This window comes from Fluviicola chungangensis, assembly GCF_007558725.1.
Lineage (GTDB): Bacteria > Bacteroidota > Bacteroidia > Flavobacteriales_D > Crocinitomicaceae > Fluviicola > Fluviicola chungangensis.
Map to the genome: position 1 here is coordinate 230,686 of NZ_VLPL01000006.1, position 57,671 is coordinate 288,356.

A 57,671-nucleotide genomic window follows, 5' to 3' on the forward strand; every position below is an offset into this window, starting at 1 on the left:
GTTCTGAATTCCCTGGGACTCCTGGTCAACAACGATTCCATTAATGCTATGGGCAAAGGAATTCGAAAGGAACAAGAGCCCCGACAGAAGCATCAAATACTTTCTTGTCAGCATAGTGAAATCAGTCTTTTTCATCAGATAAGGTTTAAATTACCCGACTAGGAAATCATTTTTCTCGCACGTTCAACAAACAGGTGATCCTGGTACGGATCGATTGAAAATGCCTTCTTGATTTGTTTTTTGTCGTTATTGATCAATCCACTGATACAATACAATTCAGCATCCTGCTTGTTGGTCTTCATGGCTATCCTGGCATGTTTTGCAGCATTTTCTTTATCCCCGTTCGCATAGTAAGCAAAAGCCAGTAACCGATTCACATCGATGTTATTCGGACGTAATTGGTATTCCTTCAAGCCCAGATCAAGCGCCCGTTTGTAATCTTTTTTGAAATCCAGCAGGAAGAATGCAAATTCCATATTGACGTTGTGCCCGGATTCAATATCTTCCTGGAACATGGACTCAATTCTGGGAACCAATCGTTTCATCTCCGTTTTTTTGCCTTGTTTTTGATACAATTTGGCCTGGTCCATAATGAAGCTGATCTCAGGAACAGCATTCAAAGCAACTGCATACAGCGAATCTGCCTTTTTGTAATTTCCCCATTTGCCTTCAATACTCGCCATTCCGGCAATTCCAAACGGGTAATTGGCTCGCTCCTTTGCGGCAAATTGGTAATAGGCCATCGCGGAATCCAACTGATTATGATTCTCCAACATTTTACCCATTGTCACGATCGTCCAGCATTTGTATTCGGAATAGGGAGCACCGGCCTCAATGGCTTGTTCCATGGATTTGATACTGCCTTTCATATCTCCATAAATTTCGCGCAGGTACGAAATACGGCTGTAAGAGCGCAGGTCCGGGCGAATGGAAATCATTTGATCACAATTCTTTACTGCTTCTTCGTAATTCCCTATTTCCACATTTGCATCCACCAAAACCCCGTAAATCCCGGAATTCGTGTTGTTCAGTGCCAATGCCTTTTTGCCGGTGAGCAGGGCATCGTTGAATTTATGCTGGGATAATTGAACGGTGGATTTATAGAACAATGCCGTGAAATGCTGATCAGGAGTCATTTTGGTCGTATCTTTCAATGTTTCGTTTAATGTCACCAAAGCTGCATTGTAATAATACGGATGTTCTCCGGTTACACGCGCTTCATAGATATAGATCTCAGACAATTTGATTAAACTTTCGATTTTTGTTTGCTCGTTTTCAGCCTCAAAAGAAAGTTTGTTGAATTTTTCCTTGATCTTCAAAAATTCATCATATGATAAATCCTTTTCACGTTCCAACAACTGGGGAATTTGAAAGCCTTGTTTCGCTGTCACAACTTCCTCTTCTCCTTCTTTGGATGAATCGCAAGAAGAAACAAGCGATGAGGTCAGTAATAAAGCTGCAAAGGAAAATACATAAAGGGAGTAACTATTTTTTTTCATATCTGTAGTGTTTAGCATTTAATAATCATAGAAGAACTGAAACAGATACGAACCCAAGCGAGCTTTGGATTTTTGGAAGACACATTTTCTTCCCGCGAATAAACGAATAACAAACTTTGTTCAATGAGAACGAATACTGTAAACGGTGTTTACGACTAACGAACAACCCGTTCTATTCTAATTGGCTTTCACCGAAATTTACCAAAATGCCAAGTGGTAAAATTTCTATTCATTCGAAGAAAGACACGGTATAAAAATAGGGACGTCCCACATGTGCGAGACGTCCCTACCCATTTTCTGTTTAATTGGCTTACGATTTTACAACCTTCACCAATTTGCTTGCTTTTCCTTTCGGTCCTTTGATGTTCACACGTGCATAATATACGCCTGTCACCAAACCTGCAGTATTGAATGATTCGCTATGTTTTCCGGAAGACTGATTGGTATTCGGCAGAACCGTTCCAACCAATTGACCGGATAGTGTATACAAACGAATCTCAACCTGAGAATCCGCATCTAAGTTGTACTCAAAATTCACCGAGCTTGTAAATGGATTCGGGTACGCTTTGATTGCATATTTTTCCGCACTTACAGTATTCTCAGCCAATCCGGCTGTTGTAGAAGGCGAAAGAATTGCCGGTTGCGTATAGGTATATGGTTTACCCAAACAATTATCTGTTCCGCGATGAGGTGCCGCCACATATGGGAAAACGCTTGTAAACGGAACATCATTCGCTTCGACTCCGGTTGAATAGGTCAAAACTCCTAATAAATCCGGAGTAACCGGGTTTGGTCCTCCGGCTGTGTAATCATCGTACCACAAACCGATTGCTGCCAATACCACTCCGCTTACTGCCTGTAATTCGATGCGCGTTACATCGTCTTCCAAACGACGTCCGTTCGGGAACCCGTCCATATTCGGAATAAATTCCAGGTTGGCATTTGAATTGTATGGAGCTTGAGTCAATCCCAAAACAGCCGCCTGAATCAATCCCAACGGACTGAAATCCGGTGAATTACGCGGAGTTGCCGGAACAGCCATATTCAAACGCAACATATCACCGAATGTCGGTAAGAAATTGTTAATGAACGGTTTTCCAACAGCCAGTGGATTTCCATTTTTACCTGTAGCCAATTGATACGGTGCCAAATTCGGAACTCCAGTGTGGAAGATCGGCAATAAATCTACGGAACGTGGTTTTCCCTGACGAAGCAGGTAATTCCCGAACAACAAGGTATCCAAAGCTGTTCCTGCTCCGGCATTGGTAGCACGTAAAGGCCACAAACCGTCGTGAGTATTTCCGAAATCGAATGCCTGCAATGAATTGTGTTGAATTCGCAACGGAGCAAATGCCGGCACTGCGCCACCGAATTGACTGTCATCCATGTACAAAGCCAACTCCGGGTTACAGAAATTATCTTCCATTGCCGGGTTTTCGTTGTAAGGAGTTCTTGAATTCCATTCATCCTTTTGTCCCAGTGGAATTACCGCCTCATTGGTTAAAGGCATTCCCAAACGAGACACTTGGATCCAGTTTCCTGATTCCGCAAATGCTCCCGTTGACGGATTCAATGTGCGTGTTTCCTGGCGACTTGCAGATGCCCATACTCCGATCACGTAATCACTATCCAGGATGTTTGTTGCAGCACTTACGGGTTGACCATTTTTCTGTAAAACAGAAACAGGTACCTGAATTGCAATGGTACTGACATTCAAACACTGAAGTGCGTCCTGAGGAGTTCCTCCGTTTTGACGCGGAGCGTCCCCCAAATCGAAGATTCCTCCCAAATCCACGAAGAACGGATCGTCCGAAGGTCCGCAGAACACTTTTTCGTTCATTCCGGTGGTTTCAATCGCATTATCCATCAGGTTTTGGTACGTATCACCCAAACCGACCACATTGTTCTCAATGGAGCGCGGACCGATATTTGGCGGCGGAACAATTCCCGCTGCAATAACCGTAGTGAAGGGACCGCCATTGATACTGCGTTCCATCATATAGGTTGTTTTATGATTCTCATTTCCCAAACGGATATCAAAGAAAGTAGTCGGATCTTCATTCGTTTGAGAAAAGGTAAACCGGTATGTGATATCATCACCTGCAGTTCCATCATTTTCAATGTGGATCTCATAACGGATGTTTTCACCGAAACTGTAGTAATTCGGTCCGCCATGCGGGACCTGTAAAGGGACATAATTTGCAATGATGGTAATTGAATTCGGATCATTCGGGCTTTTGAACGCATAAAGGTCCGTATTATCCGCCAAGGGATCATTTGCAATAAGCGGCGCTTCTCTGTGACTTGAAGCGAAGACCGTTCCAAACGGAAGCACCACAAATAAATATTTAATTAACTTTTTCATCTTTTAAAATTTTATGTGAAACTTCGATTAGTCTTTACCTACCCAAGGTGAAGCAACATAAGGGAATGAAGTCTTAAATGCCACATCGTTTTGTTCTACTCCCGTGGAATAGTTCAACACATTTACCAGTAAATTAGTAACCGGTGACTGAGCCGAAGACGATGCATTGTAATCATCATACCACAATCCGATAGCTGCCAATACAACACCGCTCACTGCCTGCAATTCGATACGGGTAACGTCATCCTCCAAACGGCGTCCGTTCGGGAATCCATCCATATTCGGAATAAACTGAATGGCGGTCGTGGTGTTGTAGGTCGGATCCGTTAATCCAAGAACAGCAGCCTGAACCAGTCCCAACGAACTAAATGAAGCACTGTTTCTCGGAGTTGCCGGTACAGCCATATTCAAACGTAACATATCGCCTCCATTCGGCAAGAAGTTATTAATGAATGGTTTTCCTGCAGCTAAAGGGTTTCCATTTTTCCCTGTAGCCAATTGATATGGAGCCATATTTGGAACTCCCGTATGGAAAATCGGCCATAAATCCACAGATCTTGGTTTTCCCGCAGCCGGTAATAACAATGTTCCGAAAACCGCATCATCCAATGCCGTTCCTGCCACTGCTGCCGAATTCTTTAATGGGAACAATCCATCGTGTCCGTTTCCGAAATCAAATCCTTGCAGGGAATTACGCTGAATGCGCAGACCTGCAAATGCGGGAACTGCCCCACCAAACAAACTGTCATCCATGTACAAAGCCAGTTCCGGATTGTAGAAATATTCATCCAAAGTAGTTTCAGCCAATTCCTGGTAAGGAGTCAGTGAATTCCAGTAATCTTTTTTCCCAACCGGGATGACCGCTTCATTAGTCAGAGGCATGCCCAAACGGGAAACCTGAACCCAGCTACCTGTGTAACCCTGGTTACCGGCAGTCAGTGTTCGTGTTGTTTGCCGGCTGGCAGAAGCCCACACTCCAATCACGAAATCCGGGTCCAGGATGTCTGAAGCGGAAGAAACTCCCAGACCATCTTTTTGAAGAACCGAAACCGGAATCTTGATCGCAATGGAATGTGTGTTGAATTTCGCCAAACCGTCTCTCACAACGCCTCCGTTATTTTGACGTGGGGCATCTCCCAAATCGAAGATTCCTCCCAGGTCAACAAAAAACGGATCGTCTGAAGGCCCGCAAAATACCTGTCCTCCCTCCGGCGTTGTGTAAATGGAACTTGCGATCAAATCTTCGTATGATGCAACTCCCAGACCAACCGGACTCGTAATGGATCGATCACCAATGTTCGGAGGCGGAACTGCCAAGCCGGTCATGAACGTGGTGAAAGTTGCTCCTCCGTCCGTACTTTTTTCGATCATGTAGGTTGTTTTCAGGTTTTCCTGACCTAAGCGAACATTAAAAAAAGTGGTCGGATCCCCGTTCGTTTTAGAGAATGTGAAACGATAAGTAATATCGTCTCCCGGAGTCGATGCATCATTGTCTACATGGATTTCATAACGAATGTTTTCCCCGAAACTGTAGTAGTTCGGTCCGCCATTTCGAAATTCAGTCGGAATGTAATTGGCAATGATTGTAATGGAATTCGGGTCATCGGGGCTCTTGAATGCATACACATCGGTATTGTCTGCCAATGGGTCATTTGCAATCAAAGGTGCTTCTCTGTGACTCGAACCGTAGCTTAGCGAAGCCATGCTTCCTGCTAAGATAAACGAGAATAAGATTTTTTTCATCCTTTTCATAATTAATTAGTAAATAGTCTATTATCTCCTAAATGGAATCAGAGATGAAGTACATACGCATAAATCGGTGATCCAGATTTTGAAGTGCCGATAAAAATTACTTTTCTGTCCCGGGGTCTTTAAAAATCACAGAGAAACTCCTGTTTCAATCCACATACCGATTCCCCACTACCACTCACCGATTTCCTGTTTTCCTTCCCGAACTGCAGAATTAATTTTGGTCTTGCAAACAAATGTTAAAAGATAAGTTTTTTTAGTTCGGAATTTTCAGAACTAAAAAAACCATCTAACTTTGCAGGAACCAATTTTGTTCACCGCGACGGACAGAACTTAAAAAAAAAGTATGACAAACGTTCAATTGACTCAGGAGCAAAGAGAACTCATCGAAAGAATGGGTGTTTTTTATGAGCAACATGGAATTCCGCCTATGGAAGGTCGTATTATGTCACTGCTTATTGTTTGTGATGAGCCCGAACTCACTTTTGACCAGATTCGCGAACTGCTCGGAATCAGTAAAAGTGCAACCAGCTCAGCTCTGAATATGCTTTTGCTTACACAACGGGCCATTTACAGAACAAAACCCGGAGATCGTAAACGCTACTTCGCCAGCAACATTGTCCAATGGCAGGAAGGATTTACAGAGAACTTTCAGAAGTTCTTCGGTGTCATCAAGATCATGAAAGAAGCTTTGGCACAGCGAACTCCAAAAACTCCTGAATTCAACGGACAGATGGCTGAATTCATTGAATTTATCGAATACCTGAGTGTTGAATTTCCAAGACTTTACCAGGAATGGTGCAACCGCAATACATCGAATAATAATAACCAATAACACAACAACCAGTATGAAGGAAAGAATACAAAACCGTCGCCTGAGCTTACTGATGCTGCTTGTCCTTTTGGCCGGGAGCGTGAGCTTTGCCAGGGCGCAATCCGGTCAGATGTCGCTGCAACAATGCGTCCAATATGGCCTGACAAAAAACAAAGGGTTGCTGAAATCGAAATTAGAGATCGATCGCGCCAATGAAAAACGGACAGAGACCCGTTCTGAATATTTGCCACAGGTAAACGGAACCATCTCTTTCCAGGACAATCTGAAGCTTCAGACATCGATCCTTCCAGGAGAATTGATCGGTCAGCCCGGAACACAGGTTCCGGTCCAGTTCGGTACGAAATACAACACGAGTGCCGGAATCGATGCGAAACAGGTGATCTACAATCAATCACTGATCTATGGTATGAAATTGACGAAACAGAGCACCAAAGTCTCTGAAATCAATGCCCGAAAGACAGAAGAACAATTGATCTATGATATTGCAAGTGCGTACTATGCGGCGCAGATTTCCTTTACTCAGAAGAAATTGGTCGAATCAAACCTGGGGCAGATAGATTCCTTGTTTAAGATCACTCAAATCCAGTTCGAGAACGATGCCGCAAAACAATTGGATTTAGACAAGCTGACCGTTAACAAGACCAACCTTCAGACGGAATTGATTACAATTACTGCGAGTTACGAGCAACAATTGATGCTGTTAAAGTATTACATGGGAATGCCGCTTGATGAAGCGATTGAAATTGCTGCAATCAACATTGACGAGCAATCTGCAACCATTATAGACACCAAGTCACTGAACAGTACAGACCTGGAGCTAATTCAGGCACAAAGAGAGATCTATTCGGTGACCTTACAGCAGATCAGAGCAGGTTATTTACCTTCGCTTTCATTGAGTTTTCAATCGTCCGTGCAAAATATGCAAAACAATCTGCGCATGTTCGACAAAAATGCAAAGTGGTTCCCGACTTCCTATGTCGGATTGAATTTATCGATTCCAATCTTTGACGGACTTGCAAAAAACTCCCGTGTGAAGCAAACAAAAATCCAATTGGAACAATCGGTTTTGGAAGAGGAATACCTGGCTGAAAATTTGAAAATGCAGCGCGATAACGCAAACAATACCTTAAAAGCAAACCAGGCAGCTTTGACAAGTCAAAAAAGCAATATTGACCTGGCTCAAAAAGTATATGCGGTAACACAAGCCCAGTTTATCGGCGGAATTGCAACAGTCACAGACCTTGTAAATGCGGAAACATCTTTAAGGGATGCCCAGACAAATTACCTAAAAGCATTGGTCCAAGTAAAATTGGGTGAACTCGACCTCATTAAATCAACAGGAAATATCAGAACATTAAACTAAGTTCAAAGAGTTCCAACGGTTTAAAAAGTTCAATTTGAACATTTGAATTAGTTAGAATAAAACATAAACAATTTAAAGACATGGAAAATCAAGAACAATATATCAAATCCGGCCAGCAGCCAAAAAAGAAGAGCGCATTCAGACGCATCATTTTACCGATCCTGATCGGAGTCGTGATCCTGGTCATAATCATTGCTAAACTTGGCAGCAACAAAGCAAAAATGGACGCCAATGCATCCATTACGGAGAAAAAAATGACCGTTTTCCCGGTAACAGTTGCCGAACCGAAGATGGAAACCGTTTCACAAGACTTCGAATTGAACGGAAATTTTATCCCGGATCACCAACTGAGCTTTGTTTCGGAAACTTCCGGCCGAGTAAGAACATTGCTGATCGAAAACGGTGATTATGTTTCCGAAGGAAAGGTAATCGCAACACTGGACAACGAGCAAATTCGTATTGACCTGGCTTTGGCGAAAACAACCCTGGAAAAAGCAAAATCAGATTTGGAGAAATACGAACGCATGGTAGCAAGCGGGGCTGTAAACAAGCAGCAGGTAGAAGAAATGCGTATGAACATGAACACCGCAGATGCGAAGGTAAAAACACTTCAGCACAGTTTAAAACTAACAACAATCGTTTCCCCTATCTCAGGAGTTGTTTCCAATGTGGCAATCGAAAAAGGAAGTTACCTGGCCCCGGGAACAGCCATTGCTGACATCGTAGATATCAAATCACTGAAAATGAGCGTGAAGTTATTGGATGTGCAGGCCATTCGGGTAAAAGCCGGTCAATCGGTGAACATTGTTCCTGATTTGTATCCGAATACAACTATTCCGGGAAAAGTAGCATCCGTTTCACCACAAGCTGATGGTTCCAAAAAATTCAATACTGAAATCCGTTTCAACAACCCTTCAAAAACTCCTTTGAAATCAGGAATGAGCGGAAAAGTGAAGTTTGTTTTCGGGGGCACCAAGGAGGCATTGACCATTCCGTTGAAATGTCTGGCCGGAAGTATCAAAGACCCGAAGGTTTTCGTGGTCCGTGACGGCAAAGCAAAACTGACAAAAATCGAGATCGGTGCCGTGGATGATAATCAAATCGAAATTGTATCCGGTTTAACCCCGGGAATGAAAGTGGTAAAAACAGGCCAGTTGAATATCGATAACGGGTCCAAAGTTAAGATCATCAAGTAATTAGACAAAGTCTAATTTAATTATGAATGATTAGAATTATCAAGCTGAAAACCTTCTCTTGATAATTGATAATTCCTTCATTGATAATTAGTAGATACACTGTCTTTAAAGAACTAAAAATTAAGAAATATGTCTATTACAGAATTAGCCATAAAGAGACCCTCGTTGATTGTTGTGATCTTCTCGGTCCTGGGTTTCCTCGGAATTCTCAGCTATTCCAAATTGAATTACGAGCTGATGCCGAAATTCTCCATTCCTGTGGTAACTGTTACAACAGTTTATCCGGGAGCTTCCCCATCAGAAGTTGAGAACTCGGTAACCAAAAAAATTGAAGATGCACTTTCAGGGGTTGAAAGCCTGGACTATACGCAATCGACGTCCATGGAAGGTGTTTCTACCGTTGTATTGCTGCTGAAGAACGATGCCGATCCGGACAAAGCACTGCAGGAAGCCCAGCGAAAAATCAATGCGATGCTTTCCAGTCTTCCGGAAGAAGTACTTTCTCCATCCTTGGGAAAATTCTCCTTTGATGAAGCACCGATCATGAGTGTTGGTGTGACTGCCGACATGCCTCCGACAGAATTGTATTCCCTGGTGAAGGATGATATTTCCCCTTCCCTTGCAAAAATGGAAGGAATGGCCCAAATTACCATGGTCGGCGGTGAGGAGCGCGAAATCAAAGTTCAGGTGAACCGGGAAGCTTGTGAGAATTACGGTATTTCAATCCTCCAGGTTACCAACGCCATCCGAAACGCCAACCTCGAATTACCTACTGGAAAAGTAAAAAGTGACGGCACGCAGGCATTGGTCCGTTTACGTGGAAAGTACAAAGACCTGAACGAATTAAACAACCTGGTAATTGTAACCGACCCGAAAACAAATTCTCCGGTTAGACTAAACGAAGTCGCAAGTGTTACGGATGCTTCCAAAGAAATCAAGACCTATAACCGGATTAACGGAACGAACTCTTTGGGTCTTCAGATCATGAAACAAACTGATGCGAACGCGGTTAAGATCAGTAAAATGGTCAAAGAAGAATTCAAGAAGCTGGAAGAACAATACAAGAAACAAGGATTGAAATTCGATATTGCATCCGACTCATCCGATTTTACGCTTGCGGCTGCAGAAGCAGTTGTAACGGATTTGGGATTGGCGATCTTCATCGTGGCATTGGTAATGTTGTTGTTCCTTCACAGTGTGAGAAACGCTTTCATTATCATGATTTCCATTCCGGCATCCCTGATCTCTGTTTTCATTGCGATGTACTTGCTCGGATTTACTTTAAACCTGATGACTTTGCTTGCAATTTCATTGGTTGTAGGAATCCTGGTCGATGACTCGATTGTTGTCCTGGAGAATATTTACCGTCACCTGGAAATGGGAAAAGAACGCCGGAAAGCGGCCTTGGAAGGGCGTAATGAAATTGGATTTACGGCGATGGGGATTACCCTGGTTGACGTCGTGGTATTCCTTCCCCTGACGATGGTCGGCGGATTGATTTCCAACCTGCTTTCCCAGTTCTCTCTGGTAATTGTTATTTCGACTCTGATGTCCCTATTTGTTTCTTTTACCCTGACGCCGCTTTTGGCTTCCCGCTTTGCGAAAGAAACCGTTTTGACCAATAAAACATTGGGCGGAAGAATCGTTACGACTTTTGAGCGTATCCTGAAAAACATTACCACATCCTATGGACGAGCATTAACCGTTGCGCTTCGCAGAAAACGTTACATCATTCCTGCGGCAGCCCTTGGGATTATTATTATACCGGTAATGCTCGGACCATATATCGGTGGTGAATTTGTGAGCCAGGGTGACCGCGGAGAGTTCGTGATCTCATTGGAATTACCGCAAGATGCGACCATTCAGCAAACAAATACAACTGTTCAGCGCGTAGAAGATTACCTGTTCAATAATCCGATGGTCGTTAATGTTTTCACCAGCGTGGGAACTGCCAGCGGAAACATGGGATCTCAAAGCAATGCCAGCAACAAGGCACAGTTAACCGTGAAAATCATAGACAAAGAGAAACGGGATAAATCTGCAGCAATCATTGCCCAGTTAATGAAGCAGGACTTGGAAAACATGTTACCGGATGTCAAAGTGAACTCGGCAGCAGTCGGAATCATGGGGGGAGCTGATGACGCACCGATCCAGATCGCGGTTACCGGAAATAATATGGATTCAAACTATGTGGCTGCTGCGAAAGTGGTCGAAACACTGAAATCCATCAAGGGAACTGCCGAGGTCAAAGTATCGGTTGAAACCGGAAACCCGGAAATTACCGTAAACATTGACCGGGACAAAATGGCAGAATTGGGACTGACGATGAATACGGTGGGTTCCACCCTGCAAATGTCATTCAACGGAGATGATAATTCCAAGTATACCGAAGGAGGAAAAGATTACGACATTTTGGTGAATTACGATGACTTCGACCGCAAAAACACCGAAGACGTGAAAAATGTTTACTTCATCAACGATAAAGGAGAAGAAATCAAATTGAGCCAGTTTGCCAAGATCGGTAAAGCCAGCGGACCATCGAAACTGGAACGCATGAACCGGATCCCTTCGATCACCGTCACTTCACAGGTATTGGGAACTTCCAGTCAGCAGGTAACGGATGAATTTGCAAAACGCATAGAAAAGGATCCGCTGCCAAGCAACACCGTATACAGTTTTGAAGGAGACGCCAAAAACATGGCGGAAGCATTCGGAAACTTATTACTGGCGATTCTGGCTTCCATCATCTTCGTATACCTGATCATGGTCGCATTGTATGATTCGTACGTCTATCCGTTTGTTGTTCTGTTCTCCATTCCATTGGCGATTATCGGAGCTTTGCTTGCATTGGCATTGTCATCGGAACCAATCAGTATTTTCTCGATGCTGGGTATGATCATGCTGATCGGATTGGTCGCTAAGAATGCGATTTTGATTGTCGACTTTGCCAATCAGAAGAAAGCCGACGGGCACAATACTGTGGAAGCATTGATCATTGCAGGACAAGCGCGTTTACGTCCAATCCTCATGACAACCCTGGCAATGGTTTTCGGGATGATGCCAATCGCATTTGCACATGGTGCAGGGGCTGAATGGAAAGCGGGATTGGCCTGGGTATTGATCGGCGGTTTGACCAGTTCGATGCTATTGACGCTAATCATTGTACCATGTGTCTACCTGATTTTCGACATTTTCAAAAGACAAATATCCAATAAAAACGCACGAAAGCTGCTTAAAGAAGTTGATGTGGTCGCACTAGGGCACGAGTACGATCACAATTGACACCAATAACCAAAGGAAACGCCTCGACTCTATCATCGGGGCGTTTTTTGCTTTTGATCACCACATGATTTTTACCACAAATGTGTCTACATGATTCATCGTTTCGATGCCTGCCGGTAGTGACTCTTATTCTTTTTCACAGATGCACAGATTAGAGCGAGCCTAACGGTCTCGCTGAAATGGCGACTGGTAAGGGGAATACTTAAGTCAGGTAACATCAATCTTAAAAAATATGGTATAAGGCTGTCCGGTAGGCAGCCATTTTATTTGTGCATTTGTGGTAAAACCCACCCACTTCTATTTCCTGTGGTAAATCCATTTAGTGATCACAAATACCATTCTCCGGTAATACTTGCATAATACCTAATCCCGAATTTTGCTCCGGATTATTTATATCGCATCATGACAAAACATTTCATTCTAGTTATCAGTTGTGTTCTGGCAGTTCTTTCTTTGAATGCACAGGATATCGCCACGACCCGCAATGCTTCCTTAGGAAGTACCGTTACATTCAGAGGAGTTTCTCTCAATGGACCTGAATTACCAAATATCCGCTACATACAGGATGCTACCGGAGGAATTGCTATTTATGGATCAAACGTATCATCCATCAACGAAGGAGATTCTGTGTTGATTACCGGAACCATGACGAATTACAACAATTTGGTCGAAGTAACTCCTGTAACTTCCATGAGTGTATTGGCAAATGTTGCACTTCCGGCAGCCCAGGTTATTACGGATGTTTCCCTGATCGATGATCAGTACGAAGGTGAATTGTTACACTTTGATAACTGTACGTTTGCAAACGGTGGTGCATTATTCGCCGGAAATACCAACTACAATGTAACAATCGGCGGGCAAACGCTTCAGATCCGTATTCTCAACGGAAGTCCGTTGATCGGCGAAGTCATTCCGAGTGGCGCTGTGAATTTGACGGGAATCATGTCACAATACTGTTTTTCACCGACTACAGGTTGTACATCCGGTTACCAGTTATTGTTGCGAACAATCAATGACATCGAAGCTACTTCTTCTATTTTCCTCACACAACCGATCAGCACTGCAGGGATTACTACAACCGGTTTTGATATCCATTGGTCGACAAACATTCCCGGAGACAATTCCTATATCAAATACGGAGTTACGCCGGCTTTGGAAATGGGAACGATTACATCCGGAAACACAACCAATCACGTTGCTACTTTAACAGGATTAACTCCCGCAACTATTTACTATGTGCGCGCTTATTCCTGGAATGGCGTCGACAGCGCTGTCACATTAGAACGCACATTCGTTACCCAATCTCTTTCTTCCGGTACCATCAAGACTTATTTTAATCGCGTAACAGATATCAGTTATTCAACGGGAACAAATGCAGTTTTCCTAAATCACCGGATTGCGGATACACTGGCCGCATATATTGACCGAACCAATTCCTCATTGGATATTGCCATTTATAACTGGGATCATTCACCGGATGCCATGAAAATTATTACCGCAGTAAACAATGCATATAACCGGGGTGTAAAAATTCGTGTGATTAGTGATGGAAGTACTGTAAACTCGGGTGTCAATGGTCTGAATAATGCGATTCCTGTGCTGTCAACACCTCAAGGAAGTGATTATACGATCATGCACAACAAATTTGTAATCATGGATGCCAATGTAAGTAATCCCGATTATCCGGTAGTCTGGACAGGATCTACGAACTTCACAGAAGGACAATTAGATGATGACGCCAACAATGTCATCGTTTTCCAGGATCAAAGTTTGGCGCGCGGTTACAAGATGGAATTTGATGAAATGTGGGGAGATTCCAGTCAAAATTCTCAACCGAATATGACTATGTCCCGATTCGGACAATTCAAAACAGACAATACACCACATGAATACGTTATCGGCGGAAAACGCGTTGAATCTTATTTCAGTCCTTCCGACCAGGTAAATACACAAATCCTAAACACCATTGAAACTGCGGATGATGATCTTTACTTTGCCGTTATGGTGATTACCCGTTCCGATCTTGCTTACGCTATTCGTGACCGTATTCAAACACAATCCCTGGCAGCAAAAGGAATTATTGATGATGCTTCCACTTCTGCCACTCCTTACGGAATATTGAATCCGTCAATGGGTACAAGCCTCGCGGTAAACGGACACAACTGGATTTTCCACCACAAGTACTTAGTTGTCGATGCATCCAATCCGGCTTCAGATCCAATTGTACTAACCGGTTCTCACAACTGGAGTAACGGTGCTGATCAAAAGAACGACGAAAACACCGTAATTGTTCACGATGCTTCTATTGCAAACCAATATTACCAGGATTTCATGGGAAGGTGGTGTGAACGAAATGGCGGAACTTGTTCCTTAGGTTTGGAAGAATCTTCCAATGACATGCAATTACTGATCTATCCGAATCCAACTACCGGGGCATTTGCCATTCAAGTACCGGGAGACGGAAACACAGCAGACATTACCATTACTGATATTACAGGAAAACAAGTGTATCATACGCAAAAGAAAACCGTTTCCGGAAATAATACAGTCGAAATAACAGACCCGTTTGCTAAAAAAGGAATTTATTTGGTGACCTATGAAAGCAACGGAACGGTTTTGACTTCTCGTATTGTTATCGAATAATTCTGCACGAGTAAAATACTTACACCAATTTAAAGCTATTAGGCCTCCGTTGTTAACGGAGGCTTTGTCATATCAAAATATTTGCAGCATCTACAACGCCACTTTTTGCTTATAGATTTTTCCCGATTTGGTTTCCAAAATCACGTAATAGATTCCTTTCTGAACATCCGGAACAGGAACGCCGGAAATTCCTTTTGTGATTTGTTGCTTACCCGAATAAACTTGTTGTCCGGCCGAATTTATCAACTGAACAGATGCCTCTGTTTCCAATTCGGAACGCACTTTGATCAGTGTTTTTCCTTCTGATTGAGTTGCGAAAATTGAAAGCCCGGAATCGGTTATTGTTTCACTTGTTCCAAGTGTAGACGGATCAATCGTTCCTTGCAGGTATTTCACATTATTTCCCACGTTATCACTGTAAACAATGTGGAATTTCCCGTTGGAAAATTGAATATCCGGACGGGTTTGTGATCCGGAACCTCCTTGTGTCAGCGTATCGACATTTACTCCCAAACCAGCGGTCCCTGTAACAGAGTAAGTAAAGAATACATCCGTCGATCCAGCATTGTTTCCCTGCCATACAATTGCTAAAGTATCCCCTTTTCCGGCGATAACCGGGAAATTATGAACACCTGTTCCCATAGGAAACAATTGGCGATGAACTCCGATCTGCTGATCTGCCAAGCTTGAAGAACTGATATAGACATCACCCCCGCTCATCCAGGTTGTTACCAGCGAATCTCCCATGATGACACCAGAAGGCCCGCTTGAAGGACACGAGCTCACATTCCAATTCGTTTGGTCCACTTTAGCTGCTGCTGTAAAACTGGCGCTTCCGTCTGTCGAATAACATCCCCACATTTCACGGATATTGTTGTCATTGTTACGGAAAAGCAACACCTGCTGATTCCCGGAAGTAACAACTGTTGCCGGACAACAATCACAGACAAATCCGGGAGCTGCCGAAGTAGGATTTATTGGAGCCAAATAACTGGTTCCGCCTGTTGTAGAGCGCGAGATGGAATATTCGGGATCTTCAAAGGCCGAGTTAAAGCGCATAAAATTGACGATCACGTTGTCGCTTAAACCAACAGCAACTGAAGGAAAACGTGGAATATCACTTCCGATTTGATCTACGCGAACCGTATCCTGAAAGCTCCATCCACCATCTATTGAACGAACGGTATAAACCTGGGCTGTATTCCCAACCGGTTCTGTACTGAAAACCACATAAACCATATCTCCTGAAGTTGCTATTTCAGCTCCCGTCCAGGTAGCTATATATGGAACTACACCATCAGGATTCAGAGCTATTGGACTTGTAAAACCCGATATGCTCAAACGCGAAGAATAGATTTTATTGGTGCCATTATTTCCCCAAATCACTTGCGGATAATCTCCTGTTGTCAATGCAATTCGCGGATAAATGTTACTGTAAGTCGATCCCAAAGCGACGGTAACCGGTGCATTCCAAATTGCGCTTTGAGCAGTTGAATGGATGGTGAAACTACAGATTGTGATGATTCCAAATACTAATTTCTTCATAGTTTTCCTTTTTGAATAATGATTAAAATAACCTGAATTCTTCGACATGTTTCTCAAACATACAAAATCCAGCTGATTCATTCTAACGTCCTTAACCGGAATCGCGTTGGGTAAAGGTCTTCAAAAAAACAGCAAGCGCCTGAAACAGGCGCTTGCTGTCACGGTGACTTCAGTTTCTCATGCATAAACTACATTTTCCAATGTAAACCTGAAAGGAGTTGAGGAACTTCCCGGCCCGCCTCCGGTCATGACAATATCGGCTTCTGCGATTCCCATCAAACTGATTTCAGTATTGACACTCGAAATAATAGCTGAATTTAATACCTGGCCCTCTTCTACCTGAGAAACAACTCCGATCCAAATGGTTGGGGTAAATGAAAAAACAGCTTTTTGAGAAGGTGAAATACCTGATTTCATTGCACATATGCTTCCATCGCGGAAACAATAAGCAGAAATAGCCCCTGTAATAAGTTGATTACGTACCTCTATTTCATTCTTATTACTTGCGGAAGTTGCAGCCGTTTGCAGCACATCTCCCGAATTGTTTTTTACCATTTCGAATGCCTGCCCTTCATCGGCAGGGAGCTGCAGTGTAAAGTTTCCCCAGGAATCGGATGCTGCCACTTCAATTTGTGAGGGGAAATTCAATGGATGATGAGCCCCCTGACCACAGTTTTGAATGACTTTCCAGGCAACAGCCAGTTCATCCGCATTTTCAGAAACATTTTTTTGGAAAATAACGATTTCACTGTTGTTGCTGTCGTTTGACCTGTTGATAAAATTCAGTTTAATAGTGTCCATAATGAATCGGTTTTATTTGGGGTAAATCTAGCCCATTTTTTTACAACTTTTACAGTTTAATGACCTGTCCCGTATTCGCCCCGAATACACTTTTCCGGAAACCATACTCCAATTGTTTCATCGTTACGGGAATATCCCCTGGAAAATAAGGGAAGTATTGAGGTGAATCTTCTATTACCGTGGGACTCACCGCATTGATCCGAATCCCATTTTCCAGCTCAATAGCTGCTGCTCTCACAAAACCTTCCACTGCTCCATTTGCTGCCGAAGCGTTCGCAAAATTCAGTTGCGGATCATGTGACAATGCTCCGGTAATCAGCGTAAAAGATCCTTTGGGATTGATGTAGTGCTGACCGATTAAAACCAAGTTGATCTGTCCCATCATTTTCCCCTCTACTCCTTTCCGGAAAGTCTGATAGGTCAGCGTTTTCCATGGACCGACATGCGTTGGTCCCGCAGTTGAGATCAGGGCGTCGAACGGACCAACCTGTTTAAACATCTGTTCAATGGATTCCGTTGAGGTAATATCCATTAAGATATCGCCACTTTTCGATCCGACTTTGACAATTTCATACTCCTGTTCAAATACTTTACTTAAATGTGTTCCCATAGTGCCCGAAGCACCCACCAATATTATTTTCATCTTGATTCTCTATTATTAATTGTAATTATTTGTCTTTTTTCGAAACCTTACTTATCAGCACATCCGTTAAGGGAACTCCTACAAATACCACCCACGGAACAAGGATAATTGTCAGGAGAAATGTTCGCTGGTACAATGGGAAATCAGCCAGTGGCTTCCCGAACAGGAACAGGAAAAGAGTAATGGATGGATAAATGACCACCCAAATTTTCATTGCCATCAATAATCGTGTTTTTGTCTTCATTTCATCTGTTATTTTGATTTGAGACAAAAGTACAGGGAGCCTTCCCCATCTGTGCAGGACAATTATTGAGTTGAGCAGGATTTATCTGAAATGATTTCGAAATGCTTCGGGAGAGAAACCCGTTCCTTTCCTGAAAAAACGAATAAAGTAGGAGACATCCTCAAATCCAAGAGAATAAGCAACCTCCTTCACCTGAACGGAAGTTCCTAAAAGGGTTCTTTTGGATTCCAGGATTAATTGTTCATGGATTAATTCGGAGACTGTTTTTTCCAGGACATCTTTGGTAACTTTATTTAACTGATAAACAGAAATACCCATCATTTCCGCATACTGAATAACTGTTTTGTGTTCGGTCACATGTTTCTCAAGCAATTCCTGAAATTCCTCGAAACGCTCTTGTTCATAAGATATTTCTGTAGTCGTCTTTTGAGCGGGATTCGCACTTTGCCGCATGGATTCAATAAAGAAAATATCCAGGTTAGCCCGAATCAAATCAGAAAAGTCTCGTTCTTTATTCATGTACTCCTGATAGATGTAATCCAAAATCGCACAAAGCTTTTCAAAACGGAGTGGTTCCGGTGAACAACTATTTTTGGCTGTTACCCTTCTGAACCGCTGTTTGGCAGAAACATTCGTCGGGCTGTAAAAATCTGCATCGAACTGCATCAAAAACCCTTTACAGTCCGGGGCCAATTTAAGTTGATGGATTTGTCCCGGACGCAGAATAAACACCGAACGGTCGTCAATGGAATAAGGAATAAAATCAATCACATGCTCTCCCGTGCCCGTTTTAATGACCAGGATGAAAAAGTAATTGTGCCGGTGCAACCCGTCGTTCATCGGTTTACCATCCAGTATCTCTTCAAGCGTGCGGATGCTGAACAGTTTATCGCTGTTTTGAATCCGATCCGAAATCCGTCTAAGCGGAATTTTGTCCATGGTTGCGTCTAAAGTTCCAAATATAGCATATTTACAGGCCGGAAAAGAACTTCCGGGATTCAACAATAAAGAATTCAGCACTTTGCAACGATCTGAAGATCTCGCCAAATTTTGTGAAATGTGATGATTATGTAACTTCTGACCAAATTTTTATAACATTTCTACCCCCTTCTCAACTGAACTTTACGATTCCCGTCACTATTTACCATTGCGGGAACCACAACTATGATTCAGATTACAAAAGAGGGCATACTATTGGAAAAGACAACTCATGATTTTGAAAGTCATGCAGTACTCAACCCGGGTGTCATTCGGGAAGGGAATACGGTTCACCTCTTCTACAGGGCAGTAAAAGCCGGGAACCATTCTACGATAGGCCACTGTAAACTGGATGGTCCGCACCAAATTATGAGCAGGGATACAAAACCTGTGATATTCCCGGAATTCGAGTTTGAATCATGGGGAGTGGAAGATCCGCGGATCTGTCGCATCGATGATCTTTATTATTTGACTTATACTGCATTTGACGGAGACAATGCGTTGGGAGCACTGGCAACATCAAAAGACCTGGAGACCTTTGAAAAACACGGACCGATCGTTCCTTTATTCTCTTACGAAGAATTCGAAGTACTCGCCACGGAAGAATGGGAATTCGGCGACCGTTACCTGGGATATTGCAATTGTGCTCCGTTTATAAAGAAAAACAATCGCAGCAACCTGATCTGGGACAAGGACGTACTCTTCTTCCCGGAGCGAATTGATGGAAAACTTCATTTCCTTCACCGGATAAAACCCGACATCCAACTGGTTGCAATCAATGAACTCAGCGAGCTGACACCTGCATTTTGGAAAAGCTATTTGACCCGGCTGAAGGAAAATACGGTACTGATTCCCAAACACGAACACGAAATCAGCTACATCGGTGCAGGTGCTCCCCCAATAGAAACGGAATCGGGATGGCTTTTGATCTATCACGGGGTAAAATGCACTTTTGACGGAAATATCTATTCTGCCTGTGCTGCCCTGCTCGACCTACATAACCCTAAAAAAGAAATTGCACGTTTACCATATCCCTTGTTCGAACCGGACCAAAGCTGGGAAGTGCAGGGAGAAGTCGATAATGTCTGTTTCCCTTGCGGAACAGCACAATTCGGCGATACACTATACATCTATTATGGTGCAGCCGACAAGCAAATTGCTTATGCATCAGTGAGTCTTACTGAACTCATTTCGGAACTCAAATTAAACACAACGAAAGATGAAACATCCAATTAACTTTAGTCGATTCGCTCAACCCTTATTCCCTAACCACCATGCTGACTCTGGAGTCAGACTCGCCAAACTGGAAGTTCCGGTTGTGCTTCTCATTACATCGTATCCTCCGAGAGAATGCGGAATAGCAACCTACTCGCAGGACCTGTTGGAGGCCCTGAAACAACAATTCGATCAATCCTTTGAAGTACAAGTATGTGCATTGGAAGACGGTTTCACGGACCATCAATACCCGAAAGAAGTTACCTATACCCTTCAAACTGGTATCCCGATCGAATATGCGGCTTTGGCCAACAAAATCAATAACAATGACCGGATCGGACTGATCGTTATCCAGCACGAGTTCGGGCTTTTCAGAATAGATGATGAAAACACCTTCCTGAAATTCATCCAGTTTTTAAAAAAACCGGTTGTAACGGTATTCCATACAGTACTTCCCAATCCGAATGGAAAACGAAAAACACATGTCCGGAACATCGGGTTGTTTTCAGATTCAATTATCGTTATGACAAATCATGCCGCAGAGATCTTAAAAAATGAATATGCTATCCCTGCAAAAAAAATAAGCCTCATTCCGCATGGAACACACCTTGTGCCTCACCTGGATAAAGAACAGCTAAAGCAAAAATTCGGGCTGCAGCGAAAAACCATCCTCTCCACGTTTGGCTTACTTAGTTCGGGTAAAGGGATTGAAACGACGTTGGAAGCGCTTCCGCAAATAGTTAGTCGTGATCCGGGAATTGTCTTTTTAATTATCGGGAAAACACACCCGGGTGTAATTGCATCCGAAGGAGAAGCGTACAGGGAATCCCTTAAAGCGAAAGTCAAAAACCTGAAACTGGAAAACCACGTGCTCTTTGTAAATAAGTACCTGTCACTCAAAGAGCTGCTGGAATACCTTCAATTAACGGATATTTACCTTTTTACTTCCCGCGACCCGAACCAAAGTGTGAGTGGTACGTTTTCTTATGCGATGAGTTGCGGCTGTCCGATCATTTCTACCCCCATTCCTCACGCAAAAGAATTCCTCAACGAGGAAACAGGAATCATTGTGGATTTCAGCAAACCCGATCAATTGGCGCACGCAATTGAGCAACTGCTCGAAAATGAATCACTAAGAGAACGGTTCACATCCAATGGGTTAGAGCGTATTGCTCCGACTGCCTGGGAAAATTCTTCGATTGCGCATGCCAGGTTATTCCAGCGGCTCACATCGGGTAAAATAGAATTGCATTATGCCCTACCGGAAATCAACCTGGCACATTTCAGCAAATTGACCGACCGATTCGGAATGATCCAGTTCTCTAAAATCAATCAACCCGATCGTGATTCGGGATATACCCTGGATGACAATGCAAGAGCAATGATTGCCCGATGCATGTATTATGAGACAACACTGGATGGTGCAAGCCTGGTAGCCATTCAGACATACTTGAAATTCATTTCCTTTTGTCAGCAACCCGGAGGTGAGTTCCTGAACTATGTCGACCAGGACCAGTTATTTTCAAATCAGAATTTCGAAACCAACCTGTCGGATTCAAACGGCAGAGCTATCTGGGCATTGGGTTACCTGATATCCAAACAACATATTCTTCCGGAACAGTTCGGGATCATGGCAAAATCCATTTTGGAAAAAGCACTGAAAACAGTGGAGAACATGCATTCTCCCCGTGCGATTGCCTTTGCAATTAAAGGTTTGTATTTCAGCAACCTGGAAGAACAATCGCCACGCATCAAATCCTGTATCAAGTTATTGGCTGATCGACTGATCGGGATCTACCGGTCCGAATCGGAAGAGAACTGGCCCTGGTTTGAAAGTTATCTGACTTATGCCAACAGTATTTTACCCGAAGCACTCTTATGTGCATGGAAAGAAACAGGAGATCAATTTTATAAAATTGTCGCCAAGAAATCCTTTGATTTCCTCCTGTCACTCACCTTCAGTAAAACCGGAATTAAATTGATTTCCAATAAAAGCTGGTTGCACAAAGGACATAAACCAGAAGAATTCGGGGAACAACCGATTGATGTGGCCTATACCATTTTAGCATTGGACCATTTCCATGAAACTTTTGGAAATGAAGGGTATCTGAAAAAATCAGAACTCGCATTTAGTTGGTTTTTAGGTAATAATCACCTGTCTCGAATTATTTATAACCCGGGAACAGGAGGATGTTACGATGGTCTCGAACGGGAACACATCAATTTGAACCAGGGAGCCGAATCAACCATTAGTTACCTAATTGCCAGAATGACGATTGAAAAACAACATAACACCCGCATGATACAACCTAAAAAAATTCACATGATATCTGTTGAAAAAAGTTATAATGAATGATACAGAAGCGGGCAAATGGTCTTATACAGTTCATGCAAAAAGAAGGCTTAACATTGGTTTTGGCTGAAAGCATGACTTGTGGACTTGCAGCAATGAAACTTTCTTCCTGTATCGGGGTCTCGGATGTGTTGTTGGCTTCTCTTGTATGTTATACACCTAAGGCTAAAACTCAGCTCTTACAAGTGAAGCCGGCAACCATTCATAGCCACACTTGTGAATCACGTGAAGTAACCCGGAAAATGGCTTTGAACCTATCCAAACCTATTAAAGCCGATGTTTATGCCGCTATAACCGGTCTGGCATCTTCAGACGGCAGCGAAACAAAAGACAAACCCGTTGGGACGGTCTTTTATGCAATCCGTTATAAACGAAAAACACACGACTTCCGAAACGTTTTTCGCGGAACTCCCCTGGAGATCAAAACGAAGGCTACAGGTGAATTGTACCACCTGATTCTGAAGACGATCCAAAAACCGGAACCGGAATAAAAAAGGCGCAAGCAAAATGCCCGCGCCATTTGATATCTCATAATCTAACCTGTGATTTACTTAGCTGTCTTCTGTTTCATCACCTCATCTGCTTTCTTTTTCAACTTACCTGTCAGGTCCTTTGCCTCATCCAGCAGTTTCGCCCGGGTTTTCTTTCCTTTTTCAGGTGCCAGCAAAATTCCGGCAGCTAATCCCACTGCAGCTCCAGCAGCCAACGTCCCTATTACTTTTGAAACGTTATTAGATGATCCATCTTTTCGCGCTTTATCTTCTTCCGACTTCATTTTCATTGATTTATTGATGATGAATTTTAAAATGTGTCCTGCTAATTCCAATGTCGAATCCATAGTTCATTTTTATTCCTGATTATATGCTTAAAGGTGAACTTTCGCCGGCACTAAATCCTTACAGAATCACCATTGATTCTTATAGAAATCCCACATTGGGATTATTCTCCGGTTTGTTTGTGAGGAGCATTGACCTTTTTGGATTGAGGAAAACCGGCCTGTCGCAAATAAATTGAAAGAATGACAATGGTAAAAAATCGGCAGGACAACGAATAGGGCCATCTGGAAAAACTCACTTTCCCCATTTTTCGAATGTTGCCTGCAAAAAAAGCCCGCTGGTCAGATATTGCATTTGGAAAGCCCATATTCCTCCTTCCGGATAATTCATTACAGGCTTCCTTCTCCATGATCCGGATCAGATTCCATTTTACCCGTTTTTAAATTCCTGTCATAGTAAAAGGGGGAGCTTAACCTTCACCTCAAACTCCCCCTTTTTTTTACACTTAACCCACACTACCACACATGGACCACTTAAAAATTGTTACTCTTAAGCTTTGTTTCAAAGGTAATCCAGCTTTAAAGGGGAGTTCTTACAAAATCCTGAAAGGGATTTACATAAATTTGATAATTGTTAAGATTCAAAGTGGCTTTTGAGGAGCAGTGGTCAATTTTAACTACAAACGATTTGCTATTTTTTTCAATTGCATGGCGTTCTCATATCCGGATTCGTAATAGGTGTTGTTAAAGTAAATACACTTTTCTGTCATTTCTCCCGGGATTGCTTCATAGAATCTTGCCAGGTCTGCCACGTTGTAAGAAGATTTGAATAAGACCGGGTTTCCGTGCAACCGCAGGTAAAAGCACTTGTTCGTTTCGATAAAATAAGTATCCAAACCGGGAAAATCGACGTTGCAAAAAGTCACATCAGCTGTAGCCAGTTTTTCCTGAACGGTTTCGTTCCACCAGGAAACATGACGGAATTCGATGACGTTTTCGGGAAGATGCGGAATTGTTTCAAGCACCCGATTCAGGTTTTCCTCCGAGTATTGAAACGATGGCGGTAATTGAAAAAGGAAATGCATGCATTTCTCCTGCAGTCCCCCGCGAACCAGGGATTGAAATTCGGTAATTTGCGAGCGGGTTTCTTTTAGCTTCAAAATGTGCGTGATCTGCTTACTCATTTTTACCGAGAAACGGAAATCAGGCGGAGTCGCGTCGTAATACTTTTTCAGATCTGTCAATTTGGGAGTGCGGTAAAATGTCCCGTTCAATTCAACGGTATTGAAAACCCCGGCGTAATATTCCAACCACCCTTTTGGCTGCAAGCCCTCCGGATAAAACTTTTTCTTCCAGGCCGGATAGTAATATCCCGAACAACCGATGTATAATTCCTTCTTCATTTCAACCTGATTTATTCTTTATATAAATGAATACATACCCTATTTTTATTCCACTGTACGCAGATATGCCCCACCCGTCATTAACAAAATACAACATAACCGATTTTTAAACGCCGGTCCAATAGGTTCAATTTAGAAAAAACACTCCACCATGGTTTAGTATTCATTAAATACATGCGTTATGACACGGGAAGCAAAAAAGAACGAGGATCAGGAAATAAAGCAAGAGAATCCTGCAGGGATGAAAGAAACGGCTAAAAAGACAGATCGACGCAAACCTGAAAAAGGACTTCCAATCAATAGTCCCGGAAGAGAAAGTTCCGATTCTCAGGAAGGAAAATAATTTCAATCAAACAAGCTTAGCTGTCCGTTATTTGCAGGTGGCCGGGCTTTTCCAAAAACAGTTCTTCCTCCATAATGATGCGATTCCGCACGCTCTTTCGCCAAGGCTTTTTCGAACAAAGCTTCATCCGGTACAAATTGCTGTTCAACCAATTGAGCAACCAGGTGCAGGTTTTGGATCGCACGGTTTTTATCCGGCTGACCGATTTTTGCTTTTTCAACCGCAGTCTGAAGAAGTTGAATTGTCTCGTCGTAGATTGTTGTCGGCACCGGGAATGGATGTCCGTCTTTTCCACCGTGAGCAAACGAAAAGCGACCCGGATCACTGAATCGTGCAGGTGTCCCGTGAATGATTTCGCTCACCAATGCCAGTGATTGAACGGTTCGTGGCCCGACTCCTTCCAATAAAAGTAAGGATTCGAAATCGCGCAATCCGGTGTCATGTGCAAGTGCCAGCACGCTTCCAAGGCGTTTTAAATTCACATCTTCCGCTTTTAATTCGTGATGGGCAGGAAGAATGAGCCGCCGCACTTCCGGAATGATCACGGATGGTTTCTCTGTCACCAATTCGAGAATCCCTGATTTTGCTGTACCGGCTTCCTTATCTGTCAGGTTGAGAATCTCTCCCTGGTTCTTCCCATAAATAAACGTATGCGGTGTTTCAATGAATGATTTTACTGTTTCGGAATGCCAGTGATACCGGCGGGCCATTCCGGAAGAATCGTCCATCCCCTGCTGGATAACCGTCCATTCTCCTTCATCCGTAACTACAAAATTATGCATGTATATCTGGAAACCATCCTGGATTGCATTGTTGTCGACTTTGGCTGTCAGCCTGCTGGAACGCACCAATTCATTCCCGTCAAGGCCTGTTTTATCGGAAAAACGTTTCAACTCTTCCGGGGTATTCCGCGAATGCTTGCCCTTACCGCCGGCAATGTAAATACCCAGTTCATGTGACCGATAATTGACTGCACCTTTTAAAGCTCCCATTACGGAAGTCGTAATACCGGAAGAATGCCAGTCCATTCCCAAAACACATCCGAATGCCTGGAACCAAAACGGATCACTTAATCTGCTCAATACCGCAGATTTTCCATACTCCAGGACGATGGATTCCACAATAGCACCACCTAGCGAACGCATACGCTCCGCCAGCCATGGCGGTACCTTACCGTAATGCAACGGCAAATCCGCATATCGCCTGGAATCAAAATAAAGTTTGGGCATATCCAAAGTTACGGAACGTCGTTTACAATCAGATCGAACAGACTGTTAAAAAGCACTTTGACCGAAAACATCAGCTATTTCATGCAGACTGGTCCTTTGCCTGATTCGCAGACCGATTACCCGGCTGATTGTCAAATTGATTATCCGATTGATCGCCCGGCTCATCTATCCTGTCACCGTCCACTTCCCGGATAAATTTTCTAACCTTATCCCTGAAACTGGTTTCCTTATCAGATGCAATCAATATTCCAACGGCCAAACCGGCAGCAGCACCCGTTGCAAACGCCGTAGCAATGGTTGCCAACCCCATGCTTTTTTTATCTTTTGCTGAGTGATCTTTTTCTTCTTTCATGATTTTGATCTTTTAATTTATCAGAGGTCCTGCTGCCGGGAAGCAATTGGGTCGCAATTGCTATCACCGCAACAGCAAGGGTTAAATGAAACATTCCCCCTTTATTGAATTTGAAATAAACAATGGCCCAACCTGTAATTACAATAAGTGCCAAAATGCATATGATTATTCTCATCATCGTTTTGTGAATAAAGGTTTGGGGGATCAGCATGGGTGCATGCTGGAGAAAGCCCGTTCTCTTTCTCCAACATTCCTCACCTACCAACACACCACTTAAAAAAAGTCTTACTCTTCACCTGCTGCGTCTATATTAATAGAAGACTCCGCAATCTCTGTCAGAGTCTGATCTGCCTCCTTTTCTTCGTTTAAGGTTTCCTCCAGCAACTCAGCAGCATCCGATTCACCCAAAGTGTTTGCAAAAGAAACCAGGGTTCCATAGCTTGCTATTTCATAGTGTTCTACTTTCTGAGCAGCGGAAATGATAGCTGCATCGCGCACAACCCCGTCTTCAATTTCTTTCATCAACTCTTCGGCCTCCGTAATCAATCCATCCATCGCTTCGCATTTTTTGGTTGCAGCTTTTTCTCCAATGGCCTCAAAAACCTGCTCCAAACGATCCACGTGGGTTTCTGTAACTGCAAGGTGATCTTCAATCGCAGCAGCAAGCTCACTGTTTGTTGCTTTGTTCGCCATTTTCGGAAGTGCCTTTACCAATGCTTTTTCAGCCCAATAAATGTCTTTCAGTTCGTCAATGAATAGTTCTCTCAATCCGGATTCTCTCGATGATCCGCCCTGATTTGTCGTTTTTGTTGCCATAATTCCTTTTTTTTTTAATCAATATCTTTAATCGAAAATTAAGGCTCCGGAAGGGAAAAACGCTTACATAATATTCGCTGCTATTTGTATAATTCTTACAAATGTGAAGATTGAACAAACCAAAAAGAAAGGGTGAAAAATTTTCTGTCTCAACCCGTTAAAAAAGATGAAAAACCCAAAGACCGACACTTGTTTTCCTTAAATTAGGTTGTGTGGATGATAAATGTGACAGGATGGATTTAGAGGCAAGATCACTATGGGAAGATACCGCTCAGGTACTTATGGAATTCCCTGTTTTCGAAGGAGTAAAGGATGTGGATATTGCTATTATCGGGGGTGGTATCACCGGATTAACTGCCGCCATGCTTTTAAGTCAGGCAGGAAAGAACGTCCTTCTGCTTGAAGCAAAAACAATCGGGTTAGGAACTACCGGAAATTCTACCGGGAACCTGTATTCCGTCGTGGACGAACATTTATCCGTTCTCCGCAACAAATGGAATGCGGACGTCATGAAAGCAGTAGTCAGTTCACGTGCAGCGGCTGTCAGCCTGATAGAAAACACCATTAACCGGTATGCGATTGATTGCGATTTTCACCGGCAGCCTTTTACTCTCTTTGCCGAACACCTGACAAAAGAAGTGGAAACCTTTATCGAAGATGAATACGACGCACTCCGCGAAGCAGGTCTGAATCCCGTTATACTGGATGATGCAGGTCTTCCATACCAAACAAAAAGAGCCCTTCAAATCAAAGACCAAGCGCAGTTTCATCCTTTGAGATATGTCCGGCAACTCGCTTCTATGATTTCTGAGAAATGCGAAATTTATGAAAACAGCCGTGTCACGGAATTGGACGAAGAAAAGGGAATCCTCAAGACAGAAAAGGGCCAGATAAAAGCAAATCACATCCTGATGGCCACTCATACCCCAGTGGGGAATTACCTGATCCAAACCTTGCTCGCACCGTACAGGGAATTTGGCGTCGCAGCTCCCTTAAATGACCCGGTTTTTCCCGGCGGAATTTATTGGGGATTGAATGACCCCAAGCATTCCGTTCGTTCGTTCAGGAATAATGGTCAAAATTACGTAATGGCTATTGGAGACCGCTTTAAGACCGGACAACATGAAGATACTGAAAAGTATGTTTCGGGACTTAAAAGTTACCTGACTGAACGGCTTCCTGTTTCCGATCTCTCCTACTTTTGGGGAGGCCAGCAATACCGGTCAGCAGACGGACTTCCTTATATTGGTAAACACGGAGAACGGGTTTATTTTATGACCGGTTTTGCAGCCGACGGATTAACCTACGGAACCCTGGCTGCAATGATCGTTTCAGACCAGATCCTGGGAAAATCAAATTCATGGGAAGAACTGTACAAAGTGGGGCGATTCACCCCGGTCAGATCAGCAAAAAATTTCATCGTAGAAAACATCGATGTGGCTGTTCAGTATTTAAAAGATGTGCCCTGGAATGTAGATCCGGAATTTTTGAGCGAAATCAAACCGGGAGAAGGAAAAGTAATTTCACTGGACCATGAGAAAGTGGCGGTTTACAAAGATCCGGATTGGAGACTTCACATTGTTTCAGCAGTTTGTACACACATGAAATGTGTCGTCAACTGGAACCAGTCTGAGAAAACCTGGGATTGTCCCTGTCACGGCAGCCGGTTCGATGTCGATGGAAAAGTTATTGAAGGACCGGCACTCCAAGATCTTCCCGTGAAAAAAGAATGAATGTGAAACCCATACTTTCAGAAATAAAAAACCGGTGAAATCAATTTTTCACCGGGTCAATAAAGTGTTAGTTTAAAGGATCTTATTCAACCTTATCCGCCATCATTTCGCGGTAATTCGATGGGCTCAATCCTGTGTTTTTCTTGAACTGGTTCGAAAGATGGGCAACACTGCTGTAATTAAGCTTAAAAGCAATTTCTGCCAGGCTCATATCACTCATCGCCAAAAGTTCCTTCACACGTTCAATTTTTTTCAGGATAATGAATTGCTGAACAGTAACCCCTTTTGCCTCTGAAAAGATACCGGACAGATACGTATAATCCTGTCCGAGCTTTTCACTCAGGTAATCCGAGTAATTCACGTTTGGTACTTCGTCCGAATTGCAGATCAAGTCGATGATCGCATCTTTCATCTGGACAACCAAAACCCTTTTTTTATCTTCCAGAAGCTCCAATCCCGATTTGGACAAATTCGTCCTCAGGATTTCCAATTCTTCATCTGAAAGTTCGGTCAGGGTTTCTACAATTCCCAAATCCACCGTAACACATTGGATCCCTAATTTTTCTAATTCATTTCTTACAACCAGTTTACAACGGGAACTGATCATGTATTTTATATATAGTCTCAAATTAAACAGAGTTTTTGTGATTCATAATTATTAGCGGAAATAAGTTAAGTCTTTTCTTTTTCATTTCATTTATTGCGCAATGACTCACCTAATTCAGTTACTGAATTGTCTCTACCCAATTTTCAATGTCCATATTGGGGTTGTGCCGGTCCCCTTTTCTTTCACACCTTTCTAGTATTCAATTGTCTGTGTTTCCATTCGTATTTTTTCACGCTTTTTTCTTATTTTTTTGTAATAAGCTGGCGTTAAACCGGTTATTCTTTCAAAAATCTGCGTCAGATGAACTTTATTCTTAAAATGAAAGATCTCAACGATTTCATTCAGCCGAACATCCTCATACAACAGTATTTCTTTGATCCGTTCAACTTGCTGAATTGCCACATATTGGACTAAATCCACTCCATGGACCTGCGAAAACACCCTCATCAGATCAGAATCTTTCAGATCCAGTTCCGCTTCGATGTATGTCGGATAATGACCAATGTCCATTTCCGGTTTCTGATAAATCAGATTCCTAATCAAAAACGAGACCTGATCCAAAAGGTCATTTTGTTCGGAACTAACCACCTCAAATCCCAATTCTAAAAGACTTTCTTTTAATCGAAGTAATTGTGCCCCATCCAATTCTTCGTGAAATTCTACCATGCCCAGACTAATTTCCGGCATCCCGATTTCTAATTTTCTCAGTTCTTCGCCTATCCTGTCACAGCAACGCGTGCCGACCATGTGCTTTATATAAATTTTCACTACAATTGTATATAACGTTAAATTTGCAGAGTTGCATTTTCATGCAAATTACACTTTTTGACTAATATCCAGTTCGTTAAAAACCCGTAGCGTAAATCAATAACTCACTTGATTAAAAAAACCTATACTGTATTCTCAATTATTCATTTTTTAAGGTTTACTGCTTGGAAGCCATTGCATAACCAAGGCCAGCACCGCAACGACAAGTGCCAAGTGAAAAGATCCTCCTTCTTCAAATTTAAAGTATCCGATAGACCATCCCATGCCTACCAAAATGGATAATGTGCTTATTACTACTCTCATAATCTTCTTTTTAATGTTTTAGATCCTAAAACTTTTTCAGAATCCCGGTATCAATTAAAAACTATACTATGAAAAGGGAAACAAAACCCCGTTTCTGCCACACCATTCTCATTCCCCGGATAAATAAAGTTTTAAAAGGGGCTTTCGCCCCTTTTACCTAACCACTCGATTTACCACATAGGGTTACCTACTTTCAAAATCTAATTTTCATGTCTTCTGTTCAAATATACTTATGTGAATATCCAATGGTTTACAACATTAACTATCTCCATTTATATATATTTTGGAAATGTTAAATATTTAAATAAAGTAATTGTTTTTAATATTATTTTTAACGTTTTATGTCCACTTAATTACAAAAACCATTACAAACAAGGACATTTTTCACAACGCATAATCAAAAAAACAAACCTCTGCCTCCGTTATCTGTCGGGGTTCAATCCTAATCCCCAAAAAAAATACGTCATTTACCGTATTGCCGAAATTTTCCCATTGCTGCAATTTTGCATCTGTTATCATCATTCTACAATTATGAAAAATTTCAGTAAATACCTGTTGATCGTTTTGCTCACTGGAACAGTATCCGGCTTTTCTTTTGCTCAGATCCAATGGCAAAAAGACTATACCTATTCAAACTACGCAGTCAACAACACAGTTGAAACCGCACGAACTACGATTGAAACGAGCGACGGCGGATACCTCATCGGGGGAACTGCCGAAAAATCTCCGCGAACAGCTTATATGGCTAAAGTAGATGCAAACGGAGACTCACTCTGGGTACGTTATTATGATGCAAGCTACGGAGGTTTCAACAGCCTGGCTAAATTGTACCATGATATCAACGATGATTTATACGGAGTGTTTGAAACCGGATACGGACGTCTCACTTTTGTGAAATTAAACGAGATGAACGGCGATACCATTTCCACATTTTTCGGACCGATGGGACCTGCCTCCAATTACAGTTACCTGGCCCATACGCAACTTTCAAACGGAGATTATATCTTATCCTATACCCAAAGTTCAGCTTCTATTGTGAAACGTTTTACCCCGGGAAGTCTCACGGCAAGCTGGTCTCATGACTATGCCGGGGAAGTCATCGCAGTAACTTCTATCATGGAAGACGGGTCTGATGTGGTTATGACCGGATATGTCGGTGCCGATTGGTGGATGTATGACCTGGCCGTAACCAAACTGGCAACTTCCGATGGAACTGTTCATTGGACAAAAAAATATGTGCGCAATGCACTTTGGAAAGATCAGCGCGTGGGGCTCGTAAAAAATAATGCCGGAGATTATCTCATCGCATGCTCCTGGTCGCAGAATAATATTCTTTATCCTTCTGTGATAAAGGTAGCATCCAATAATGGTGACAGTTTATCCATTTCCATTCTTACAACTCACAATGGAAACGATATCAATTTCGGTTTCTGCGATCACCTGGTACCTTTTGCAAATGGCTTTGTTGCAGCCGGGGAAATCGACCAAAACTTCAACGATGCAACCAATGCGCCCCAAAATTGTGCTCAAATGGCGCTGTTTTGCATCAATGACAACGGTCAGATCCTGAATGCTTATGCTATGAATCAAGTCGGGCCTTACTACAACGGATCGATTTACACCGGTTCACATTGCTGGGGGCTTTCCTGCATCGCTACTTCCGACAATCAGGTACTGATAACCGGCAAAGGAAATTACCTTGCAGAAAGTAACGGATGGATTTCCGCTTACGGAGATGCGTACCTGGTGAAAATTGCACCTGAAACACTTGGATTGAATGAAAAATCAGAACTAGTCGGATTGACAGCCTGGCCGAATCCGTCCAAGGGTAAAGTGCAGATCTCCGCTTCGGAGACAATCGAAAATATAACGGTTTATAACCAGCTTGGATCGAAGGTTCTTGAATACACTCCTTCAGCAGCCGGGACCGAGATCGACTTATCGGGGAATCCGGGAATTTATTTCTACAAGGTGTCCGGAAAAACCAGCTCCGGTTCAGGTAAATTGATTATTCACTAACAACTATATTACCGGAGTGGAGAGCCATTTGTCTGCTGACAAGTGGCTCTCTGCTTTTCCGATGTTTTTTGTTCAACTGGTAAAATTTATCTTAACAAACATTATCCCTTTTCCTTTCAGATTTAACGTAACTTAGAAGGTATAACCCATTAAATTCCGAAATCATGAAAAAAAGCATTTCCATATTCGATTCGCACGATCAAGCTGTGAAAGCACTGGAAGAATTGCGTGAAAGTGGTGTCAACATGTCAAAAGTTTCCCTGGTTGGCCAGGCAGAAGTTGTGGACGACCATGTTCATGTCAAATCCAATAAGGCTTTGGTGGCAGCTCCGGTAGCTGTAGGAAGCGTGCTTGGTACAACTTTGGGCGTACTGACCGGCGTCGGGTTGTTTGCTATTCCCGGACTCGGTATTTTGTTTGGTGCAGGAGCAATTGTTGGGGCACTGGCCGGTTTTCAGGTTGGAGTTGTAACCGGTGGATTAACAACCATCCTGGTAGATCTGGGAGTAAAAGAGGATCACGTGGAATACGAGCAACACCTCAAAGAAGGTCGTTTTCTGCTATTTTATGATGGAAGCGATGAAGAGATCGATCACGTGGAACGGATTATTGAAGGAAAACATTTGGGAGTGGCGCGGCATTAACCATTAAGCGAGCATTGCCTCCAGTTTTCCCAATGCTTTCTCTATATTCGCACCTTTTCCCAATACACCTTTCCAAAGATCGCCTTTTTGTTTTATGCGGTCGAAAATCGTGTGAATGGTAAACTCTTTCGGGTCAAGGCGCGCATTGACTTCCGTCCATTCCAACGGAGTGGAAACCGTTGCTCCGGGTTTCGGTCGCACACTGTATGCAGCGGCAATGGTTTGCCCCTTGTGGTTTTGAAGGAAATCAATGTAAACCTTATCACTTCGCTTGGAAACAGTCCGTTCGATGCTCGTCGTTTCAGGTAATTGCTGTTGAACGGCCGTTGCAAGCAATTCGCCAAAGAGTTTGATCTCATCATAAGTATAGCGCTTTTTTAATGGGACGTATACATGCAGACCTGTTGCACCGCTGGTCTTACAAAAAGTCTCAATTCCAATCTCCATGCAAATATTCCGGATTTTCAGGGCTGTCCGGACCACCTCTTTGAAACCGATCGCCCCAGGATCCAGGTCCATGATCATGTAATCGGGATAATCCGGTTTGTCGAATGTGCTATGCCACGGATTGATTTCAATGCATCCCAGGTTTGCCATGTACACTAGCGTAGCTTCATTATCACAAATAAGGTAATCGAGGTATTCCTCATTGGATTTCGAGTATTGTTTTTCCGTACGCACCCATTCCGGAATCTGGCCGGTATCCATGTCTTTTTGATAGAACCCGGGCTTGGTAATTCCACCCGGATGCCGGTTCAGTGATTCCGGCCGGTTTTTCAGGTAAGGAAGTATCCATTTGCTGATCTTTCGATAGTAATCGATGATTTCTCCTTTGGTTATCCCGCTTTCAGGAAAATAGATCTTATTTTGGTTCGTAACCTTCAGCTTCTTGCCACCAATCCGAATTTCCTGGTCGTCCTCCTGGTATTTCCTTACCGAAAAAGATGCCTTCTTTCCGGCTTCATCCGGTTGTGTATCGTTATCTATCATAATTTCCGATTCTTTTTTATCTGTTCGCAACCCCATAAAAACGGGGACACGTAAATGCTTGTCTTTTGTCCAGTTTGCAAATTCAACATTGCAAACTAACCGGGGTGTGATCCAGGTCGGTTTTCCCTTTTGCCCGGTCATTTTAGGAGGCGCATCAAAGGGGCTTTTCGATATTTTGAGCTTTTCGAACTGCTGATGCAATTCTTCCAGTGTCGCTTCGGTAAATCCTGTACCACAATTACCGATATATACCAGTTTTCCGTGGTCGTGAATCCCTAAAATTAACGATCCGAAAAACTTACGGCTGTTTTGCGGTGCTGTATATCCACAAATGACAGCTTCCAGCGACTGACGGGTTTTGATCTTTAACCAGAAATCGGAGCGTACCCCTGAAAAATAAGCACTGCGGCTATCTTTTGCAATGATTCCCTCATAACCTAATTTGGTGAGGCGTTTCATCAATTGCATTCCTTTTCCTTTGACAACCGGTGAAGGCTGAACATTCGCCAGTTTCACTTTAGCAAAAACAGCTTCGAGTAATTCCCTGCGCTGGGTAAACGGCAGCTCTGTTACCGGGTACCCATTCAGGTACAGGATGTCAAAAACATAATACCGCAACACTCCTTTCTTTGTAGTGATATAATTCTGCAATAATTGGAAATTACTGATTCCTTTGTTGTCCTCAATCACAATTTCTCCATCCAGGATCAGGTCGTCTTCAAATTTTTCCAGTTCGGGAATCAATGCCGCATATTGCTTATTGAAGGAATTACCGTTCCTGGAGACGATTTCCACTTTCCCCCGATTAATTTTTGTTACGGCCCGATATCCGTCATATTTCGGTTCATACATCCAATCCGGATTGTCCTCATGGGAAGTGGACAGTGTTGCCAGCATAGGCTTTTTCAACTTTTGCCAGGCTTTTTCAATGTTCGTTTTGGGTATTTCGGGTTCAGCATCCGTTTCCAGGTCCTTGGAAATTGCCGGTTTGTTTTTCTTTTGAGCCGTCGCTTTTTCTTTTGAGCCGGAAGTTTTCTTTTTGTGAAAGGGCTTTACCGGATCAATGGAAGCAATATTGTAGCTTTTCACTGCATACTCGTCCGACTTTTTGATCAGCAGCCAGTTTTTGTCCGTTCCGTCATTCATACGTACCAGGGCAAAAGCTCCTTTCAGGTGTTTTCCATTCAAAATAAATTTCAGATCCCCCTTATAATACTGATGTAACAACAATTTCTCTGCCGATTTGACGGTGTCCGGTTCCAAAGGAACATACGTACCATTGTCCCAGATTTCAACAATACCCGCCCCATAATTTCCTTCGGGGATTTCTCCGAAAAACTTGCCGTACGCAAGCGGATGGTCTTCCACGTGAATCGCGAGACGGCGCTCCCCCGCTTTCATTGACGGACCTTTCGGGACTGCCCAACTTTTTAGCACTCCCTCCATTTCCAGGCGGAAATCATAATGTAAATGGGAAGCATCGTGACGCTGAACCACAAAAGTAAATTTTTCCGATGCTTTTTCTTTTTTACCGGAAGGTTCGGGAGTTTCCCCGAAGTTTCGTTTTTTGCGATAAAGGTTGAGTGCCATAATCACGATGCTTTGGATGATTTACTTTTCTGCAAACTGGCTTTGAGTTGTTCCATCAGGTCTTTCGACTTGCTATGGACTACTTTCAGTGTCGGTACTTTTGATTTTTTGCCTTTTGCTTTCGCTTGAATGATTTTTAATAATGAAGCTGCATATTCGTCTTTAAATTTATCTATACTGAACGGACTTGTATATTGTTTGATCAACGCCAGTGCCATTTTCAATTCTGCCGGTTTTACTTCTGAAGCTGCTGGCAGATTCAATTCGTCTGTTTCACGGATTTCCTGTGCAAAACGGATTTTACTTAAAACCAACACATTTCCGCGCGGCTTTAAAACAGTCAATGCTTCGGCGGTTCGCAGCACAAATTGTGCAATTCCGACCTTTTTGGATTTCGCCAGGGCTTCCCGCATCAGGGCATAAGCTTTCGCACCTGATTTTTCTGGTTCTATGTAATAAGAATTCTCAAAAAAAATGGTATCGATATCGCTTTCATTCACGAAGTGATCTACCTGGATAATCTTGCTTTTTTCTGGTGCTGCAGCTTCAAAATCTTCAGGATCCAGCAGCACATACTGTTCTTTAAGCTTGTACGCTTTGGCAATGTGCTCCCAGGCTACTTCTTTTCCAGTATCTTCATTGATGCGTTTGAATTTGATGTGACTCATATCTCGCGGGTCTACCATATCCAGGTCTAATGAACTTTGCTGGGTAGCACTGTATAATTTTACAGGAATATTGACCAGTCCAAAACTAATCGCTCCTTTCCAGATTGCTTTCATAATTCAAAAATTACGTTCATTTAAGAATGTCCATTCACGGGATTATCAGGTCTCAACAGGCTATCCGGCTGGTATATATCTACCACCAATTCTCCCGTATGATCAATTTTTGCCCGGTGCATCCGGTCACAGTTGAATGAAAAAGCCACATTTCCATGAATATCAACGCTGATCATTCCTACGTCGCCGTTGATCGGGTTGTCTATATTGCAAATCACCTGATCACATGCTTCCTGGAGCGGCATTCCCTTCAGTTCCAGTAAGTCGGCCACCCGGTGCGCAATCACATTGATAATGATCAGTTCACCATCGCCTGTACAGGAACAAGCGCAATGTGCATTTGCGTAACAACCGGCCCCGATCATACAACTGTCTCCTACCCTTCCCGGAAGGCTGTTTGTCAAACCACCCGTTGAAGTCGCGGCAGCCATATTTCCGCATGAGTCCAGGGCTACACAGCCAACAGTTCCATGACCATAACTCTTTTCCTCTTTCAGATCATTCAGTTGTCTTTCAACGATAAAGTAATCTTCCGGCATCAATTCAAGGCCGTTCAATTTTGCCAATTTCAGTGCACCATATCCTGCCAGGTAAACGTGTTTGGTGTTACTCATTACTTTCCGTGCCAGGGAAATCGGGTTTTTAACCAGGGTAACCATTGAAACGGCACCTGCGGCAAGGGTATTGCCGTTCATGATCGCCGCGTCCATTTCAACTTTTCCATCGGTATTCAGCGCAGAACCCTTGCCGGCATTAAATAAGGGATCGTCTTCCAGGATTCGCACGGTTGCTTCCACCACATCCAGGGCAGAAGCTCCGTTTATCAATAATTCGTGTCCACGTGTTATAGCGGTTCTCAACCCTTCCATATAGCCGTCATAGTTGGCTTCAATGAATTCGCTGTTTTGTCCGGCGCCTCCGTGGATCGCAATGGCAATTCTATTCATCTTCTGAGTGTTTTAAATGTGAGTAACTTAACTTGCTGGTGTGGATATTGAATTCACAATTCCGGACCAGGAGATGCACCCGGAGATTGTCCACATAGATCGGGTCACCTTTCTCCACGTCATACACGTTGGTTTGTTCCACTTCACGTGCATCAATGATCACGACCATACCGGATCCCAGGCATTGTGCTTTCTTGCCTTTCCGGATCAACAAGGCCGTATCTTCACCCAATCCGATCCCCATTTGATTGGAATTCGAGATTACAGCGTGTGCGAGTCTTCCAAAACGACCCCTGCGAATAAAATGCGTATCTATGATGCAATCCTCGATCAGGCCCAGGCCTGAACTAATGCGTAAGTCATAATCGATCAGAGCTTCGTTCGTACCACCGCTCTGAATCATCAGTTTTGACATGACCATCGCACCGGCGCTGGTACCGGCAACGGTAAATTTCGAGTCGTTCCTGTACCGTTTATATATGGCATCCGCAATGGGAGAACCCCCGATTATGGTCGCAATCTTGAATTGGTCGCCCCCGGAAAACATCACTGTACTTGCTTTATTCACACGATCCAGGTATTCCGCGTTCTTTGAATCTGCGATACTCTGGATGTCTAAAAACCCGACATTCGTATAGCCTACTTTGCCGAAGGCTTTCTCGTAACTTGCACGGATTTCCAGAGGAAAACCGGTTGCGGTCGTGATGACCTCTATGCGGTCATCCAATGATTTGGCAGAGACCAATTCTTTCAATATTTCAAGATGCACAAACTGTTTGTTATGCACCGCTATCGGGACCTGATTTTCGCCTTTATCTTCTGCCCCGCCGATAAGTAAAAGTCTGCCTTTGGGTATCATGTGGATTTATTTTTAGTTAAGACACTTTGGACATCGAGTAAAGCAATTTATCCTGTAATTTCCGCACCAATTCGATGGAGTGTTTTACATGGTCTGCGCACACGAATATAAAAGCTTCCTGAGGTGCATTCGTAACTGCAAACTCGATTGCCGCAGCTTCATCTGAGATAACTTCAACCCGCGGTTCCGGTTTCACAGACAAAATTCCCTGCATGATCAGTTCCGTCATTTCTTCGTTGGTCCTTCCTCTTCCGTCCGTATCATGCCGGATAATGATCTCATCAAAAATACTTGCAGCATATTTCCCGAGGTTGCGGATATCTCCATCCCGGCGATCACCGGTAGCGCCTATCACACAAATCCTGGAAGCCGCTTCTATTTTTCCAACAAACCCCTTGATGGCTTCAAAACCCGACACGTTATGGGCGTAATCAAGCATCAACTGACAATGAGGAAATTCAAAAAGATTCACTCTTCCCGGTGTCAGTTCCGTGGAAGGAATAAACGAGGTTAATGCCGTCCGGATCACTTCTATACTAAATCCCGAAACAATTCCGGCAGCAATCGAAGGCAAAACATTGGCTATCATAAATTCTGCTTTCCCTCCTAAAGTGATCGGAGCATGGTTCACAGCTAGGATCCTGATTACGGTTTCACCTGTTTGAACAACGAAATGACCATCCTGGACAAAAACGGCCATTCCTCCATCATTACAGTGTCTCCTTATTCGTTCACTCTCTTGATCAAGGCTAAAAAGAATGATCTTGGAAGAAACCGCGTATCGCATGTCATACACCCGGTCATCGTCGGCATTTAACACCGCATACCCCTGATCGGAAGTACTTCTCGCTACAACTTCTTTCACCTGTGCATAATCTTCCAGCGTATGGATATCATCGATTCCCAGGTGATCTTCCGTCACGTTGGTTACAATGCTGACATCACATTCATCAAAGGCCAGACCTGAACGGAGAATTCCTCCGCGGGCGCACTCAAGCACCGCAAAATCCACGATCGGATCTGACAGGATCATGCCCGCACTTTTCGGACCACTGCAATCTCCTTCTGCAATTGTGTGTCCGTTAATATAAACTCCTTCGGTGGTCGTATACCCGACATTTTTACCCGCATGCTGTGCCATATGAGCTACCAAACGGGTGGTAGTCGTTTTTCCGTTTGTTCCGGTAATTGCCACAATGGGAATCCGTCCGTTGGAATGATCCGGGAAAAGCATATCCATAAGCGGTTTGGCCACTTCGCGCGGAGTTCCTACGGAAGGATGCGTATGCATGCGGAAACCCGGACCGGCATTTACTTCAATAACAGCACCATTTCCTTTTTGAATGGGATCTGCAACATCTTTTGCCATGATATCGATTCCGCAGACATCCAATTGGAACAGGCGGGCAATGCGCTCTGCAAGGAACACATTGAACGGATGAACACTATCCGTCACATCTGTAGAAGTTCCACCCGTCGAAAGATTGGCCGTTTTTTTCAGCATTACCTCTTTTCCTAAGGGCGGAATATCGTCCAAACTCAAACCGGCATCCTTCAAAAGCGCTTTGGTATGATAATCGATCTTAATTTTCGTCAGCACTTTTTCGTGTCCCGATCCCCGGTTCGGATGTGCATTCTCTTTCGCTATCAGTTCGCGGATAGTCAATTGTCCGTCTCCCCATACACAGGCAGGAGTGCGCTTCGCAACTGCAATGAGTTTATAATTGATCACCAGGAACCGGTAGTCCGCCCCTTCCACGTATTCTTCAATGATAATTTTATCCGAAGTCTTCCACGCCTGGTTCGCTGCTTTCAGGGCAACTTCTTTGTTCCGGATATTGGCCGTGATCCCGCGTCCATGATTCCCGTCGATCGGTTTGATAACCCAGGGAAAAGAAACTTCCTCTATCGCTCTTTCCAATTCTTTTTTATCGCTCACAGCGACACCTTTCGGAACTGAGATTCCTGCTTTGTCGAGCAGATTTTTCGTGAACCACTTACAGGCAACCGATTCTACTGCCAGGTTATTGGTTGTTCCCATTACGGTCGCTCGAAAAACCTGTTGATTTCGCCCATAACCAAGCATATACAATGAGTGATCATCCAGCCTTGTAACCGGAATATTCCTGCGTACTGCTTCATCCAAAATAGTTTGGGTACTTGGTCCGGGCATTTCATCCTCCCAAATCTCTTTTAACGTTTGTATCGTCTGTTTCACATCAAACGGTCTTTTTTCCGAGATCGCTTCTACGAATGCTACAGCCGCTTTTCCGGCATAAATTCCAGCTTCTTCGGACCAATAAGAAAAAACTACTTTATAAACTCCCGGCTCTCCTGTAGATCGCGTTCTTCCATAGCCGCAATCCATCCCTGCGAGTACCTGGAATTCCAGGGCAACGTGTTCGATGACATGACCGAGCCAGGTTCCCTGCTGCATTCTTTCGCAAAAACCGCCCGCTTTTCCTTCCGAACACCGGTGTTCGTGCAAGGACGGCAAAGCTTTCATCATTCGTTCATAAAACTTCGGAATTTTATTGGTCGGGAGTTCTTCATACTTCCCCAGATCCAATTTCATTACGATGAGCTTCTGCCTGTAATTCGACCAGTAATTAGGTCCTCGCATTACTTGAATATTCTTAATTTCCATGATTTATGAATTAAATAGTGTGCCTGTTGCTTCCGGGCTGAAAAAACCAGCAATAAACGACTGAATTTCAATCCCCATAAGCCTCTCAGGTAAAAATAGGGCGGTATTGAAACTGCTTACTTACACAATTATGCGGTCGATTTACATAAATCCTATAATTGTGTTTTTTTAAGAATGCCTGCTTTACGGCAATCTATTAAAAAAAGCTAAAAATCCCATTTCCACTGCCTCTGATCTTCCCCTGCAAAATCCTTTTACCGAACAAAAGAAACTCCTGATAAACACAGGCTCTTCACTATGCCGGATATACAATTTACAAAACTTTAAAGTGGGAATAGTGCAAATTTTCAAAAATTAAGTGTAACAGGATTTTTTCCAAAGCTCCTGAATTTTAGTACTCTCACTGATAGCACCTTGCTTGGTATGTGGGTGTAAGAAAAATATGTCTATAACCAAAAAAAATGATCATGAAAAATGTAAGATTAACAGCAAGAAGAAGTTTGGCTTATTTAGGAGGTTTAAGTCTGGGCTTGTTTATCATCCATGCGTGTGGAAACAACAATCCGGATGATCCGAAAGAGATTGCGGAAGAACAAAACGATGAGCGTTTCGATGACCGGAAAGCAGAAAAAGATGCCAATTTCCTGGTAGAGGCTGCAGCAATAAACCTGGAGGAAATCAAATTGGGAGAATTGGCACAGCAAAAAGGAATGATGGATGATACCAAAGAATTAGGTAAAATGATGGTGAAGGAACACACAGCTGCAATGAAAGACCTGAAAAAACTGGCAGACAGTAAATCAATCACCATTCCGGAAGTACTAACAGAAGACGGCCAGGATGCCTACGATGATCTGAACGAAGAAAACGGGAAGGATTTCGATAAGGAATACTGCAACATGATGGTCAGAGGACACAAAAGCGCCATTCGTAAGTTTGAAAATGCTTCTTCCAATGCAGAAGACCCGGATATCCGGAATTGGGCAACCTCCATGATACCGACATTGCGTGCGCACCTGGAGAATTCCAATATCTGCAAGGAGAAATGTAAAGCAATGAAATAGGCTGGGCGGGGTCAAAATTAAATAACTAACATAAAACAAGCAACATGGCAACAAATAATCAAGAAATCGTAGACTGTTTGAACAACCTGGTACAGATCAATAACGATCGCATCCAGGGATATTTAACAGCCTCACAGGAAACAGACCAGGACGATCTGAGAAGTGTTTTTTCGGAAATGATGACAACCAGCCAGGAATGCCGGCGTGAACTGGTACATGAAATTACCAAATTGGGAGGAACCCCGGTTGAAGGAACTACTGTTTCCGGAAAACTTTACCGCATTTGGATGGATATCAAATCCGCTCTGACCAGTAAAGACCGAAAAGCCATCCTGAACTCCTGTGAGTTCGGGGAAGATGCCGCGGTAAAAACGTACCAAACAGAGATTGACAGTGACGCTTTAAACGGAACCGAATATTTGTTGATCGTAAAAGAACAGTACTCTAAGATCAAATCCGGGCACGACAAGATCAAGCAGCTGCGTGATGCTGCAAATAACGCCGCTTGATCGATCTACATATACGTGTTTTAACTTTTCTGAAACACTATTCGGTAAGGACTATCTTCCAGAAAAGATAGTCCTTACTTTTTTGAACTGAGACGAGCAAAAAAAGTTTATATCACTATTTTTCTTAGTTTTAACCGATCTGTTTCGCTACGCATTATGAAGAAAATAGGATATCTCCTTTTCCTGCTCCTTTTCCCGAACCTCTATTCTTCCGCTCAGACGGACATGAAAAAACTCTGGAAAATTGTTAACAATGAAGGGAAAGCAGACACCATCCGGCTGGAAGCTATGCTCGAAATCTGCATGTATGGATACTTGTATACGTATCCCGACAGCGCATCTTTTTACGCCGATCAACTTTATGCAATGGCCGGGAAAATGCATTCCCGGAAATACCAGGCAGCTGCATGGAACGTTCAGGGTGCTTCTTATTCTTTAAGAGGCGACAATACCCGTGCAATTACCTACTTTACCCGCAGCCTGAAGATCATGGAATCACTCAAAGACCAAAAAGGGATCGCTTCCTGCTTGAATAACATCGGGGTGATTTACAATGAGCAGGGAAAATACAGGAAGGCGGGTGAATATTATCAACGCGCTCTTATCATCAATAAACAGCGTGGGGATTCTTCGTCAATTGCCCTGTCTTATTCTAACCTGGGAAATATTTACCGCTACCGGAAGAATTATTCCAAAGCGATCGACTACCATCAAAAATCCATCGCAATCTACCAGTCGCTCCGGGATGATTACAGCCTCGGAATGTCTTTCCACTTTATCGGAGTCACCTATTTTGATATGGGAGATTACCAAAAAGCATTGGAATTCAATGAAAAAAGTATTCCCTACTATGAAAAATCGGAGAATTTACTAGGACTTCCCGAGGTGCTGAATATCCTGGGAAAGATTTACGATAAAAAAGGAGATCTCCAAAAAGCGATTCAGTATAACAAAGAGGCTTTGGAACTGGCAAAGAAGGTTGATGCCGCTGCTGCGATGCGGGAATCCAGTCTTTCTTTGTACGAAGATTATAAAAAACTGGGGAAGTTCCGGGATGCACTTGAAATGCATGAACTGTACATTCGCATGCGGGACAAAGTAACCAATGAAGAAAGTCAGCAGGAATTGATCCGACAGGAACTTTCCTACGAATTCGAGAAACAACAGGCAATTGACAAAAAAGAGCATGAAAAACGCCTGGCCGTCCAGAAAGTGATCCTGTTTTCCGTTATCGGCGGATCTTTACTGGTATTGGTCTTTGCCGTTATCGTTATCAACCGCCTGCGCATTACCCGGAAACAGAAAGCGATCATCGAACGTCAAAAAGACCTGGTCGAAGAAAAACAAAAAGAAATCCTCGACTCTATCACCTACGCGAAACGCCTGCAGGACGCAATCCTTCCCCCAATCGATATTTTTAAAGACCATTTTCCCGAAAGTTTCATTCTTTATAAACCGAAAGACATTGTTGCCGGAGATTTTTACTGGATGGAAAAAACCGGAAATCTCATCCTGGTTGCTGTTGCAGACTGCACGGGACATGGCGTTCCGGGAGCATTGGTCAGCGTTGTTTGCAGTACCGCACTCAACCGGGCCGTGATGGAATTCGGTTTGACAGCCCCCGGAAAAATCCTCGACAAAACGCGGGAGATCGTACTGGAAACCTTTGCCAAGAGCCCTAAGGATGTAAAAGACGGAATGGACATTTCCCTGGCTTCGATCAACACAAAAACACTGGAAATTGAATGGGCTGGAGCCAACAATCCTTTGTGGTATGTTTCAAACGAAGAATTGCATGTGATCACCGCGGATAAACAACCGATCGGAAGTTCTTTTGATCCGCAGCCATTCAAAACCCACCAACTACAGTTGCAAAAAGGAGATCTCGTATTCTTGTTCACAGACGGATATGCGGATCAGTTCGGCGGCGAAAAAGGGAAGAAATTCAAGTACACTCCGCTGAAAGAACTGTTACTTAAAAATGCACCGTTACCGATGTCTTCCCAGGAAGCACGACTGGAATCGACGTTCGAGAACTGGAAAAGCGGCATCGAACAGGTGGATGATGTGTGCATCATGGGAATCCGGGTTTGATCTTATTACTTCTTTCTTAAAAAAATCAACAGGAAATAAAACAGCCTCATCGTTTCAACAGAATCATAATCATACCGCAATATTCGGATAGAAAAACCACATAAACTTGGAGAAATGGGACAGGTCTGCCGGAAGATCTAATCTTGGATAAATCAGCCGAATTATCCCATGCTCCCAACTCGAATCCTTTCCTTAAAAATCTTTAAAACTGTGAGTTATGTAAGCTTCCCGGATTAAGATATAACACGAAAACAGCCCAATCCGTTCATCTTTATTTCATATTTAAAAATGACCGAATATGAAAAAAATTTTAACAATAACTGTAGTGATCGTGACATGCGCTACAGCATTTTCGCAGGATGCGCCCGGAAAGGCAACAAAAACATTTTCACTCGGACCGGTAGTTGGTTTTGGTCACACCGGAATCCGGAACACGACCGGAACAGACATCTTCAAACCGTCCTGGAGCGCCGGATTGATTTTCAATTACAGTTCTATGAAACATGTAGGCTTTACCACAGATGTACTTTGGTCTATGGAAGGAGGGCGCGTAGAAAGTGCGGGATCCGAAGCAGATTTGACTCTGCAATATATCCGTGTTCCGATGAAATTCGCATATTATTTCGGGGAGTTTGAGGATAATTTCCGCCCGAAAATCACCGTAGGTCCTTCCCTGGGTTTCCTGTTGGACGCAGTAAGTGACACCGATGCTGAAGGTGGTTCAAAAGTTGATGTCGCCTCTTTTTACAATAAATTCGATATCGGGGTGAATGCTTCTCTGGGATTTAACTGGAAGATGGCGGAAAATATCTGGTTGAACACGGATTTTAATTACTATACCGGCTTTATATCCATTCGCGATAACCAATACAATTCTAACTTCGGAGTGCAACTGGGAGTCGCCTTTGGGATCTAATAATGAATCGATCAACAAAAGGAGTTCTGGCACATGAGTCAGGACTTTTTTTATAGCTTTTCGGGATTTCCGGAATTACACCGGAATGGATTCATCCTCTTGAGCTCTTCTTATTTAAACGTCAAAGAGGAGCTAAAAGCCCCTCTTTCACTAAAAACTTAAACTAAACCAAATCATTGTGCTATTACAACTCTATGGTTCTCAAAATTAATTCGGTACCCCTGTTTGTCTTTTACATTTTTATCCCGGGGATTTACATATTTTTTTGAATCTGACAGACCGGTTTACTCCTGGATCAGGGCAATGATATTTTTCGATGGATCTGTAAACCAGGCCAAAGTAGGACCGTGTTCGTTTCGGGCAATCCCTTTTGAATCCGTTTTAATATATGCCATGTCATATTGAAGGAAAACCACCCCTTTCTTTGTCAATTCCTCCACTGCATCATCGATATCCGTAACCGGGATATTCATTACTGTAAAAGTGGCCGGAACATGGTCCTGTTTCGGATAGATAATGATTTTCATTCCCTCATTGATCCGGATAGTGAGAACGGACATTTCTCCCTTATCCACTTCCAAACCAAGCACATTTTTATAAAAAAAGTAGGCTTCATCTGTATCCTCAGCTGAAAAGCTGCTGAAGATCTTTTCTCGTTGTATCATATTTTTTTGTTTTAAAATTTCTTTTTATGATTGAATACTGCAGTTATCAGTCGCTACTGATAACTACTGCTAATCATCCATTACACGAAAGCACTGTAACCCGTTATAGCCCTTCCAACGATCAAGGTATTGATTTCTTTCGTTCCTTCATAAGAATAAATAGCTTCCGCATCCGCAACAAACCGCGCAACATCGTATTCCAGCAGGATTCCATTCCCTCCCATTACTTCACGTGCTTTACTGACAATATCGCGCGTACGCAAACTGCAAAATACTTTCGCTAAAGAGGCGTGTTCGTCCGTGAGCTCTTTTTGGTCCTGTAATTCCGACAAACGCGCCACCATGGTTTGCATAGCCGTTAAATTCGTAAGCATTTCCACCAAATGGTTTTGGATCAGCTGGAAGGAAGCAATCGGTTTTCCGAACTGCATCCGTTCACGCGTATATTTCAAAGCGGCCTCATACGCACCGCGGGCACATCCCACCGCCAGCCAGGCTACACCCGCTCGTGTTATACGCAAGACATCGGCCGTGTCTTTAAACGAATTTGCTTTTTGCAAACGATCTGCTTCTTCCACAACACAAGCAGTCAGTGTCACAAGTCCGTTCTGAACAATACGTAGCGCCATTTTATCTTCCATTTTCGCTACCTGTAACCCCGGATTTTCCTTTCTTACCAGGAATCCCTTGATTTGCCTGTCGTCCTCATCTTCCGCCCAAATAATAATTACGTCGGCAAAGGTGGCATTCCCGATCCACTTCTTTTTCCCGTTCAAAGTCCAGGTATTCCCGTTTCGCTTTGCTTTCATGGTTAACCCTCCTGCAACGGCTGATCCAACTTCGGGTTCTGTCAAACCGAACGCACCGATTTTCCGCATACTTTTCAACGCGGGAAGCCATTCGCGTTTTTGTTCTTCGGAACCCAATAAATGAACCGACCCCATCACCAGTCCGCTTTGCACCCCGAAAAATGTTGCAAAAGAAGCGTCTATTCGTGCCATTTCAATTGCCAGGACACCTTCTATCAAACAGGATCTCACCGGATCACTAAAACCAGCATACGTCATCCCGCAAATGTCCAGCTCGGCTACTTTCGGGATCAAATGATGCGGAAATTCTCCTTTCAACCAGTAATCATTGGCTATGGGTTTCACTTCTTCTTCCATAAAAGCCCGGACTCTTAACTGAAGCGCACGTTCATCGGGAGTGAGTGTATGGCTAATGTTGTAAAAATCCCCGTCTATGGGAGGAAGTTCTTTTTTCACCTGGTTCCCGTCCATCAGCTTCATTAAACCGGATAACTTCCTGTCGTCCAGTTTCCCTAACTTGTTCATGACTTCGGCCAGGTCTATTCTTTTGGATAAGTGGGATAATTGTTCCATGTCTACCTGTTTAAACAGGTGCCAGGCGTTCTTAATGTTCGAGAAAAGAGCCATAATACCGGGATTTCCACTCAATTTAGAACAAAAAGACCTGCGCGTATCTTAAAAGAACATAAATAACACCGGTGAAGTGCAAAAATTCGGAAATACTCCAAACTTCCAGTTCACACCCGTGTTAAGATACTTACCTTTACAACACTAAAATTCGCAACATAATGACTCCGGAAAATTTAATGAAGCAAATCGATTTCATCAAAGAGATTGATAAAGTGAAATACATTCAGCGCAAAACAAAACTGTTCAACAGCAACCGGAACGAAAACGACGCAGAACACAGTTGGCATTTGGCCATGATGGCTATGGTACTGGCTGAACATTCCAATATGCCGGTTGATTTACTGAAGGTGATCAAAATGGTGTTGATCCACGACATTGTTGAGATTGATGCCGGAGATACCTTCATCTACGATGTCCAAAAAAATCACTCCAATACCGAAGAAGAACGCTTGGCTGCTCAACGTATTTTCGGGATGCTTCCCGGGGAACAATCCGAAGAACTGATCGCCATTTGGGAAGAATTCGAAGCCGGGGAAACACATGAAGCAAAATTTGCCAGAACCATGGACCGCCTGGAACCCTTATTACAAAACACCTCCAACAATGGCGGAACCTGGAACGAGTTTGGGGTTAGTTACGAGAAAGTATACGAAAAGAAAAGCATCATGAACGAAGGTTCAGCGGCCATTTGGAAGTATGCAGAACAATTGATCAATGAAAGCCTGGAAAGAGGCATTTTGAAAAAAGGATAAGCTACAAAAAAGGCCGTCCAATTACTCAGACAGCCTTCAAGAAATTACAGGGAATTCTAGTTCGCTAATGATACGTTCACTGCGTTCAACCCATTTCTTCCGTTTTCCGTATCGTACGTGACGTTATCGTTTTCACGAATATCTTCGTTCAAGCCCGAAGCATGTACAAAAATATCCTGTTCGTTTTCTCCTTTAATAAATCCGAAGCCTTTTGCATCGTTGAAGAATTTTACTGTTCCTTTATTCATATTGGTTTTCTTGTGTTCCGTTTATTTGGAACTGTTATTATAATCAATTCTGATCCGGTACGTACTTCGCACAGATTTTTTACGGAAAATGTTTAAATGAATGGGAGTGTAAAAATGACTTTACAGTCTGATCGAGATAATAATCTTCTATTGAATCGGGTGAAAGGTACGACTAATTTCCCGGGTATTCACATTTAAATGACAACTGATCATAAGAAAACAGACCGTTTGAGTCGATTAAGCAGTCATAGCAGGCAACGGAGCAACACCGTAAAATTAAAAAAGTTTGAGCTGCCGATTGGAATTTGTTGAATTATTGCTTGTTTTCTTTAATCGGGCTGGATTTCCAATCCGTATTTTATTGCCGATTCAAGCACGTCGAGATGAATATCTTTTAACGTTTTGAATTTAATACAGTAACCGGTCACACTTGCCTTTCCCAGTTTTTCCTTATAGGTTTTGGCTAAGTAGGCTTTATCTTCCAATCCCAGGACGTAAACAGAGATTCCGCTGGTGTTTGCGCTCAATCCGATCCGATAAAATTCCCTGCTGGTCCCGTTCGCATAGCGAATGGTGTAAAATCCGTACCCGATATTCGGATTGGAGACTACTTTTCCACTGGCGTCTCTCCCATCCGTGAACCACAATCTACACCCCGGCGAAAGCCGAAGGATACGCTCGTGTAAAGTCTGCATTTCACCGCGCTTGGGCTCAGGCTGACTGGCAATATATGCCTGGATTTGATCTGTTGTATTCATCAATCGAATATAATTAAAAATCCAATTAGGGCACCTTAAATCCAAGGATCAGGATATCGTCCGTTTGCTCTTCTTCACCCGCCGTAACTTTCCATTCTTCAATCGTCTGATCAAACACTTCTCGCTGGTTCGGCATACTCAGGTTCTGAATGGAGAGAATCAGGTCCTGAAAGTTCTTATAGGTAAACTTCTTTCCATTCTCTCCTCCGAACTGGTCTGCATAGCCGTCGCTGAAGAGGTAGTAACAATCACCCGATTCTATATTTATCTGGTAATTGGTAAACTTTTGATCGGTGTTATTTGAAAAGAGATGGATCGGTATTTTGTCAGTCGCCAATTTGGTCAGCGTACCGTTTTTAACCTGATAAATGGGGTTGTAGGCCCCGGCATATTCCATAATCATTTTTGATGTATCGATAACACATAAGGCAATATCCATCCCGTCTTTTATTTCACAATCCTTATGATTCATTTTTTCATTTGCGTGCTGAAACTCATTATTCAGCTGATTTAATATTTCTGCCGGATTCGTATGTTCGTAATCCGTGACGCATTTACTCAGTAATTTATAACCGATGATACTAATGAATGCTCCGGGAACACCATGTCCGGTACAATCACAGGCAGCAATAAAAATCTTGTCCTCGTGTTTCTCTATCCAATAAAAATCACCGCTGACAATGTGTTTGGGTTTAAGCAGTACAAACGATTCGGGAAGAATGGCATCCAATTGTTCTTTGGAAGGAAATATCGCTTTCTGAATGAGCTGGGCATACCGGATACTCTCTAAAATCTCCCTGTGCTGCTGTTCGATAATGTGTTGTTGCTCTTTCAAGGGTGTAATGTCCAGGAAAGAAGAAACCAGGTAGTTCTTCCCGTTGAGTTCCATTTGTTCGATGCAACTTATCGCATATATGTCCCTTCTGTCTTTTGATTTACACTTGATGATTTCATTCTTTATCCGTCCTTTTTCGCGAATAATCGTTGAGACCCGCTCGTGTTCCGCCTGTTCGAGGATTCCAACTTCCCGTGCATTTCTCCCGATTATTTCCGATTCGTCAAACCCATAAATTTCCAGGAACCGTTTATTTATTTTCACATATATCCGGTCTTCTGTGGTAATGGACATACAGGCAGGGCTTGAGTCAAACATCATTAAGAAGCTTTCCAGGTTTCCCTGAATCACCTTTTCTGCCATTTCCAAATTGTCGACCTCTATGGTATCCGAAAAGATATTCTTCATGAGTACATAGTCTATTTTAATATTACGCCTAACTGATACACCCAATTTGAACTATCTACAATGGTCGATCTGTTTACAGCAGATCACATGAATCGGATCACTCCCGTTTGTGAATAGCTTGTACTGCGTTAGTTACTCAATAATACGCAATAATTCGGAAAAAAGAAACAACCTTTCATCGAAAGACGGACCTGGCAGATCAAACGCTCAGGTTCACGACTCATTTTCTTTGAGGAAATACCGGATCAGGTCTACAGCCGTTACAATTCCGCACACCCGGTTATTGCGGGTAATCACAACCGAACTGAATTCCCCTTTTGCCAGGAGTTCAGCAACTGCCGCAATGGAAAGATCTTCATCTACGCTAACAGGAGAATGCGTCATCACATCTGCTACCGTTTTCGAAGAATAAACAGGTTCCTGATCATCCAGAGTGGCCTCGCCGATCTCACGCATAAAATCCACCAGGCTGACTATACCGACCAGAACGTCTTTTTCCGTAACCGGAACGTGACGGTGAAAATTTGCTTTCTCGTAAAGGTGTTTGAGATCGAGTATTTTTTGTTGAGGACTGACACTTTCTACCGGTGAAGTCATGATCGTTGATACGGGTAATTGTAAATTCATCTGGCCTGTTGTTTTAAATTAAATCATCCGAAGGATACTGAACCATTCAGCTTTCCATCGTTCGACAAAGGTAAAAGTTACGAATATGTTCCGGAAAACAAAAATCAGTTCGAACACTGATCTTTATCAATTTTCTATTGCACTAAATGTCGGAAGTTAGCAGAATGAAAGCAAAAACATTTATAGAATTGGCAGCATTGTCTGCAAGCCTGTATGCTATTTCGAAGGAAACCCATCTTCTGGAAAAGCTGAAGGACCTGTCGGAAAAGGGTAAGAATAGCATCAATGATTTTATGTCAGAAAAGATCACCGATGAAAATGGCAATGAGGTTCCTTTTACGGAAAAACTGCTTCTGAAAGCAAAAGAGGCGCAGGAAGAACTGGAAACCAAGATTGGTGAAATGATCGCAGCATTTTACGAAAAGGTGAATATTGCCCATACCGATAAATTAAAAACCTTGGAAGATCAGCTGGAAGAAGTAAACAGGAATCTCGCATTGGCTGAAGCACGTATCAATCAGTTGGAGAGCAAAGGCTAAGACCAATGGCATTGTTTGACTCCCTGCGACAGCGCTACCGGTCTTTTGTAAGGTTCAACAGGATTCTTCGCATTTTTGTGCGTTACGGTTTTGAAGACATTGTCTCCTACCTGATCGAAACCAGGAGATTTCCCCTGTTGCGGAAACTGATTCCACGCGCTACCAGGAGAAATGCCCGAAAGTATACCAAGTATGAAAAAATGCGCCTGGTCTGTGAAGAACTTGGCCCGACATTTATCAAATTCGGACAAATTCTCAGTAACCGGTCGGACCTTCTTCCTCCTGAGCTCATCATTCAATTGGAAAAATTACAGGATAGCGTGCCTCCTCAGGCAGGAGCCATTTCACGCCAGGTAATCGAAACCGAATTGAAAAAGCCCTTGGAAGAACTATTCGCCTGGTATGAAACAGAAGCGTTTGCTTCAGCTTCCATGGCGCAGGTGCACCGGGCAACATTGAAGACGGGCGAAAAGGTTGCTGTGAAAGTTCAGCGGCCTGAAATCCGGGCGATCATTACCGAAGACATCAAAATCATGTACATGCTCGCAGGGATTCTTGAACGCAGGATCCCTTCATTGAAAAGCTTCGATCCGCAAGGACTCGTCCGAAACTTCGAGGAAAGTATTCTGAAAGAACTCGATTTCATCCGGGAATCAGTTAGTATCCAGCGTTTTTCCAGGAATATCACAGACGATCCGCACGATAATACCACACATGTTCCAAAGGTTTACCGGGAATACACCACCGGAAAAGTACTCACGATGGAGTTCATTTCGGGTTTGAAGGTAACCGACAGCAAGATCCTGGAATCGAATGGGTATAATCGGAAAGAAGTTGCGCAAAGGTTGGCTTTGACCTATATTAAACAGGTTTTCGAATACGGCTTCTTTCACGCAGATCCGCACCCGGGAAATATCCTGGTGCTTCCAAACGGTCATATCTGCTTTCTCGATTTCGGCATGATGGGCAGCATTCTCCCCAGGGATATTGAAATCCTGGGCAACCTATTCCTGGCCGTGAAATCCAAGGACGTGAAGAAAATCATTAAGACCTTACTCCAGATGTCCGATACAACGTCGATCCGGGACATGCGGTCACTCGAATACGAACTCAATGAATTCGTCTGCAATTACAGTGTTTCCAGCATCCACGAAAACGAAATGAGCACCGTATTGCTGGAGTTGAAGGACATCATTGTACGATACGATCTGAAGGTACCTCCGCATTTCTACCTGCTGATCCGGTCCATGGTAACCATCGAAGGCCTGATCCGCAACCTGGATCCTGATATTGACATGCTGGAGATCGCCCGGCCGTACCTCCTTTCATCCATTGCCAAAAAACTCAACCCGTTTAAGCTGGGGATGAAGGTTCTGAACGGACTCTATGAAATAGCCAATTACATGGAAGAATTCCCGGGCGACCTGAAAAATGCCATTCGAAAAATCAATACAGGAAAAGTGAATGTCAACCTGAACCACCAGGGAGTAGATCCCCTGGTCCATACACTCAACCGAATTACGAAACAGATTGCCAGTGCTCTGATCATGATTGCAATGATCGGTGGTTCAACCCTATTCATTATCCACCGGATTACTCCGCTTTGGTTCGGGTATTCATCGTTCGGTATCATCGGAATCATTTTTACCGCTATAATCGGTTACGGAATGATCAGCAATATTTCCCGGGGAGATCATGATGACCGGAATGTCTGGAAGAAAGAACGTTAAACCGAGGTTTCAATCACTGTTTTTTTCAATGAGCTGCACCATGTTTTTATTGAACGAAGACAATGTCGTGCCCAGTGTCTCGAAAAAAGCCAAATCAACGTTTTCCACTTCGATGATCGCTCGCTGCAAAACACGTTCACCCTGAGTAGTCAGCCGAATGGTTTTTGCCCGGGTATCCGTTTCGTGTTCCTGCCTGGTGATAAACCCTTTTTCTTCCAATGTTCGCAATACTTTCGACACCATCATTCTGTCGGCATTGCTTTGATTGGCAATATCCACTTGTGTAACTGCCTTACTTTTTTTTGAAAGCCAGCCCAATGCAGCCAATAAAACAAATTGCGTTTGGGTCAGATCCAACGGATCCAGGACTTTCTTTTGTTTTCGTTGCCATAACATGGTGACCTGTCCTAATAAATAGCCCGGACTGTCATTCGGACGGTTGAATTGGAATTCGATTTCTTTAGACATTTTCTTTCAATAGCATGTGAGACGAAATTAAATCAAAATCGGCTTGGTTGATTTCCAAAAAACCAAAACGGAACGGATATCCCCAACTTTGTTTATTCGTGATAAACTGCAAGTCCCGGATGAAGGGTAAAATGGAAGTGTCCCGATGGGCAAAAAATGTCACATTCCTTCTCGACGGACAAAAATCTGCGGTCATTTGAAAAGAATAAATTTCCTCGTCTTTCACTTGTCCGATCGCCGTAAACTCCTGGCATTTTTCTGCTTTATCCAACGTCTGTTTTCCGGAATAATAAATAACAAAATCGCCGGGTTTCATTCGTTTTAAAGGAGCCGATTTACCGTGACACGCCTGTATAATCCCTGCAGCAATTCCATTTTTCACATGATCTTTGGACGCTACAAGGATCCAATACTTTTGCTGCTTGGCCTCCATATCGGTTATTTTGTCTCCAAAAAAGTTAATTTATAGCCATCCGGGTCTGCTACATGCAGTGCCTTTCCAAACGGTGTCGGGAAAACATCCCCCAAAATCGTCACCCCTTTTTCCAGGAATTGCTGTTGCAGATCTGCTATTTCTCCATCAATGGCAAACCAAACCGAAACACCATTCCCTACTTCCTTGTCATCCAGGCTTCCCAGGGGTTTCCGAATTGCAAAACTTGCTTCCCCTTTGTTAAACTTAAAAATAACTGCATCCGGATTACTCATTTCGGACAATTCAAACCCTAATTTTTCCGTGTAGAAAGCTTTTGAAGCTTCTAAATCCCTTACCTGAAGAGATGCAAATTCCAATCTTCTCATTTTTCAATATTTTTTTGTTGTCACAAATATAATATATACGACAACAATAACCAAACTTTTTAAATCATCCCTTTTTCACTCTTCCAAAAGGCTTGTTTGAAAAAAATATCCGGTAATTGCCAAAAACGCATGAGGGCTCATCATTTTAAGCCGGCAAAAAATTGTCATTTCCTAAACATTGCTTAATTTGCCCTACAATTAAATACCACTATGACAACAAATACTCCCCCTTCTCAAGACAAACTTCCGGAAAATACTGCGGAGGTTTTGCAACAAACCCTGCTTTCCGGATTTGTATTCAATGTGAATTTGCTCATGCAGCAAATGGTTGCCAGCCAGCATTCCCTGCAGCAAATCCTAACCGCATCTACGGCAAAAGCCGTAGCAGAAATTACCAACCCGAACAGCACGAATGACACCGTAGTCATTCAGAATATGGACCTGGTACTGAAAGCAATCCAGGAGTCCTCTTCCAGTTACATTCATTTAATCAAGCAATTGACTGTTGAAGCCGAAAACGCTTTAAAAATGGTCAACAAATAATCATTCATTTTCTATTATTCATCAAAACACGTTTCATTATGCCAGATAATTCAATCGTAAATCCGCAGATTACAGATGCCGTAACACAAACGAATGTAAAAGTTATTGCAGAAGCCCCAGCAATGGCCTTATCCAATGTGTACCAGGCAATGGCGCACAGTACAGGAATTCTCTTTGAGAATGCAGTTTCAGCACAACAAAACATGAACGTGATCGCTCAAGCCGCAACCACACAGGGCGTTGCTTTGATCTATTCGGTTGATACCGCCGCTGCCGGTGCTGCAACAAATAAAATTTTAGACGAGAACAAATAATCGGTCATACCGAAGCTTCTGGCTCCGGTATGACGGAGTAAACCCAAACAGGCCCGATCCTTCGATCGGGCCTGTTTGTTTTTGGACTGGTCTTAGCCGGAAGTACAGATTTTAATTCGGTTTAATGCTGAGCAGTCTCCATAATAGAGGTATAAATCCAATTGAAACAGCAATAAAAAGCCCAACGCGAACATAATTCAGGGTTTTCCATACATTGGCACGTTTAACTAAATCTGTTGCGGAATTTAGCCCTTCGGCAATTTTTTGAAACTCAATGATATTCGGGGCGAAATATGAAAGTGTCCAAACTCTGACTGCAAAATGAACCGCAAAAAGGATCAGTAATCCGTTTCTTATCGGCATTATTTTCCAGCAAAAGACAATTGCCAGTATAAAAGTCAGTTCGTGTAGGGAATGAAAAACTATCCAAAAAGTCTTTAGACTTGCTCCGTTCCTATCTATTAAGTAGGAAAAGGATTCCGGCGGATTTGCCGTCCATTTGGGCACTAAAACAGCCGTTTCGAATAGCTGCGCCCCATTCATTAAGAAATAAGTTAATGTGGTGATAAGCATCCACATATCTGCTCTTGACAAATAATTTTCAGTAATGTTCATTGTTTGTTTTTTAAATTTTGGGTAATATCCTTCATGATCTCCGTTGCCGCTGTAAAATACCGTTCGATTGCATTGATTTCCGCTTCTGAAAACGAACTGGTCAATTCCCGGGTTCTTTTTTGCAGGATTGTAAAAACAGGTTCAAGGAGTTCCATTGCTTTTTGAACATCCGGAACAATCAATACTTTCCTGCGATCGTTTTTATCCGATTTTCGTTTTAAAAGCTTTCTTTTTTCAAGTCGGTCTATCAATCCGGTTACTGCTCCTGTTGACAATCCGGTTATTTCTGAAATTTCTCCTGCGGTCAGTTCTTTTTTCTTAATAATCAGTCCGAGATATTTGTGATCTGTTCCTGCAAGACCAATACTGCTTGAAATAGCTTCATGCATTAAAATTGACGTATCTGAATAGTTCCTGCTTATTTCACTGAAATTTTGGGTTGTTTTCATTCATTACCTTATTAACAAATATCTTTACACTAAATATCTTAGTGCTAAGATAAATAAAATCAACTAAGAAACACTAAACATTGTAATAATTTAAAAAAAATGACGGATCCGTCGAAGAGAAAAAAGAAAAAGCGAACGGAAATGGAACCAGAAATGATTGTCAAATTACATTTTAATTGATTCCTGATGATTATTTATCAAATCCAACATTTGCTCTGTTGATACAATATACCGACCTTTTCCATCGATCAATTCTGTTCCTGATTACTTAGACGAAGCCCTGGTGCATTTTCAATGAGATTTACAAAACACAATCCTTTATGTCGGTATATTCGAAAAGGCTTCAATGGGTTTCTTTTTTAATAAAGACAACTTCAAC

General features: G+C 43.0%; 56 protein-coding genes (2 of these 56 only partly in view). 21 read left to right on the forward strand and 35 right to left on the reverse strand.

Features of this window, described 5'->3' with window-relative positions:
• From FO442_RS13250 to FO442_RS13265, 4 genes are all read right to left on the reverse strand, one after another.
• On the reverse strand, positions 1-135 hold the start of the coding sequence (locus FO442_RS13250) for a TonB-dependent receptor (RefSeq protein WP_144333680.1). It extends 2,130 nt beyond the left edge of the window; 135 of the gene's 2,265 nt are visible here — the first part of the coding sequence; the start codon lies at positions 133-135; the stop codon falls past the left edge of the window.
• 23 nt (positions 136-158) lie between these two features.
• Positions 159-1,499, reverse strand: a complete 1,341-nt coding sequence (locus FO442_RS13255) for a tetratricopeptide repeat protein (RefSeq protein WP_144333681.1) — start codon at positions 1,497-1,499, stop codon at positions 159-161.
• Between the two features lie 310 nt (positions 1,500-1,809).
• Positions 1,810-3,864, reverse strand: a complete 2,055-nt coding sequence (locus tag FO442_RS13260) for a DUF4331 family protein (protein ID WP_144333682.1) — start codon at positions 3,862-3,864, stop codon at positions 1,810-1,812.
• 27 nt (positions 3,865-3,891) lie between these two features.
• The gene (locus tag FO442_RS13265; RefSeq protein ID WP_144333683.1) at positions 3,892-5,607 is read right to left on the reverse strand and encodes a DUF4331 domain-containing protein; all 1,716 of its coding nucleotides are present in this window, start codon (positions 5,605-5,607) and stop codon (positions 3,892-3,894) included.
• A gap of 352 nt (positions 5,608-5,959) precedes the next feature.
• Here FO442_RS13265 and FO442_RS13270 point away from each other — a divergent pair, with 352 nt between their 5' ends.
• From FO442_RS13270 to FO442_RS13290, 5 genes are all read left to right on the forward strand, one after another.
• Positions 5,960-6,448: a GbsR/MarR family transcriptional regulator gene (locus FO442_RS13270; protein WP_144333684.1), complete on the forward strand. Its 489-nt coding sequence runs from the start codon at positions 5,960-5,962 to the stop codon at positions 6,446-6,448.
• A 13-nt stretch (positions 6,449-6,461) separates the two neighbouring features.
• Positions 6,462-7,811: a TolC family protein gene (locus FO442_RS13275; protein WP_144333685.1), complete on the forward strand. Its 1,350-nt coding sequence runs from the start codon at positions 6,462-6,464 to the stop codon at positions 7,809-7,811.
• An 80-nt stretch (positions 7,812-7,891) separates the two neighbouring features.
• Positions 7,892-9,007: an efflux RND transporter periplasmic adaptor subunit gene (locus FO442_RS13280; RefSeq protein ID WP_144333686.1), complete on the forward strand. Its 1,116-nt coding sequence runs from the start codon at positions 7,892-7,894 to the stop codon at positions 9,005-9,007.
• Positions 9,008-9,136: 129 nt separating this feature from the next.
• Positions 9,137-12,289, forward strand: a complete 3,153-nt coding sequence (locus tag FO442_RS13285) for an efflux RND transporter permease subunit (RefSeq protein ID WP_144333687.1) — start codon at positions 9,137-9,139, stop codon at positions 12,287-12,289.
• Between the two features lie 402 nt (positions 12,290-12,691).
• Positions 12,692-14,932, forward strand: coding sequence for a phospholipase D-like domain-containing protein (locus tag FO442_RS13290; protein WP_144333688.1), 2,241 nt, complete (start codon positions 12,692-12,694; stop codon positions 14,930-14,932).
• 90 nt (positions 14,933-15,022) lie between these two features.
• Here FO442_RS13290 and FO442_RS13295 read toward each other — a convergent pair whose 3' ends face one another.
• The 5 genes from FO442_RS13295 to FO442_RS13315 form a co-directional block, all read right to left on the reverse strand.
• Entirely contained in the window at positions 15,023-16,477 is a 1,455-nt protein-coding gene (locus FO442_RS13295) for a T9SS type A sorting domain-containing protein (protein WP_186280119.1), read from the reverse strand.
• 177 nt (positions 16,478-16,654) lie between these two features.
• Positions 16,655-17,278 carry a hypothetical protein gene (locus FO442_RS13300; RefSeq protein WP_144333690.1) on the reverse strand — a complete coding sequence of 208 codons (624 nt, stop codon included), beginning with the start codon at positions 17,276-17,278 and terminating at the stop codon, positions 16,655-16,657.
• Between the two features lie 49 nt (positions 17,279-17,327).
• Entirely contained in the window at positions 17,328-17,921 is a 594-nt protein-coding gene (locus tag FO442_RS13305) for a short chain dehydrogenase (protein ID WP_144333691.1), read from the reverse strand.
• Positions 17,922-17,946: 25 nt separating this feature from the next.
• Positions 17,947-18,165, reverse strand: a complete 219-nt coding sequence (locus FO442_RS13310) for a putative antibiotic biosynthesis monooxygenase (RefSeq protein ID WP_144333692.1) — start codon at positions 18,163-18,165, stop codon at positions 17,947-17,949.
• 81 nt (positions 18,166-18,246) lie between these two features.
• Entirely contained in the window at positions 18,247-19,185 is a 939-nt protein-coding gene (locus FO442_RS13315) for an AraC family transcriptional regulator (protein WP_222101999.1), read from the reverse strand.
• A 144-nt stretch (positions 19,186-19,329) separates the two neighbouring features.
• Between FO442_RS13315 and FO442_RS13320 the strand changes: the two genes are divergently transcribed.
• From FO442_RS13320 to FO442_RS13330, 3 genes are read left to right on the forward strand one after another with little or no spacing between them, the layout of a single operon-like run.
• Complete coding sequence (locus tag FO442_RS13320) at positions 19,330-20,379, forward strand: glycoside hydrolase family 130 protein (RefSeq protein ID WP_144333693.1); 1,050 nt, start codon at positions 19,330-19,332, stop codon at positions 20,377-20,379.
• Positions 20,363-22,714: a glycosyltransferase gene (locus FO442_RS13325; protein WP_144333694.1), complete on the forward strand. Its 2,352-nt coding sequence runs from the start codon at positions 20,363-20,365 to the stop codon at positions 22,712-22,714. Before FO442_RS13320 ends, FO442_RS13325 begins: the two co-directional genes overlap by 17 nt.
• Positions 22,711-23,202 (forward strand): CinA family protein, encoded by a 492-nt coding sequence (locus tag FO442_RS13330; RefSeq protein WP_144333695.1) that lies wholly within the window; start codon positions 22,711-22,713, stop codon positions 23,200-23,202. The genes FO442_RS13325 and FO442_RS13330 overlap by 4 nt, the downstream gene beginning before the upstream one ends.
• 56 nt (positions 23,203-23,258) lie before the next feature.
• Here FO442_RS13330 and FO442_RS13335 read toward each other — a convergent pair whose 3' ends face one another.
• The 3 genes from FO442_RS13335 to FO442_RS13345 form a co-directional block, all read right to left on the reverse strand.
• On the reverse strand, positions 23,259-23,549 hold the full coding sequence (locus FO442_RS13335) for a YtxH domain-containing protein (RefSeq protein WP_246073854.1): 291 nt from the start codon (positions 23,547-23,549) through the stop codon (positions 23,259-23,261).
• Positions 23,550-23,650: 101 nt separating this feature from the next.
• Positions 23,651-23,896 (reverse strand): DUF6766 family protein, encoded by a 246-nt coding sequence (locus FO442_RS19000; protein WP_144333696.1) that lies wholly within the window; start codon positions 23,894-23,896, stop codon positions 23,651-23,653.
• Positions 23,897-24,163: 267 nt separating this feature from the next.
• Positions 24,164-24,889: a DUF72 domain-containing protein gene (locus tag FO442_RS13345; RefSeq protein ID WP_144333697.1), complete on the reverse strand. Its 726-nt coding sequence runs from the start codon at positions 24,887-24,889 to the stop codon at positions 24,164-24,166.
• 181 nt (positions 24,890-25,070) lie between these two features.
• Between FO442_RS13345 and FO442_RS18730 the strand changes: the two genes are divergently transcribed.
• Positions 25,071-25,232, forward strand: a complete 162-nt coding sequence (locus FO442_RS18730; RefSeq protein ID WP_186280121.1) for a hypothetical protein — start codon at positions 25,071-25,073, stop codon at positions 25,230-25,232.
• A gap of 2 nt (positions 25,233-25,234) precedes the next feature.
• Here FO442_RS18730 and FO442_RS13350 read toward each other — a convergent pair whose 3' ends face one another.
• The 3 genes from FO442_RS13350 to FO442_RS13365 form a co-directional block, all read right to left on the reverse strand.
• The gene (locus FO442_RS13350) at positions 25,235-26,461 is read right to left on the reverse strand and encodes a DUF763 domain-containing protein (RefSeq protein WP_144333698.1); all 1,227 of its coding nucleotides are present in this window, start codon (positions 26,459-26,461) and stop codon (positions 25,235-25,237) included.
• Positions 26,462-26,540: 79 nt separating this feature from the next.
• Complete coding sequence (locus FO442_RS13355) at positions 26,541-26,813, reverse strand: hypothetical protein (protein WP_144333699.1); 273 nt, start codon at positions 26,811-26,813, stop codon at positions 26,541-26,543.
• A gap of 285 nt (positions 26,814-27,098) precedes the next feature.
• Positions 27,099-27,629: a YciE/YciF ferroxidase family protein gene (locus tag FO442_RS13365; RefSeq protein ID WP_144333700.1), complete on the reverse strand. Its 531-nt coding sequence runs from the start codon at positions 27,627-27,629 to the stop codon at positions 27,099-27,101.
• A 233-nt stretch (positions 27,630-27,862) separates the two neighbouring features.
• Here FO442_RS13365 and FO442_RS13370 point away from each other — a divergent pair, with 233 nt between their 5' ends.
• Positions 27,863-29,362 carry an FAD-dependent oxidoreductase gene (locus tag FO442_RS13370; protein WP_144333701.1) on the forward strand — a complete coding sequence of 500 codons (1,500 nt, stop codon included), beginning with the start codon at positions 27,863-27,865 and terminating at the stop codon, positions 29,360-29,362.
• An 82-nt stretch (positions 29,363-29,444) separates the two neighbouring features.
• On the opposite strand, the gene FO442_RS13375 is transcribed toward FO442_RS13370, so the two are convergent.
• The 3 genes from FO442_RS13375 to FO442_RS13385 all read right to left on the reverse strand — a co-directional run bounded on the left by FO442_RS13375 (position 29,445) and on the right by FO442_RS13385 (position 31,040).
• Positions 29,445-29,990, reverse strand: a complete 546-nt coding sequence (locus FO442_RS13375; RefSeq protein ID WP_144333702.1) for a helix-turn-helix domain-containing protein — start codon at positions 29,988-29,990, stop codon at positions 29,445-29,447.
• A gap of 171 nt (positions 29,991-30,161) precedes the next feature.
• On the reverse strand, positions 30,162-30,737 hold the full coding sequence (locus FO442_RS13380; protein WP_144333703.1) for a helix-turn-helix domain-containing protein: 576 nt from the start codon (positions 30,735-30,737) through the stop codon (positions 30,162-30,164).
• Positions 30,738-30,887: 150 nt separating this feature from the next.
• Positions 30,888-31,040 (reverse strand): lmo0937 family membrane protein, encoded by a 153-nt coding sequence (locus FO442_RS13385; RefSeq protein ID WP_144333704.1) that lies wholly within the window; start codon positions 31,038-31,040, stop codon positions 30,888-30,890.
• A 531-nt stretch (positions 31,041-31,571) separates the two neighbouring features.
• Here FO442_RS13385 and FO442_RS13390 point away from each other — a divergent pair.
• Both FO442_RS13390 and FO442_RS13395 read left to right on the forward strand, forming a co-directional pair.
• On the forward strand, positions 31,572-33,059 hold the full coding sequence (locus FO442_RS13390; RefSeq protein WP_144333705.1) for a T9SS type A sorting domain-containing protein: 1,488 nt from the start codon (positions 31,572-31,574) through the stop codon (positions 33,057-33,059).
• 164 nt (positions 33,060-33,223) lie between these two features.
• Positions 33,224-33,703 (forward strand): hypothetical protein, encoded by a 480-nt coding sequence (locus tag FO442_RS13395; RefSeq protein WP_144333706.1) that lies wholly within the window; start codon positions 33,224-33,226, stop codon positions 33,701-33,703.
• A 3-nt stretch (positions 33,704-33,706) separates the two neighbouring features.
• Here FO442_RS13395 and ligD read toward each other — a convergent pair whose 3' ends face one another.
• Genes ligD through cphA form a run of 5 tightly spaced genes read right to left on the reverse strand, consistent with a single transcriptional unit; the run spans position 33,707 to position 41,518 of the window.
• On the reverse strand, positions 33,707-36,283 hold the full coding sequence (gene ligD, locus FO442_RS13400; RefSeq protein ID WP_144333707.1) for a DNA ligase D: 2,577 nt from the start codon (positions 36,281-36,283) through the stop codon (positions 33,707-33,709).
• 2 nt (positions 36,284-36,285) lie between these two features.
• Entirely contained in the window at positions 36,286-37,065 is a 780-nt protein-coding gene (gene ku / locus FO442_RS13405) for a non-homologous end joining protein Ku (RefSeq protein WP_144333708.1), read from the reverse strand.
• 20 nt (positions 37,066-37,085) lie between these two features.
• Entirely contained in the window at positions 37,086-38,012 is a 927-nt protein-coding gene (locus FO442_RS13410) for an isoaspartyl peptidase/L-asparaginase family protein (protein WP_144333709.1), read from the reverse strand.
• Entirely contained in the window at positions 38,005-38,871 is an 867-nt protein-coding gene (locus tag FO442_RS13415; RefSeq protein ID WP_144333710.1) for a cyanophycinase, read from the reverse strand. The genes FO442_RS13410 and FO442_RS13415 overlap by 8 nt, the downstream gene beginning before the upstream one ends.
• Positions 38,872-38,887: 16 nt before the next feature.
• Positions 38,888-41,518 carry a cyanophycin synthetase gene (cphA, locus tag FO442_RS13420; RefSeq protein ID WP_144333711.1) on the reverse strand — a complete coding sequence of 877 codons (2,631 nt, stop codon included), beginning with the start codon at positions 41,516-41,518 and terminating at the stop codon, positions 38,888-38,890.
• 467 nt (positions 41,519-41,985) lie between these two features.
• Between cphA and FO442_RS13425 the strand changes: the two genes are divergently transcribed.
• The 4 genes from FO442_RS13425 (at position 41,986) to FO442_RS13440 (ending at position 46,101) form a co-directional block, all read left to right on the forward strand.
• A complete protein-coding gene (locus FO442_RS13425; protein ID WP_186280123.1) occupies positions 41,986-42,582 on the forward strand; it encodes a DUF4142 domain-containing protein in 597 nt (198 codons plus the stop codon).
• Positions 42,583-42,626: 44 nt separating this feature from the next.
• Complete coding sequence (locus tag FO442_RS13430) at positions 42,627-43,091, forward strand: ferritin-like domain-containing protein (RefSeq protein WP_144333713.1); 465 nt, start codon at positions 42,627-42,629, stop codon at positions 43,089-43,091.
• A gap of 156 nt (positions 43,092-43,247) precedes the next feature.
• Positions 43,248-45,185, forward strand: coding sequence for a tetratricopeptide repeat protein (locus FO442_RS13435; RefSeq protein WP_144333714.1), 1,938 nt, complete (start codon positions 43,248-43,250; stop codon positions 45,183-45,185).
• 298 nt (positions 45,186-45,483) lie between these two features.
• Positions 45,484-46,101, forward strand: a complete 618-nt coding sequence (locus FO442_RS13440; RefSeq protein ID WP_144333715.1) for a porin family protein — start codon at positions 45,484-45,486, stop codon at positions 46,099-46,101.
• A gap of 284 nt (positions 46,102-46,385) precedes the next feature.
• On the opposite strand, the gene FO442_RS13445 is transcribed toward FO442_RS13440, so the two are convergent.
• Together FO442_RS13445 and FO442_RS13450 are read right to left on the reverse strand one after the other, a co-directional pair.
• Entirely contained in the window at positions 46,386-46,766 is a 381-nt protein-coding gene (locus tag FO442_RS13445; protein ID WP_144333716.1) for a VOC family protein, read from the reverse strand.
• A gap of 80 nt (positions 46,767-46,846) precedes the next feature.
• A complete protein-coding gene (locus FO442_RS13450; RefSeq protein ID WP_222102000.1) occupies positions 46,847-48,202 on the reverse strand; it encodes an acyl-CoA dehydrogenase family protein in 1,356 nt (451 codons plus the stop codon).
• 161 nt (positions 48,203-48,363) lie between these two features.
• Here FO442_RS13450 and FO442_RS13455 point away from each other — a divergent pair, with 161 nt between their 5' ends.
• Entirely contained in the window at positions 48,364-48,957 is a 594-nt protein-coding gene (locus tag FO442_RS13455; RefSeq protein WP_144333717.1) for an HD domain-containing protein, read from the forward strand.
• A gap of 56 nt (positions 48,958-49,013) precedes the next feature.
• Here FO442_RS13455 and FO442_RS13460 read toward each other — a convergent pair whose 3' ends face one another.
• The 4 genes from FO442_RS13460 to FO442_RS13475 form a co-directional block, all read right to left on the reverse strand.
• Positions 49,014-49,205 carry a cold-shock protein gene (locus tag FO442_RS13460; protein WP_144333718.1) on the reverse strand — a complete coding sequence of 64 codons (192 nt, stop codon included), beginning with the start codon at positions 49,203-49,205 and terminating at the stop codon, positions 49,014-49,016.
• Positions 49,206-49,534: 329 nt separating this feature from the next.
• Positions 49,535-49,963 (reverse strand): DUF1801 domain-containing protein, encoded by a 429-nt coding sequence (locus FO442_RS13465; protein WP_144333719.1) that lies wholly within the window; start codon positions 49,961-49,963, stop codon positions 49,535-49,537.
• 25 nt (positions 49,964-49,988) lie between these two features.
• Positions 49,989-51,206 carry a PP2C family protein-serine/threonine phosphatase gene (locus FO442_RS13470; protein WP_144333720.1) on the reverse strand — a complete coding sequence of 406 codons (1,218 nt, stop codon included), beginning with the start codon at positions 51,204-51,206 and terminating at the stop codon, positions 49,989-49,991.
• Between the two features lie 213 nt (positions 51,207-51,419).
• The gene (locus FO442_RS13475; RefSeq protein WP_144333721.1) at positions 51,420-51,833 is read right to left on the reverse strand and encodes a CBS domain-containing protein; all 414 of its coding nucleotides are present in this window, start codon (positions 51,831-51,833) and stop codon (positions 51,420-51,422) included.
• Positions 51,834-51,997: 164 nt separating this feature from the next.
• Here FO442_RS13475 and FO442_RS13480 point away from each other — a divergent pair, with 164 nt between their 5' ends.
• Together FO442_RS13480 and FO442_RS13485 are read left to right on the forward strand one after the other, a co-directional pair.
• Positions 51,998-52,372 (forward strand): hypothetical protein, encoded by a 375-nt coding sequence (locus tag FO442_RS13480; protein ID WP_144333722.1) that lies wholly within the window; start codon positions 51,998-52,000, stop codon positions 52,370-52,372.
• A 5-nt stretch (positions 52,373-52,377) separates the two neighbouring features.
• Positions 52,378-54,102, forward strand: coding sequence for an ABC1 kinase family protein (locus tag FO442_RS13485; protein WP_144333723.1), 1,725 nt, complete (start codon positions 52,378-52,380; stop codon positions 54,100-54,102).
• Positions 54,103-54,111: 9 nt separating this feature from the next.
• Here the strand turns inward: FO442_RS13485 and FO442_RS13490 are convergent, their stop codons facing one another.
• Genes FO442_RS13490 through FO442_RS13500 form a run of 3 tightly spaced genes read right to left on the reverse strand, consistent with a single transcriptional unit; the run spans position 54,112 to position 55,371 of the window.
• Entirely contained in the window at positions 54,112-54,570 is a 459-nt protein-coding gene (locus FO442_RS13490; protein ID WP_144333724.1) for a MarR family winged helix-turn-helix transcriptional regulator, read from the reverse strand.
• Positions 54,563-55,003, reverse strand: a complete 441-nt coding sequence (locus tag FO442_RS13495; protein ID WP_144333725.1) for an EVE domain-containing protein — start codon at positions 55,001-55,003, stop codon at positions 54,563-54,565. The genes FO442_RS13490 and FO442_RS13495 overlap by 8 nt, the downstream gene beginning before the upstream one ends.
• A 5-nt stretch (positions 55,004-55,008) precedes the next feature.
• Positions 55,009-55,371: a VOC family protein gene (locus FO442_RS13500; RefSeq protein WP_144333726.1), complete on the reverse strand. Its 363-nt coding sequence runs from the start codon at positions 55,369-55,371 to the stop codon at positions 55,009-55,011.
• A gap of 210 nt (positions 55,372-55,581) precedes the next feature.
• On the opposite strand from FO442_RS13500, the gene FO442_RS13505 reads away from it, so the two are divergent.
• On the forward strand, positions 55,582-55,914 hold the full coding sequence (locus FO442_RS13505; protein ID WP_144333727.1) for a hypothetical protein: 333 nt from the start codon (positions 55,582-55,584) through the stop codon (positions 55,912-55,914).
• A 38-nt stretch (positions 55,915-55,952) separates the two neighbouring features.
• Positions 55,953-56,228 (forward strand): RebB family R body protein, encoded by a 276-nt coding sequence (locus FO442_RS13510; protein WP_144333728.1) that lies wholly within the window; start codon positions 55,953-55,955, stop codon positions 56,226-56,228.
• A 111-nt stretch (positions 56,229-56,339) separates the two neighbouring features.
• On the opposite strand, the gene FO442_RS13515 is transcribed toward FO442_RS13510, so the two are convergent.
• The 3 genes from FO442_RS13515 to FO442_RS13525 form a co-directional block, all read right to left on the reverse strand.
• Entirely contained in the window at positions 56,340-56,843 is a 504-nt protein-coding gene (locus tag FO442_RS13515) for a transposase (protein ID WP_144333729.1), read from the reverse strand.
• Positions 56,840-57,292, reverse strand: a complete 453-nt coding sequence (locus tag FO442_RS13520; RefSeq protein WP_144333730.1) for a MarR family winged helix-turn-helix transcriptional regulator — start codon at positions 57,290-57,292, stop codon at positions 56,840-56,842. Before FO442_RS13520 ends, FO442_RS13515 begins: the two co-directional genes overlap by 4 nt.
• Before the next feature lie 343 nt (positions 57,293-57,635).
• Positions 57,636-57,671, reverse strand: partial view of an OmpA family protein gene (locus FO442_RS13525; protein ID WP_144333731.1) — the final stretch only. 726 nt of this gene lie beyond the right edge of the window; only the last 36 of its 762 coding nucleotides appear in the window; its start codon lies beyond the right edge, outside the window; the stop codon is at positions 57,636-57,638.

Bases quoted from the DNA above. Each gene is read 5' to 3' on its own strand.
- FO442_RS13255 (WP_144333681.1), bottom strand. From the start codon at position 1,499: ATGAAAAAAAATAGTTACTCCCTTTATGTATTTTCCTTTGCAGCTTTA.
- FO442_RS13260 (WP_144333682.1), bottom strand. From the start codon at position 3,864: ATGAAAAAGTTAATTAAATATTTATTTGTGGTGCTTCCGTTTGGAACG.
- FO442_RS13265 (WP_144333683.1), bottom strand. From the start codon at position 5,607: ATGAAAAAAATCTTATTCTCGTTTATCTTAGCAGGAAGCATGGCTTCG.
- FO442_RS13270 (WP_144333684.1), top strand. From the start codon at position 5,960: ATGACAAACGTTCAATTGACTCAGGAGCAAAGAGAACTCATCGAAAGA.
- FO442_RS13275 (WP_144333685.1), top strand. From the start codon at position 6,462: ATGAAGGAAAGAATACAAAACCGTCGCCTGAGCTTACTGATGCTGCTT.
- FO442_RS13280 (WP_144333686.1), top strand. From the start codon at position 7,892: ATGGAAAATCAAGAACAATATATCAAATCCGGCCAGCAGCCAAAAAAG.
- FO442_RS13285 (WP_144333687.1), top strand. From the start codon at position 9,137: ATGTCTATTACAGAATTAGCCATAAAGAGACCCTCGTTGATTGTTGTG.
- FO442_RS13290 (WP_144333688.1), top strand. From the start codon at position 12,692: ATGACAAAACATTTCATTCTAGTTATCAGTTGTGTTCTGGCAGTTCTT.
- FO442_RS13295 (WP_186280119.1), bottom strand. From the start codon at position 16,477: ATGAAGAAATTAGTATTTGGAATCATCACAATCTGTAGTTTCACCATC.
- FO442_RS13300 (WP_144333690.1), bottom strand. From the start codon at position 17,278: ATGGACACTATTAAACTGAATTTTATCAACAGGTCAAACGACAGCAAC.
- FO442_RS13305 (WP_144333691.1), bottom strand. From the start codon at position 17,921: ATGAAAATAATATTGGTGGGTGCTTCGGGCACTATGGGAACACATTTA.
- FO442_RS13310 (WP_144333692.1), bottom strand. From the start codon at position 18,165: ATGAAGACAAAAACACGATTATTGATGGCAATGAAAATTTGGGTGGTC.
- FO442_RS13320 (WP_144333693.1), top strand. From the start codon at position 19,330: ATGATTCAGATTACAAAAGAGGGCATACTATTGGAAAAGACAACTCAT.
- FO442_RS13325 (WP_144333694.1), top strand. From the start codon at position 20,363: ATGAAACATCCAATTAACTTTAGTCGATTCGCTCAACCCTTATTCCCT.
- FO442_RS13330 (WP_144333695.1), top strand. From the start codon at position 22,711: ATGATACAGAAGCGGGCAAATGGTCTTATACAGTTCATGCAAAAAGAA.
- FO442_RS13335 (WP_246073854.1), bottom strand. From the start codon at position 23,549: ATGGATTCGACATTGGAATTAGCAGGACACATTTTAAAATTCATCATC.
- FO442_RS19000 (WP_144333696.1), bottom strand. From the start codon at position 23,896: ATGGAGAAGGAAGCCTGTAATGAATTATCCGGAAGGAGGAATATGGGC.
- FO442_RS13345 (WP_144333697.1), bottom strand. From the start codon at position 24,889: ATGAAGAAGGAATTATACATCGGTTGTTCGGGATATTACTATCCGGCC.
- FO442_RS18730 (WP_186280121.1), top strand. From the start codon at position 25,071: ATGACACGGGAAGCAAAAAAGAACGAGGATCAGGAAATAAAGCAAGAG.
- FO442_RS13350 (WP_144333698.1), bottom strand. From the start codon at position 26,461: ATGCCCAAACTTTATTTTGATTCCAGGCGATATGCGGATTTGCCGTTG.
- FO442_RS13355 (WP_144333699.1), bottom strand. From the start codon at position 26,813: ATGAAAGAAGAAAAAGATCACTCAGCAAAAGATAAAAAAAGCATGGGG.
- FO442_RS13365 (WP_144333700.1), bottom strand. From the start codon at position 27,629: ATGGCAACAAAAACGACAAATCAGGGCGGATCATCGAGAGAATCCGGA.
- FO442_RS13370 (WP_144333701.1), top strand. From the start codon at position 27,863: ATGGATTTAGAGGCAAGATCACTATGGGAAGATACCGCTCAGGTACTT.
- FO442_RS13385 (WP_144333704.1), bottom strand. From the start codon at position 31,040: ATGAGAGTAGTAATAAGCACATTATCCATTTTGGTAGGCATGGGATGG.
- FO442_RS13390 (WP_144333705.1), top strand. From the start codon at position 31,572: ATGAAAAATTTCAGTAAATACCTGTTGATCGTTTTGCTCACTGGAACA.
- FO442_RS13395 (WP_144333706.1), top strand. From the start codon at position 33,224: ATGAAAAAAAGCATTTCCATATTCGATTCGCACGATCAAGCTGTGAAA.
- ligD (WP_144333707.1), bottom strand. From the start codon at position 36,283: ATGGCACTCAACCTTTATCGCAAAAAACGAAACTTCGGGGAAACTCCC.
- ku (WP_144333708.1), bottom strand. From the start codon at position 37,065: ATGAAAGCAATCTGGAAAGGAGCGATTAGTTTTGGACTGGTCAATATT.
- FO442_RS13410 (WP_144333709.1), bottom strand. From the start codon at position 38,012: ATGAATAGAATTGCCATTGCGATCCACGGAGGCGCCGGACAAAACAGC.
- FO442_RS13415 (WP_144333710.1), bottom strand. From the start codon at position 38,871: ATGATACCCAAAGGCAGACTTTTACTTATCGGCGGGGCAGAAGATAAA.
- cphA (WP_144333711.1), bottom strand. From the start codon at position 41,518: ATGGAAATTAAGAATATTCAAGTAATGCGAGGACCTAATTACTGGTCG.
- FO442_RS13425 (WP_186280123.1), top strand. From the start codon at position 41,986: ATGAAAAATGTAAGATTAACAGCAAGAAGAAGTTTGGCTTATTTAGGA.
- FO442_RS13430 (WP_144333713.1), top strand. From the start codon at position 42,627: ATGGCAACAAATAATCAAGAAATCGTAGACTGTTTGAACAACCTGGTA.
- FO442_RS13435 (WP_144333714.1), top strand. From the start codon at position 43,248: ATGAAGAAAATAGGATATCTCCTTTTCCTGCTCCTTTTCCCGAACCTC.
- FO442_RS13440 (WP_144333715.1), top strand. From the start codon at position 45,484: ATGAAAAAAATTTTAACAATAACTGTAGTGATCGTGACATGCGCTACA.
- FO442_RS13445 (WP_144333716.1), bottom strand. From the start codon at position 46,766: ATGATACAACGAGAAAAGATCTTCAGCAGCTTTTCAGCTGAGGATACA.
- FO442_RS13450 (WP_222102000.1), bottom strand. From the start codon at position 48,202: ATGGCTCTTTTCTCGAACATTAAGAACGCCTGGCACCTGTTTAAACAG.
- FO442_RS13455 (WP_144333717.1), top strand. From the start codon at position 48,364: ATGACTCCGGAAAATTTAATGAAGCAAATCGATTTCATCAAAGAGATT.
- FO442_RS13460 (WP_144333718.1), bottom strand. From the start codon at position 49,205: ATGAATAAAGGAACAGTAAAATTCTTCAACGATGCAAAAGGCTTCGGA.
- FO442_RS13465 (WP_144333719.1), bottom strand. From the start codon at position 49,963: ATGAATACAACAGATCAAATCCAGGCATATATTGCCAGTCAGCCTGAG.
- FO442_RS13470 (WP_144333720.1), bottom strand. From the start codon at position 51,206: ATGAAGAATATCTTTTCGGATACCATAGAGGTCGACAATTTGGAAATG.
- FO442_RS13475 (WP_144333721.1), bottom strand. From the start codon at position 51,833: ATGAATTTACAATTACCCGTATCAACGATCATGACTTCACCGGTAGAA.
- FO442_RS13480 (WP_144333722.1), top strand. From the start codon at position 51,998: ATGAAAGCAAAAACATTTATAGAATTGGCAGCATTGTCTGCAAGCCTG.
- FO442_RS13485 (WP_144333723.1), top strand. From the start codon at position 52,378: ATGGCATTGTTTGACTCCCTGCGACAGCGCTACCGGTCTTTTGTAAGG.
- FO442_RS13490 (WP_144333724.1), bottom strand. From the start codon at position 54,570: ATGTCTAAAGAAATCGAATTCCAATTCAACCGTCCGAATGACAGTCCG.
- FO442_RS13495 (WP_144333725.1), bottom strand. From the start codon at position 55,003: ATGGAGGCCAAGCAGCAAAAGTATTGGATCCTTGTAGCGTCCAAAGAT.
- FO442_RS13500 (WP_144333726.1), bottom strand. From the start codon at position 55,371: ATGAGAAGATTGGAATTTGCATCTCTTCAGGTAAGGGATTTAGAAGCT.
- FO442_RS13505 (WP_144333727.1), top strand. From the start codon at position 55,582: ATGACAACAAATACTCCCCCTTCTCAAGACAAACTTCCGGAAAATACT.
- FO442_RS13510 (WP_144333728.1), top strand. From the start codon at position 55,953: ATGCCAGATAATTCAATCGTAAATCCGCAGATTACAGATGCCGTAACA.
- FO442_RS13515 (WP_144333729.1), bottom strand. From the start codon at position 56,843: ATGAACATTACTGAAAATTATTTGTCAAGAGCAGATATGTGGATGCTT.
- FO442_RS13520 (WP_144333730.1), bottom strand. From the start codon at position 57,292: ATGAAAACAACCCAAAATTTCAGTGAAATAAGCAGGAACTATTCAGAT.